37 protein-coding genes, 1 other RNA gene and 1 pseudogene are annotated in these 53,912 nt (G+C 33.3%); 16 read left to right on the top strand and 23 right to left on the bottom strand.

All coding sequences use genetic code 11. The annotated features are described in order from the left end of the window. From ABJM36_RS00195 to ABJM36_RS00180, 4 genes are all read right to left on the bottom strand, one after another. Positions 1-448: rhodanese-like domain-containing protein (locus ABJM36_RS00195; protein WP_348447936.1), on the bottom strand; the 448-nt coding region annotated here is incomplete at its 3' end. 114 nt (positions 449-562) lie between these two features. Continuing rightward, on the bottom strand, positions 563-1,888 hold the full coding sequence (locus ABJM36_RS00190; RefSeq protein WP_348447934.1) for a dicarboxylate/amino acid:cation symporter: 1,326 nt from the start codon (positions 1,886-1,888) through the stop codon (positions 563-565). A 464-nt stretch (positions 1,889-2,352) separates the two neighbouring features. Then, complete coding sequence (glmM, locus tag ABJM36_RS00185; RefSeq protein WP_348447932.1) at positions 2,353-3,741, bottom strand: phosphoglucosamine mutase; 1,389 nt, start codon at positions 3,739-3,741, stop codon at positions 2,353-2,355. Next, complete coding sequence (locus ABJM36_RS00180; protein WP_348447940.1) at positions 3,741-4,781, bottom strand: acyltransferase; 1,041 nt, start codon at positions 4,779-4,781, stop codon at positions 3,741-3,743. The genes glmM and ABJM36_RS00180 overlap by 1 nt, the downstream gene beginning before the upstream one ends. Positions 4,782-4,849: 68 nt before the next feature. On the opposite strand from ABJM36_RS00180, the gene ABJM36_RS00175 reads away from it, so the two are divergent. From ABJM36_RS00175 to ABJM36_RS00120, 12 genes are all read left to right on the top strand, one after another. Beyond that, positions 4,850-5,452 carry an acyl carrier protein phosphodiesterase gene (locus ABJM36_RS00175; protein WP_348447930.1) on the top strand — a complete coding sequence of 201 codons (603 nt, stop codon included), beginning with the start codon at positions 4,850-4,852 and terminating at the stop codon, positions 5,450-5,452. Continuing rightward, entirely contained in the window at positions 5,445-7,142 is a 1,698-nt protein-coding gene (gene ggt, locus ABJM36_RS00170; protein ID WP_348447928.1) for a gamma-glutamyltransferase, read from the top strand. Before ABJM36_RS00175 ends, ggt begins: the two co-directional genes overlap by 8 nt. Positions 7,143-7,214: 72 nt before the next feature. After that, positions 7,215-7,934: a hypothetical protein gene (locus ABJM36_RS00165; protein ID WP_348447926.1), complete on the top strand. Its 720-nt coding sequence runs from the start codon at positions 7,215-7,217 to the stop codon at positions 7,932-7,934. A 286-nt stretch (positions 7,935-8,220) separates the two neighbouring features. After that, positions 8,221-11,052 carry an excinuclease ABC subunit UvrA gene (uvrA, locus tag ABJM36_RS00160; RefSeq protein ID WP_348447923.1) on the top strand — a complete coding sequence of 944 codons (2,832 nt, stop codon included), beginning with the start codon at positions 8,221-8,223 and terminating at the stop codon, positions 11,050-11,052. A 68-nt stretch (positions 11,053-11,120) separates the two neighbouring features. Further along, positions 11,121-11,810 (top strand): TIGR00730 family Rossman fold protein, encoded by a 690-nt coding sequence (locus ABJM36_RS00155; RefSeq protein ID WP_348447921.1) that lies wholly within the window; start codon positions 11,121-11,123, stop codon positions 11,808-11,810. 137 nt (positions 11,811-11,947) lie between these two features. Further along, on the top strand, positions 11,948-14,776 hold the full coding sequence (locus tag ABJM36_RS00150) for a metalloprotease (protein WP_348447919.1): 2,829 nt from the start codon (positions 11,948-11,950) through the stop codon (positions 14,774-14,776). Positions 14,777-14,945: 169 nt separating this feature from the next. Beyond that, positions 14,946-17,357: a thiamine pyrophosphate-dependent enzyme gene (locus ABJM36_RS00145; protein ID WP_348447917.1), complete on the top strand. Its 2,412-nt coding sequence runs from the start codon at positions 14,946-14,948 to the stop codon at positions 17,355-17,357. Positions 17,358-17,692: 335 nt separating this feature from the next. After that, positions 17,693-18,163 (top strand): hypothetical protein, encoded by a 471-nt coding sequence (locus ABJM36_RS00140; RefSeq protein ID WP_348447915.1) that lies wholly within the window; start codon positions 17,693-17,695, stop codon positions 18,161-18,163. Between the two features lie 497 nt (positions 18,164-18,660). Beyond that, complete coding sequence (locus ABJM36_RS00135) at positions 18,661-20,112, top strand: L-lactate permease (protein ID WP_348447913.1); 1,452 nt, start codon at positions 18,661-18,663, stop codon at positions 20,110-20,112. 611 nt (positions 20,113-20,723) lie between these two features. Beyond that, the gene (gene pheT, locus ABJM36_RS00130; protein ID WP_348447911.1) at positions 20,724-23,150 is read left to right on the top strand and encodes a phenylalanine--tRNA ligase subunit beta; all 2,427 of its coding nucleotides are present in this window, start codon (positions 20,724-20,726) and stop codon (positions 23,148-23,150) included. A 435-nt stretch (positions 23,151-23,585) separates the two neighbouring features. Continuing rightward, complete coding sequence (locus ABJM36_RS00125; RefSeq protein ID WP_348447909.1) at positions 23,586-23,828, top strand: DUF2007 domain-containing protein; 243 nt, start codon at positions 23,586-23,588, stop codon at positions 23,826-23,828. Positions 23,829-23,908: 80 nt separating this feature from the next. Continuing rightward, on the top strand, positions 23,909-24,145 hold the full coding sequence (locus tag ABJM36_RS00120; protein WP_348447907.1) for a DUF2007 domain-containing protein: 237 nt from the start codon (positions 23,909-23,911) through the stop codon (positions 24,143-24,145). Here ABJM36_RS00120 and ABJM36_RS00115 read toward each other — a convergent pair whose 3' ends face one another. Beyond that, the gene (locus ABJM36_RS00115) at positions 24,146-25,771 is read right to left on the bottom strand and encodes an ABC-F family ATP-binding cassette domain-containing protein (RefSeq protein WP_348447905.1); all 1,626 of its coding nucleotides are present in this window, start codon (positions 25,769-25,771) and stop codon (positions 24,146-24,148) included. 176 nt (positions 25,772-25,947) lie between these two features. On the opposite strand from ABJM36_RS00115, the gene ABJM36_RS00110 reads away from it, so the two are divergent. Then, positions 25,948-27,369, top strand: coding sequence for a hypothetical protein (locus ABJM36_RS00110; RefSeq protein ID WP_348447903.1), 1,422 nt, complete (start codon positions 25,948-25,950; stop codon positions 27,367-27,369). 15 nt (positions 27,370-27,384) lie between these two features. Here the strand turns inward: ABJM36_RS00110 and ABJM36_RS00105 are convergent, their stop codons facing one another. Both ABJM36_RS00105 and ffs read right to left on the bottom strand, forming a co-directional pair. Then, on the bottom strand, positions 27,385-28,188 hold the full coding sequence (locus ABJM36_RS00105) for an SDR family oxidoreductase (protein WP_348447901.1): 804 nt from the start codon (positions 28,186-28,188) through the stop codon (positions 27,385-27,387). A 126-nt stretch (positions 28,189-28,314) separates the two neighbouring features. Further along, an RNA gene (ffs, locus tag ABJM36_RS00100) (signal recognition particle sRNA small type) lies at positions 28,315-28,413 on the bottom strand. Positions 28,414-28,501: 88 nt separating this feature from the next. On the opposite strand from ffs, the gene ABJM36_RS00095 reads away from it, so the two are divergent. After that, on the top strand, positions 28,502-29,536 hold the full coding sequence (locus ABJM36_RS00095; protein WP_348447899.1) for a glutaminyl-peptide cyclotransferase: 1,035 nt from the start codon (positions 28,502-28,504) through the stop codon (positions 29,534-29,536). A 57-nt stretch (positions 29,537-29,593) separates the two neighbouring features. Here the strand turns inward: ABJM36_RS00095 and ABJM36_RS00090 are convergent, their stop codons facing one another. The 3 genes from ABJM36_RS00090 to ABJM36_RS00080 form a co-directional block, all read right to left on the bottom strand. Then, entirely contained in the window at positions 29,594-30,529 is a 936-nt protein-coding gene (locus ABJM36_RS00090) for a hypothetical protein (protein ID WP_348447897.1), read from the bottom strand. Positions 30,530-30,603: 74 nt separating this feature from the next. Next, the gene (locus ABJM36_RS00085; protein WP_348447895.1) at positions 30,604-31,020 is read right to left on the bottom strand and encodes an SRPBCC domain-containing protein; all 417 of its coding nucleotides are present in this window, start codon (positions 31,018-31,020) and stop codon (positions 30,604-30,606) included. A gap of 162 nt (positions 31,021-31,182) precedes the next feature. After that, on the bottom strand, positions 31,183-31,770 hold the full coding sequence (locus ABJM36_RS00080; protein WP_348447893.1) for a TetR/AcrR family transcriptional regulator: 588 nt from the start codon (positions 31,768-31,770) through the stop codon (positions 31,183-31,185). 72 nt (positions 31,771-31,842) lie between these two features. Here ABJM36_RS00080 and ABJM36_RS00075 point away from each other — a divergent pair, with 72 nt between their 5' ends. Next, positions 31,843-32,277, top strand: a complete 435-nt coding sequence (locus ABJM36_RS00075; RefSeq protein WP_348447891.1) for a cupin domain-containing protein — start codon at positions 31,843-31,845, stop codon at positions 32,275-32,277. A gap of 165 nt (positions 32,278-32,442) precedes the next feature. On the opposite strand, the gene ABJM36_RS00070 is transcribed toward ABJM36_RS00075, so the two are convergent. From ABJM36_RS00070 to ABJM36_RS00060, 3 genes are all read right to left on the bottom strand, one after another. Next, entirely contained in the window at positions 32,443-33,033 is a 591-nt protein-coding gene (locus tag ABJM36_RS00070) for a YdeI family protein (RefSeq protein ID WP_348447889.1), read from the bottom strand. A gap of 21 nt (positions 33,034-33,054) precedes the next feature. Then, positions 33,055-33,714, bottom strand: coding sequence for a DNA alkylation repair protein (locus ABJM36_RS00065; protein WP_348447887.1), 660 nt, complete (start codon positions 33,712-33,714; stop codon positions 33,055-33,057). 182 nt (positions 33,715-33,896) lie between these two features. Next, entirely contained in the window at positions 33,897-34,883 is a 987-nt protein-coding gene (locus tag ABJM36_RS00060; protein WP_348447885.1) for a zinc-dependent alcohol dehydrogenase family protein, read from the bottom strand. Between the two features lie 118 nt (positions 34,884-35,001). On the opposite strand from ABJM36_RS00060, the gene ABJM36_RS00055 reads away from it, so the two are divergent. Continuing rightward, positions 35,002-35,337, top strand: a complete 336-nt coding sequence (locus tag ABJM36_RS00055) for a helix-turn-helix domain-containing protein (protein ID WP_348447938.1) — start codon at positions 35,002-35,004, stop codon at positions 35,335-35,337. Positions 35,338-35,410: 73 nt separating this feature from the next. Here ABJM36_RS00055 and ABJM36_RS00050 read toward each other — a convergent pair whose 3' ends face one another. The 10 genes and pseudogenes from ABJM36_RS00050 to ABJM36_RS00005 form a co-directional block, all read right to left on the bottom strand. Beyond that, positions 35,411-36,280, bottom strand: a complete 870-nt coding sequence (locus ABJM36_RS00050) for a nuclear transport factor 2 family protein (RefSeq protein WP_348447883.1) — start codon at positions 36,278-36,280, stop codon at positions 35,411-35,413. Between the two features lie 84 nt (positions 36,281-36,364). Continuing rightward, a complete protein-coding gene (locus tag ABJM36_RS00045) occupies positions 36,365-37,237 on the bottom strand; it encodes a helix-turn-helix domain-containing protein (RefSeq protein ID WP_348447881.1) in 873 nt (290 codons plus the stop codon). Positions 37,238-37,709: 472 nt separating this feature from the next. Then, positions 37,710-38,411, bottom strand: coding sequence for a hypothetical protein (locus tag ABJM36_RS00040; protein ID WP_348447879.1), 702 nt, complete (start codon positions 38,409-38,411; stop codon positions 37,710-37,712). Positions 38,412-38,490: 79 nt separating this feature from the next. Beyond that, positions 38,491-39,492 carry a TlpA disulfide reductase family protein gene (locus ABJM36_RS00035; RefSeq protein WP_348447877.1) on the bottom strand — a complete coding sequence of 334 codons (1,002 nt, stop codon included), beginning with the start codon at positions 39,490-39,492 and terminating at the stop codon, positions 38,491-38,493. A gap of 29 nt (positions 39,493-39,521) precedes the next feature. Then, positions 39,522-39,968 carry a protein-disulfide reductase DsbD domain-containing protein gene (locus ABJM36_RS00030; protein WP_348447875.1) on the bottom strand — a complete coding sequence of 149 codons (447 nt, stop codon included), beginning with the start codon at positions 39,966-39,968 and terminating at the stop codon, positions 39,522-39,524. A gap of 147 nt (positions 39,969-40,115) precedes the next feature. Continuing rightward, positions 40,116-42,353 (bottom strand): TonB-dependent receptor, encoded by a 2,238-nt coding sequence (locus tag ABJM36_RS00025; RefSeq protein ID WP_348447873.1) that lies wholly within the window; start codon positions 42,351-42,353, stop codon positions 40,116-40,118. Between the two features lie 134 nt (positions 42,354-42,487). Further along, positions 42,488-42,946 carry a hypothetical protein gene (locus ABJM36_RS00020; protein WP_348447871.1) on the bottom strand — a complete coding sequence of 153 codons (459 nt, stop codon included), beginning with the start codon at positions 42,944-42,946 and terminating at the stop codon, positions 42,488-42,490. 181 nt (positions 42,947-43,127) lie between these two features. Further along, on the bottom strand, positions 43,128-44,111 hold the full coding sequence (locus ABJM36_RS00015; protein ID WP_348447869.1) for a type IX secretion system membrane protein PorP/SprF: 984 nt from the start codon (positions 44,109-44,111) through the stop codon (positions 43,128-43,130). 3 nt (positions 44,112-44,114) lie between these two features. Then, complete coding sequence (locus ABJM36_RS00010) at positions 44,115-52,370, bottom strand: T9SS type B sorting domain-containing protein (protein ID WP_348447867.1); 8,256 nt, start codon at positions 52,368-52,370, stop codon at positions 44,115-44,117. An 80-nt stretch (positions 52,371-52,450) separates the two neighbouring features. Continuing rightward, positions 52,451-53,912: pseudogene (locus ABJM36_RS00005) on the bottom strand (hypothetical protein); the annotation flags it as partial.

The following is a 53,912-nucleotide window of genomic DNA, read 5'->3' as shown; positions in this document are numbered from 1 at the left end:
GCTGTAGATTTGCTATAAAATCGCCAGATTCACCAGTGTAATTCTTCATGGATTCTGTAGCAAAACCAGCTTTTTTCCATGCTGGAAATCCACCGTTTAAAACAGCAACATTTGTAAATCCAAAAGCTTTAAACAGCCACCAAACGCGTGGGCTAGAGTAAATACCTTTATCGTCGTAAACCACAATAGCACTATCATTATTAACACCTAGCGCCCTAGCCTCCTTTTCAAACTGCTTAGTACTTGGAAATGCACTAGGAAACGGATCGTCTAGATTGCTAAATTTCTTTTTAATATCGAACAATCTCGCATTTTGAATTTGCTGGGAATCGGGATTAAAAACTTTGTTTATTGTACCATCTAGAATGATTAAATTTTCGGCACTTTTATGTTCATAAAGCCATTCCGCAGACACTACTGGCGATATTAACGCTATATTGGAATTCATTTATACTGTTTTTATTATACGAAAACAGAAGATATATTTCGCTTGATATAAATTTAAAAGAAATTTAGAACACACCAAAATATAGACTAGGATATTTTAGTGTAGAATCTTAGCTTACTTGACGGCTTCATAATTATCGTCCCATTCCTTTGGTTTTGGATCATGTAATTTATCTAATGACTTTGCTACAATCATAGATACGGTAGCATCGCCAGTTACGTTTACAACGGTTCTACACATATCTAGTGGTCTATCAACCGCAAAAATAAGAGCTAGACCAATAGGTAATAATTCCGCCGGAAACCCTATAGATTCTAACACAATAACCAACATAACCATACCTGCACTTGGTACCGCCGCACTTCCTATGGATGCTAATAATGCAGTAAGCACAATAACCAATTGATTAGTAAAGGTTAAACCTTCTGGCCAAATAACCTGCATAATAAATACTGCAGCAATACCTTGATATAAACTAGTACCATCCATATTTACGGTGGCACCTACGGGTAATACAAAACCAGAAACTTCTTTATCGACTCCTAAATGTTCTTCAACACGCTCCATGGTAACAGGAAGCGTTGCAGCACTACTACTTGTAGAAAATGCTAATAATTGCGCAGGACTTATTTCTTTTAAAAACCACATAGGTGACTTTTTGGTATACACGCTCACCAAAATTAAATAGAACCCGATCATTAAAATTAACCCTCCAACTACGCAGAATGCATAATATAAAAGTTTGATTAAAATTTCGACATCATCGAAAGCAATAATAACATTTGCTAATAAAGCAAATACAGCGTAAGGAGCGAAAAGCATAATTAAATCTACCATTTTCATCACGACCTCGTTTAAAGAATCGAAGAAATCTATTAATGGTTTTGCCTTTTTCTCCCCAATTAAAAGCAAACAAATACCAACAAAAATGGCAAAGAAAATAACTTGAAGCATAGAGGCCTCTGCAAAGGATTTAAAAATATTACTGGGAAAAATATCGACTAAAGCTTGTAAAGGTCCTGCTTCTTTTTGTGCCGAAGCTTTCATTAATTTATCAGTTACACCAGCATCATTTTCATATTTAAGCTTAATTTTTTCGATAGTTTCTTCTGGCATTCCGTTGCCTGGTTTAACCACGTTTACAATACTTAAACCAATAACAATGGCAACTATAGTGGTTGACACATAAATTCCTATGGTACGTAAACCCATAGATTTAATTTTAGATATATCTTTTAAATCTGAAATACCTTTAATTAAAGATGCTAGAATTAAAGGCACAGCAATTAGCTTAAGAAGATTTATAAATATGGTTCCAAAAGGAGCAACCCAGTCGGTTACGAATCCTTTCCCACCATCAACGGTATTCATTATAAAACCAAAAATGATTCCTAAAATCATTCCTATAATAATCTTCCAATGCAATGCTATTTTTTTCATAAAGTCTCTCGTACCCTCTCTCAAAAAAGAGGCTTTAGTTAGGTTTTAAATTTTTTAAAATGTCAATTTCTAATTCAGCACAATATAACTATTTTAAATATAAAGTAACAAATAGGATTTTTAGCAATAAAATTCTCATCACAAAATAGATTTGACGTAATATTATTTAATAAAAATCAATCGTTTACAAGTCTGTTTTGTAAAATAAACGTTTTAATGTTAAAGCTTTGACATCAAAGTAAAAACAGCCTTAACATATAATTTAGCCCCGATTAAAGCTTTTCTTCTAGACTTAAGACAGGCTCATCCATTTTAAAACCTAATAAAAACTGAAATTATGTAAAATAATATATCAAACTAAAAAACCACGCTATTTAATTTTTGTAATAACGTGGTTTAAAAAAGATATAGTCCATCGACCGCGCTCAGGATCACCTATAAGCAGGATAATAGTATCATAAAACTTATATTCCAGCAATAGCGCTTATTTCGTTTATAATTTTGTCGCCTAAAGCATCGGCTTCTTCTTGCGATTTTGCTTCGGTATAAATTCTAATAATTGGCTCTGTATTACTTTTACGCAAGTGCACCCAACTTTCGGAGAAATCGATTTTAACACCATCGATAGTTGTTAATTGCTCGTTTTTGTAACGCTCTTCCATGGTTTTAAGAATACCATCAACATCTAAACCTGGGGTTAATTCTATTTTCTTTTTACCCATAAAATAACTAGGGTAGGATTTTCTAAGGGCGCTTACTCTCATGTTTCTATCAGCTAATAAGCTTAAAAATAAGGCTACACCAACCAAGGCATCGCGACCGTAGTGTGCATCTGGATATATAATACCACCATTGCCCTCGCCACCTATAACAACTTTATTTTTTTTCATGAGTTTTACAACATTTACCTCGCCAACGGCACTAGCTTCGTAAGTACCACCGTGTTTTTCGGTAACATCGCGCAAGGCTCTTGTAGAACTCATATTACTTACAGTATTCCCTGGGGTTTTACCTAAAACATAATCTGCACAGGCTACAAGGGTGTATTCTTCACCAAACATATCACCGTTTTCATCCATAAAAGCAAGACGGTCTACATCTGGATCGACAACGATACCAAAATCGGCATTATGCTTTTTAACTTCTGAAGATAAATCTGTCAAGTGTTCTTTTAAAGGTTCGGGATTATGAGGAAATTGTCCGTTTGGTTCGCAATATAGCTTAACAACCTCTACGCCTAAACGCTCTAAAAGCAACGGAATTGCAATACCTCCAGTAGAGTTCACACCATCTACAACCACTTTAAAACGGGCTTCTTCAATGGCTTTTACATTAACAAGATCTAGATCTAGAACTTCAATAATATGTAAATCTATATAAGCTTTGTTTTTTGATATTTTTCCAAGATTATCAACATCGGCAAATTCCATAGTATCGCTTTCTGCGATGTCAAGGATCTTAGCTCCTTCAACGGCATCTAAAAACTCTCCTTTTTCGTTTAATAATTTTAAGGCATTCCATTGTTTTGGATTATGACTTGCAGTTAGAATTATACCACCATCTGCATGTTCCATGGGTACTGCAACTTCTACGGTTGGTGTTGTAGATAAACCAACATCTACAACATCAATACCTAAACCTATTAAGGTATTCATAACTAAATTTTGAATCATTTTACCAGAAATACGAGCATCTCTACCAACTACAACTTTATAGTCTTCCTTTTGGCGTTGTTGTTTTAACCATACACCATAAGCCGAGGCAAATTTTACTGCGTCAATAGGAGTAAGATTCTCGCCTACTTGACCGCCAATGGTTCCTCTAATACCTGAAATTGATTTTATAAGTGTCATTATCTAAATTTAGTTTTAAGTTTTAAAAATGGTTTTTCAAAATATGTATATGAAAAATGAGCCAATACTATGGTTAATACAAATGTTAAAATATTTATTAATATAATAGTAATGATATTACTAAAAAACACAAATTCTTTTAATTTTATAAATATGAAAACTACCGCATTAAGTGATATTACGTGGAACATATAAATCCCATATGATATTTGTCCAAAATAATTTAGAACTCTAATTTTTATTTTAAACCCAAAATTATTACAGCTTAGAGAATGTATAAAAAGAGATAACACTATCATAGATGTTAAGTTTGTAAGCCATAAATCTTCAAATTGAAAAATATTTGTGAAAAAATACAAAATTGAAGAGCAAACAATTAGAATAGGAATTGCGATAGATATTTTTAAAAATTCTAACTTTTTTTTCTTCTCTAAGACAGCAATAACACCTCCTGCTAGCAAATAAAAATAGACAAAATAATGGTTTCGCAAATACGTGTTATTTTGTAAATGAAACACTAAAAAATATAAAAGTGTAATACCAATCAAGACATGTAATATTTTAGTTTTTTTTAGAACAAAAAGCAATGGTGCAATTACTAAATAAAATTGTTCTTCAATACCAATAGACCATAGAATCTTTAAAATCCCTCCAGGGTCGTGTGAAAATGCAAAAATATTTGGAAAAAAGAATATACTAAGAAAAAGTCCTTCTATTAAACTATAATTATTTTCAAATGAAATACCAATATTGGGCAATAAAACATGATAAAACAAAAAACCAAAAACTAATATTAAATAGTACAAAGGGAAAATTCTTAAAATTCGCCTTAGATAAAAATTACGTATTGAAAAAGTCCCCTTTTCTTTTTCGAGATAAATCGATCTTATAATTAAAAATCCGCTCAAAACAAAAAAAGCATAAACCGCCTCTACCCCTTTATTAAAAATAGGTAAATCATTATAATACGGAAGTCCTTGATTCTTTGATAAATTGGGAAGATGATAAATAAGAACTAACGATGCTAAAAAAAAGCGCAAAGCATCTAAGTTTGGAAGCTTCTTCAAAAATATATGGTTTAGCTTTCAAAAATACATATATTTATTCAATGAACTACTTAGCCCATATTTATTTATCTGGTGACAACGATTTAATAACCATTGGAAACTTTATTGCCGATGGTATTAAAGGAAAACAGTATAAAACCTACCCAAAAGAGATTCAAATTGGCATTCTATTACATAGACATATTGATAGTTATACCGATGCACATAAAACGTTTAGACTAAGCACTAAAAGGCTTCACGAAAAATATGGACATTACTCCGGTGTTATTGTAGATATTCTCTACGATCATTTTTTAGCTAAAAACTGGAATACATATTCAGACATTCCTTTAGACACGTATGTAGAATCCTTTTACGATGCGTTAGAAGAAAATTTTGACATCTTACCCTTAAGAATACAAAAGATGATGCCTTATTTGCTTGCTGACAATTGGCTTTTAAGTTATGCTTCTATTGAAGGGATTTCTAAGGTTTTAGACGGGATGAATCGTCGAACTAAAAATCGTGCTAGTATGAATGAGGCTGTTGTGGAGCTTGAAGCTTTTTACACCGAATTTGAAACCGAATTCTCAGATTTCTTTGAAGAACTTATTGCCTCATCGAAACAAAAATTAGAACAAATAAAACAAGAACTCAATGATTAAACACTTATTAGGAATAGCTATTATTTTAAGCCTTTTTGTTTCATGTAAAAGAGAACATAATAATCCGGCAACAACACGAGGGTTAATTACAAAAAATGCTATGGTGGTTTCGGCGCGTGCCGAAGCTTCTAAAATAGGAAACGGTATATTAAAAAAAGGCGGAAACGCTTTTGATGCCATGTGCGCCACCCAATTGGCTTTAGCTGTAGCTTACCCATATGCTGGTAATTTAGGTGGCGGTGGTTTTATGGTTTACCGAAAAGCTAATGGTGACATAGGTTCTATTGATTTTAGAGAAAAAGCGCCTTTGGGAGCTACTAAAGACATGTATTTAGACGACAATGGCGATATAATACCAGAAAAAAGCACTTTAGGCGCCATGGCTGTGGGGGTTCCTGGAACCATTGCTGGTGTTTTTGAAGTCCACGAAAAATTAGGATCCTTGCCTTTAGCAACCATAATTACTCCCGTAATTGAATTGGCTAAACAAGGGGTTGTTGTTACTAAAAAGCAAGAAGCCAAATTTAAAAAATATCAACCTTTATTCCTTAAAGCGAATAAAGATTCTATAATCTTCGATAAGCCATGGAAAGCAAACGACACCATTAAATATCCCAACCTAGCAAACACTTTACAACGTATTTTAAAAGATGGAAGGGATGAGTTTTACAAAGGCGAGACAGCCAAGATACTTACTAAGTTTATACAGGACAATGGCGGTATAATGACCGAAGAAGATTTATCAAGCTACGAAGCAAAATGGCGCACCCCAACTACGTTTAGTTACGACAATTTAAAAATAATATCTATGGCTCCCCCTTCTAGTGGCGGTGTTTGTTTAGCACAAATAATGAAAATGCTAGAGCCCTTTAATTTAGAAACTTACGGACATAACACTCAAAAAGCCATTCAAGTAATTACTGAAGCAGAACGTCGCGCCTATGCCGACAGAAGTTATTATTTAGGCGATCCAGACTTTGTTAATGTACCCGTAGAAACTTTAATTAAAGAAGACTATTTAAACGGTAGGATGGCAGATTTTTCTTTTGAAAAAGCTACACCATCAAACCGTGTTTCACATGGTAACATTCAAGTGGTAGAAAGCGACGAAACCACGCACTACTCTATAGTCGATCAATTTGGTAATGCCATTGCTGTAACTACCACTCTAAATGGTGCCTATGGCTCTAAATTATATTGCTCGGAATTAGGCTTCTTTTTAAACAACGAAATGGACGATTTTAGTAGTAAACCTGGAACCCCAAATATGTTTGGACTAATTGGAGCAGAAGCTAACAAAATTGAACCTCAAAAACGTATGCTAAGTTCCATGACACCAACTATAGTCGAGAAAAACGGCAAATTATATATGACACTTGGTACGCCTGGGGGATCCACCATAATAACTTCCGTTTTGCAAACTATATTAAATGTACATGAGTTTGGTATGACCATGCAAGAAGCCGTTAATGCGCCTCGTTTTCATCATCAATGGTTGCCGGACGAAATTAGAATGGAACCCAATAAATTTAACAGCGATCTCATAAACAACCTAGAAAAATTAGGATATTCAGTTAATGAGGAGGACTCCCCAGTAATTGGTATAGTAGATGGTATTCTTGTTTTAGACGACAACTCGTACGAAGGTGGTGCCGATTATCGAGGAGATGATACGGCTGTCGGTTTTTAAACTTTTTCCTTTAATAAACCAACCATCTTTAATAATTTGGTTGAATAAACCTTCATTAACAAGTTTGTTTTTATGTCTATAAAACCAAAAAAAGTATTAAAAATAATTGCTGGAGTAGTCATTTTTTTCACACTTCCAACCCTTCTGCTTTATGGATATATGTACATAACACATAACGAAGATTTACCAATAGGAATTCAAGGCGAGCAAGCCGATGCTTTGGCTAACAAAATGCTAAACGCACTAGATTACCAAGCTTATAAAAACACCAATTATATAGAATGGACCTTTAAAAAAAGACACCATTACGAATGGGATAAAAGCAAGAATATTTGCAACGTGTATTGGAAACAATACAAGGTTGTTTTAAACTTAAACGACACTTCAAAAAGTAAGGTTTACATAAATAATTTTATTAATAAAAGTAATATGGCTCAAGAGCTCATTGAAAAAGCTTTAAGCTATTTTAATAACGATTCGTTTTGGCTAGTCGCTCCATATAAAGTATTCGATAAAGGCGTAGAGCGCAGATTAGTAAACATTAATACTAAAGAAGCCCTATTAGTCACTTATAAATCCGGTGGCTCAACCCCTGGCGATTCTTACTTATGGCTCATGGACAATAATGGCAAACCCACAGCCTTTAAAATGTGGGTATCTATTTTGCCAATAGAAGGGTTAGAAGCCTCTTGGAGCGATTGGACCACAACTGAAACTGGGGCACAATTGCCAACATTTCATAATTTTTTATTTTTCGGTTTAGAAATCGACCATTTAAAAACAACAGAGTAATTTTTTTAAGCAACCTTAAAGCCGTGTACTAACCTATAATCAAAAACCTAACCGAAGGGCTATAAGTCACCGCTTTCTCTACGTCAGACTTTGAACTGTCCTCGAATACCCAACAGAGGTGAAACAGTTAACTTCTTGTTATCAAATTTTTAAGGTAACCGCACTCCCCTCTCCTTTTAATCTCCTGAATTAACCAACTTAAAGGTCATAACTATTTAACAAACAACAAGTCAAACCCACTTCATTTTTAATCCCAAAAAGCGTAACTTCGCAACTTTGCCAATTTATGAGCCAATTCACAGATTTTATAGAAGTAAAAGGAGCACGGGTACACAATCTTAAAAACATTGATGTATCTATTCCACGCGAAAAACTTGTAGTCATAACAGGATTATCAGGTAGCGGAAAATCTTCTTTAGCTTTTGATACCATTTATGCTGAAGGACAGCGTCGTTACATTGAAACCTTCTCTGCTTATGCTAGACAATTTTTAGGGGGGTTGGAACGACCAGACGTCGATAAAATCGATGGTCTTTCACCTGTTATCGCCATAGAGCAAAAAACAACAAGTAAATCGCCACGTTCCACAGTAGGAACTATTACGGAAATTTACGACTTTATGAGACTCCTATTTGCACGTGCTAGTGACGCCTACAGTTACAATACAGGCAACAAAATGGTAAGCTATAGCGACGAGCAAATTAAAGCTCTTATTATTAAAGATTTTAATGGCAAACGCATCAATGTATTATCTCCAGTAGTACGTTCTAGAAAAGGACATTATCGCGAATTATTCGAACAAATAGCCAAACAAGGCTTTGTAAAAGTAAGAACTGATGGCGAGATTCGAGATATTGTAAAAGGTATGAAATTAGATCGTTACAAGAATCATGATATTGAAATTGTAATCGACAGATTAGTAATTAACGATACTGTAGATAACGATAAACGCCTAACAGAAACCATAAACACAGCCATGTATCATGGTGAAGATGTGCTTTTAGTAATCGACCAAGACACTAACGAAACGCGTTATTTTAGTAGAAGTTTAATGTGTCCTACCTCCGGTATCTCCTATCCTAACCCAGAACCCAATAACTTTTCGTTCAATTCACCAAAAGGTGCATGTTCTAATTGTAATGGTATAGGTACGCTGTATCAAATAAATGAATCTAAAATTGTTCCGGACAACACGTTATCCATTAAAGCCGGCGCATTAGCACCTCACGGTCCGCAAAAAAATAGTTGGATTTTTAAACAACTAGAAACCATAGCACAACGTTTTAATTTTAAATTAACCGATCCTTATAAAGAAATTCCTCAAGAAGCCAAACAAATTATTTTATATGGTGGAAATGATAAGTTTTCGGTTGAAAGTAAAACATTAGGTGTTACCCGCGATTATAAAATAGACTTTGAAGGCGTCGCAAATTTTATTGAAAACCAATATAACACCGCCGAATCTAGATCTTTAAAACGTTGGGCAAAAGATTATATGGATAAGGTAGAATGTCCTACTTGCAAAGGCTCTCGCTTAAAAAAAGAATCACTTTACTTCAAAATAAACGACAAAAACATTGCCGAACTAGCTAATACTGATATGGTTGAGCTAGCCGATTGGTTTAGTACCTTAAACGAAACCCTTTCAGAAAAACAATTAAAAATTGGCGAAGAAGTTATAAAGGAAATAAAATCTAGAATTCAGTTTTTATTAGATGTTGGTTTAGATTATTTATCATTAAACCGAAGCTCAAAATCCTTATCAGGTGGCGAAGCGCAACGTATTCGTTTAGCTACTCAAATTGGCTCACAACTTGTGGGCGTCCTTTATATTCTAGATGAGCCAAGTATAGGTTTACATCAGCGCGATAACGAAAAACTTATTAATTCTCTAGTATCACTTAGAGATATAGGAAACTCTGTTATTGTTGTAGAGCATGACAAGGATATGATTGAACGCGCTGACTATGTTATTGATATTGGTCCTAAAGCAGGAAAGTACGGTGGCGAAATAATTAGTATTGGCACCCCAGGGGAACTTAAAACTCATGATACTTTAACAGCCGATTATTTAAACGGAAATAAAGAAATTGAAATCCCCAAAAAACGGAGAAAAGGAAACGGAAATTATATAGAACTAAAAGGCTGTACCGGTAACAACCTAAAAAATGTATCGGTAAAACTACCCTTAGGGAAAATGATTGGTATTACTGGTGTTTCTGGTAGCGGTAAATCCACATTAATTAACGAAACCCTATACCCTATTCTTAACGCCCATTACTTTAATGGCGTAAAAAAACCAATGCCCTATAAAAGCATAAAAGGTTTAGAGCATATAGATAAGGTTATCGATATTAACCAATCGCCTATCGGGAGAACACCGCGAAGTAATCCGGCAACTTACACAGGTACCTTTGGCGAAATTAGAGCTTTATTCGCTAAAATACCAGAAGCGATGATTAGAGGTTATAAAGCAGGTCGTTTTAGTTTTAATGTAAAGGGCGGACGTTGCGAAACTTGTCAAGGTGGTGGTTTACGTGTTATTGAAATGAATTTCCTTCCAGATGTTTATGTAGAATGCGAAACCTGCCAAGGTAAACGTTTTAATCGTGAAACACTTGAGATTCGCTACAAAGGAAAAAACATTAGCGATGTGCTGAATATGACCATGAATGAGGCTGTAGAGTTTTTCGAGCATATTCCTAAAATTCATAAAAAGTTAAAAACCATTAAGGATGTCGGTTTAGGCTATATAACTCTAGGACAACAAAGTACAACCCTTTCTGGAGGCGAAGCGCAACGTATAAAATTAGCAACCGAACTTTCCAAACGCGATACAGGAAACACATTTTACATTTTAGATGAGCCAACCACAGGTTTACATTTTGAAGATATAAGGGTATTAATGTTGGTTTTAAATAAATTGGCAGACAAGGGTAACACCGTACTTATTATAGAACATAATCTTGATGTTATTAAAACCGTAGATCATATTATAGATATTGGTTATGAAGGTGGAAAAGGCGGCGGACAAGTTGTGGTTGAGGGACCCCCTGAAGATATCATAAAACACAAAAAAAGTTACACGGCTAAGTTTCTTAAAAAAGAATTAAATTAGCGAGCCTGAGTTTAGGCAAAAGATAGATACAATAAAATTTCTGTATGTGCAGAAATAAAAAACATACAATGAGAAAAGAAAAACATCACAAAGGTTGGAATGAAATAAAAACAAACGATTCTTGGGCCATTTTTAAAATTATGGGCGAATTTGTTAATGGATTTGAAAAAATGAGCAAAATAGGCCCTTGCGTTTCTATTTTTGGTTCTGCAAGAACTAAGCCTGGTCACAAATACTATAAACTTGCCGAAAATGTAGCTACAAAAATAGTGGAGGCAGGTTACGGCGTTATTACTGGAGGTGGCCCTGGTATTATGGAAGCTGGAAATAAAGGCGCACATTTAGGAGGCGGAACATCAGTTGGGTTAAATATCGATTTGCCTTTCGAGCAGCATGACAATCCTTATATAGACCCTGATAAAAGCTTAGACTTCGATTACTTTTTTGTTAGAAAAGTCATGTTTGTTAAATATTCTCAAGGCTTTGTAGTTATGCCTGGTGGTTTTGGCACTTTAGATGAACTTTTTGAAGCTATAACACTTATTCAAACCAATAAAAGTGAAAGATTCCCAATTATTCTTGTGGGAACAGATTTCTGGGAAGGCCTTATGGATTGGGTAAAAAAGACGCTACTTGATGGGTTTGGAAACATTAGCGAAAAGGATTTAGACCTTATTCATTTGGTGGATACGGCCGATGAGGTTATTACTATTCTAGATGGGTTTTACAAAGAATCTGGTTACAGTCCAAATTTCTAAAAATAAGGTATTAGCTGTTTATTTTTTTATACTACATGAAATATAAATTTACTAATGTTGTCAAGTTTAAAGCCATCATATTTTGTTATCTTGCAGCGCCGTACATGAATCTATTAACCTTAAATGTTATTTAAAATTTGAAAATTAGATATTTTAATTGTTTGATTTTACTGTGTTTTTGCCTCACTGGTTTTGCTCAAAACAAAACGGATATCAAGGCTATTTTTAATATAGAAAATAAACAAATAAAAATATCGCAGTCTATTCAATATCAAAACACCACAGAGGTCGAATTAGACACCATTTACCTTAACGATTGGAATAATAGTTATTCAACAAAAAAAACGCCATTAGCTAATCGTATTGCAGACGAATATAATAACAATTTTCATCTTGCTAAAAATGAAGATAGAGGATTTTCTGTTATCACTTCAATTAAACAAAACGGTAAAGAATTAGAATTTAAGCATCTAATAAATCAAATAGACATTCTTAAGGTAGCTCTAAAAGACCCGCTAAAACCAAACGGTACGTATAATTTAGATTTAGAATATTTGGTAAAAATTCCTAACTCTAAATTTACGGACTACGGAATTACGGAAACGGGAAATGTTAACCTTAGGTACTGGTACATTACACCGGCTGTTTATAACGGAGCATGGCACTATTATAGTAATAAAAATTTAGACGATTTATATATCCCAATTTCAGATGTTAACCTAGAAATAGAATATCCAAATGGTTACACATTAACTTCAGATTTAGATTTAATTAAAACAGAGCAACTGCCTAAAAAACAAATTACTAAACTCGAAGGTTTAAACAGAAATAACAACAGATTATTTTTAACAAAAGGATCTTATTTTAAAACTCTACAAGACGGAAAACTATCTATAATTTCGAACATTAAAGATGAAGAAATTGATATCGTTGAAAAGGTTATAATTAATGAAAAAGTTAAAAATTTTCTATTTGAAATCTTTGGTGAATACCCCCACAAAAAACTACTACTTTCTCAAATTGATTACAATAAAGACCCTATTTACGGCTTAAATTTTCTACCTAGTTTTATAAAAACATACCCTAATCATTTTCAATACGAATTAAAATATTTAAAAATTGCATTACATAATTATTTAGAAAACACACTGCTATTAAACCCTAGAAAGGAACAATGGTTAATTGATGGGATCCAAATTTATTATTTAATGAAGTATGTGGAAAGGCACTACCCAAACATGAAATTTCTGGGGAGTATTGCTAATTTCTGGGGAGTAAGAGCCTTTCATGCTGCCGATATGAGTTTTAATGACAAATATGTATTATCCTATATGCTCATGGCCAGAACGAATCGAGATCAACCATTAACCATGGCTAAAGATTCGTTATTAAAATTCAACAAAAACATAGCCAATAAATACAAAGCAGGCGTCGGACTTAAATACCTTGATGATTTTGTAAATCAAGATATTGTAGAACACAGTATTGAAACTTTTGTTAAAGAGAATAAACTAAAACAAACCACGACTAAAGATTTTGAAACCTTTATAAAATCTAAAACCGACAAAGACATAGATTGGTTTTTTGAGGACTATTTGAGCACTAGAAAAAAAATAGATTTCAAAATAAGTAAAGTAAAAAGAACCGAGGACTCTATTACCTTAACCATTAAAAATAAAGGTAATAACAACATGCCTATTTCTTTATATAGCCTTTATAACGATAGTGTAATTGCCAAACGATGGGTAGAAAACATTAAAGGCTGTAAAACCATTACCATTCCTAGTAAAGAAGTCAACAAATTGGTACTGAACTATAACAACACCATACCAGAATTTAATTTAAGGGACAATTGGAAATCTTTAAAAGGATTCTTTTTTAACAACAAGCCCTTACAATTCCGATTATTTCAAGATATAGAAGATCCCTATTATAATCAAGTGTTTTTTATGCCCATTGTAGAATACAATAATATTTATGATGGTTTTACTGCGGGTGCCAAAATTTATAACAAAACCGTTTTAAGAAAATTATTTAATTACAAAATAGCGCCTCGATATTCCTTTAAATCTAGGTCCTTAACTGGAGCTGCTTCTGCATTTAAAACCCATTACATTCAAAACAAAAACCTATATACCATACACTATGGTATTGCAGCCGGATACAGTTCCTTTGGAGAAGATTTATTTGTTAGACAAATAACACCATCGGTACAATTTCTATTTAGAGAAAATAACGATTTTAGGTCCAACAAACGTCAGGCATTAAGTTTAAGACATGTTAACATTCATAGAGACCAAGACTTAACTAATCCGGCTTCCAATGAACCAAACTACAGTATTTTTAATGTTAGGTATATCAATTCAAACGATAATCTCATTAAATTTAGTAAATGGAATACCGATTTTCAAATTGCCGATAAATTTAGTAAAGTATCCTTTAATTATGAATTTAGACGCCTTTTTGAAAGCAACAGACAATTAAATATAAGAGCCTTTGCAGGTGTTTTTCTTTCAAACAGAACCAATTTAAATTCTAACTATTTTAGTTTTGCATTAGACCGCCCAACAGATTATCTTTTCGATTATAACTACTTAGGACGCTCTGAAGATACAGGTATTTTTAGTCAGCAATATATCGAGGCAGAAGGTGGATTTAAATCTAAACTAGAAACACCATTTGCCAACCAATGGATAACCACATTAAATGCGAGTACAACGCTTTGGAACTATATTCTTGCCTATGGTGATGTAGGATTAGTTAAAAACAAATTTAATAACCCTAAGTTTGTTTATGACTCTGGAATTCGAATAAATTTAGTAACCGATTACTTTGAAGTTTACCTGCCTGTATACTCAAATTTAGGTTGGGAAATGGGGCAGCCACGTTACGATCAAAAAATCCGTATAAAATTTACGGCAGACCCTCAAGCCCTACTTGGCCTGTTTAGAAGACGTTGGTTTTAAATCATTTTAATTATTGAATAACCAGTAAAAGGCTTTTATTGGTTAATAATTATCAATACAAAAGTGATTAAACTATACATTTTTAAAAATTTATCATTATTTTAACAAGGAAATTAATTGCAAAAAAGGTCTATTTTGACTACTTTCGCAGAACTAAAAGCATGAACCTATGCAACCCTTAACCAACTTGGAAAACAATTTATCGTTCGCTGATTTTAAAGCAGAAGTAATAAACGACTATCGTACTGCTATGATAAGTCGGGAATGCAGTTTACTTGGTCGACGAGAGGTATTAACTGGAAAAGCAAAATTTGGAATCTTTGGCGACGGCAAAGAAGTGCCGCAGCTTGCTATGGCCAAAGCTTTTAAAAAAGGCGATTGGCGTTCTGGATATTATAGAGATCAAACCTTTATGATGGCTATTGGCGAGTTAACGCCCGAACAATTTTTTGCTGGTTTATACGCCAATACTAATATTGAGCTAGAACCTATGTCTGCTGGCCGCCAAATGGGCGGACATTTTGTTACCCATAGCCTTAATAATAATGGAAGTTGGAAAGACTTAACAAAACAATATAATTCTAGTGCCGATATCTCTCCTACTGCAGGACAAATGCCGCGTTTATTAGGATTAGCACAAGCCTCAAAAATATTTAGGAAAGTTAAAGGCATAAACGCTTCAAAATTTTCTGTACAAGGAAATGAAGTGGCTTGGGGAACCATCGGTAACGCAAGTACTAGCGAAGGTTTATTTTTTGAAACTATTAATGCCGCAGGGGTTTTACAAGTACCTATGGTAATTAGTGTATGGGATGATGACTATGGCATATCTGTGCATGCCAAACACCAAACAACTAAAGAAAACATATCGGAAATTTTAAAAGGTTTCCAAAGAGAGAAAGGTACTAATGGCTTTGAAATTCTTCGTGTAAAGGGTTGGGATTATGCCAACTTAATAGAAACCTACCAAGAAGCATCGACCATAGCTAGAGAAGAGCATGTTCCCGTTTTAATTCATGTTCAAGAATTAACACAACCACAAGGACATTCTACTTCCGGATCTCATGAACGTTACAAAAATGCTGAACGTTTAGAGTGGGAAGCCAAAAATGATTGTAATGTTAAGCTGCGTAAATGGATTTTAGAAAGCGGTATTGCCACAATCGAAACGCTTATTGAAATTGAAAGAGCAGCCAAAAGAGATGTTAGAGAAGCCAAAAAGAGTGCTTGGAATACGTTTTTAAGACCCATAAAAAAGGAGCAACAAGAATTAATTTCAATACTAAAACAAGTTGAAACCACTAGTATTAACGGTGTTTTTATTTCTAAAATAAAAGATAGCTTAGTAAATATTGACGAGCCAACACGAAAAGATATTTTATCGCATGCTAGAAAAGCATTACGATTTACTATTAGCGAAAGTATACCGGAGAAAAAAGTACTTAGTAATTGGATAAACTCTATTTTCGAGCATGTACAACCTAAATTCAGCTCACATTTATATTCCGAAACACAAGGGTCTAATACCCGAATTAAAGAAATAAAAGCCACTTACGACGATGAGGCTTTACAAGTAGATGGCAGAATTATTCTTCGAGATAATTTTGATGCTATTTTTAGTAATCATCCCGAAGCATTAGTCTTTGGAGAAGATACTGGTAATATTGGCGATGTAAATCAAGGTTTAGAAGGCTTACAAGAAAAATTTGGAGAGCTTCGTATTGCTGACTGTGGTATTCGAGAAGCCACTATTATAGGACAAGGTATAGGTATGGCCTTACGCGGCTTGCGACCAATAGCCGAAATTCAATACCTAGATTACATATTATACGCTTTACAAATAATAAGCGACGATTTAGCTACCGTACATTACCGTACAAAAGGTAAGCAAAAAGCGCCTTTAATAATAAGAACACGTGGCCACCGTCTAGAAGGCATTTGGCATTCTGGTTCCCAAATGGGCGGTATCCTTAATTTGGTTAAAGGTGTCAATTTATTGGTACCTAGAAATATGACTAAAGCCGCCGGTTTTTACAACACCTTATTGCTTGGAGATGATCCTGCTATAGTTGTAGAATGTTTAAATGGCTACAGACTAAAGGAAAAAATGCCAAATAACTTAGGCACGCTTAAAACCCCTATTGGCGTTGTTGAAACTATTAAAGAAGGTACAGATATCACCTTAGTATCCTACGGTTCCACATTGCGTATTGTAGAGCAAACAGCAAAAGATTTATTGGGTATTGGCATCGAAGCAGAAGTTATCGATGTACAATCCCTAATGCCTTTCGATTTAAACCACGACATCATTAAAAGTATCGCAAAAACAAATAGAGTAGTCATTATAGATGAGGATGTTCCTGGTGGCGCTTCAGCATATATTTTAGATAAAATACTAAACGAGCAAAACGCCTTTCAATATTTAGACAGTTCGCCTAAAACCATAACAGCAAAACCACATAGGCCAGCTTATGGAAATGATGGCGATTACTTCTCTAAACCATCGGCCGAGGATATCTTTGAAGGTATTTACGATGTTATGCACGAATTAAACCCGAGCAATTTTCCCAAACTTAGGTAATAGGAAATTAAAATAATATGGGCGCCTGCCGGCAGGTAGGCTACCACAAGGGTGCGAGCTATACACTACAAAGATCTGTATTGAAGCCTGTCTTGAGCGAATTTGAAAGGCTGCTATCCCTAGCGCAAGTATCCGCCAACTTAAGTATACTACAATTATTTATTTTACACCCGCAAACCATTGTAGTTACAATGGTTTTTTTATATTTATAAAATGAGGTGATATTAAAAATATTTGTATCCTGGGAGGTTTTAAAACCTTGTACGTCTAAAAAAAAATGCATTATTAGTATTTTACAACTAACCACTATTTCCTTATTAAATTCACTTTTATAAATGAAAGCTGTACCATTACCAGAAATCAAGAAAGAACTTAATACACTTTCACACAAAGAAACCCAAGAACTATGCTTGCGTTTAGCCCGATTTAAAAAAGAAAACAAAGAGCTCCTTACCTATTTACTTTTCGAATCGCACAACGAAAGTGGCTACATCGAAACCGTAAAAAGCTATATGGACGAGGAATTCGACCTTATAAATACCAACAGTTATTTCTTCATTAGGAAAAGCACTCGTAAAATACTCCGTAACGTTAAAAAATTTATACGCTACTCACAAAAAAAGGAAACCGAAGTAGAACTCCTACTCTATTTCTGCCAAAAACTAAAAGATTTTAAACCCAGCATAAAAGGAAGCACACAACTCCAAAACATGTACAACCGTCAAATACTTCTAGCCAAAAAAAGTATTGCTAAACTGCACGAAGACTTACAGTACGATTTTAACCTGATGTTGGAAGACTTGTAAATTGTTCAAAATTCAACTATTTAAAAACTTGACTTTGTAAAAATTTTCTGCCAACTTCGTTTATCGTCGGATATAAAACATTAAAACGATTTCATATCCGTAAAACGTTTGTGCTTTCTTATTCTCACTCGAACGGAATGAATTAATTATCCTAACTTTCGAGAAATAACTAACCAATAATAAAATTCTTTAGAAAAATTGTACCTGTTGCTATCGGAATCTTAATTGCTTTACAAGTTAATATTCAGAATCAAATATCGAATATTTAAAAAAGATGCACTACAATCTAATAAAAGTCTACTTGCTGAGAAAAGGTTAACAAAGAACCGAGTTAAAAACAAGCATACTCAAAATTAAACTTACAGTCGTTTATTAGATACGATATCTAAGGCTCCTCATCTAGAGCTATTACAAATTGAATAAAAGTAATCTAAAAAGTTGATAATTGTCATACTTATAAAGCAAAACAGGTTTTACTTTTGACATAAAATTAGAATATGCCGGTTTTTTATTCAGTTCTTTCTTTATTACCAATAGTGCTGCTGCTATTAGTAAGTTTGCTAAAAGGCGTTAAAGCAGGTATATATTCAGGGTTTGCAGTAACGATAGCACTTTTCTTTATTTGGGATAGTCAATTAATTGCGTTCCCAGCAGCATTAATTGCTGCATTCATCAATACCATGACTATTTTAATGATTGTTTTTGGAGCATTATTGCTTCATCAAAACATGGAACAAGTTGGTTTTATTACACAGATTAAAAACTCACTAACAACCACACATACTGATAAGAAGTTTCAGTTTTATTTTTTAGCCTTTTTTTTAACAGCGTTTTTTGAAAGCGTTTCGGGTTTTGGCACACCAGGAGCTATAGTTCCTTTACTGTTAATTTCTCTAGGATTCTCTCCCATTACATCTATAGTCGTTGTGTTACTTATTGATGGGCTTTTTGCAATTACTGGTGCAGTAGGTACACCTGTTATTGCTGGCTTTGAGGGTACATTAGATTTATCTGATGATCAAATAAGAAAAATTTATTTCTATGCCTCTTGTTTTATGATCGTTTCGGGTAGTATTATATTATTTTTTATTGAAAACATTCTAAAAAAACAAGGGTATAAAAAAGGTACGCATGGTTGGAAACTATTCTTTTGTATTGCCATTCCTTATGTATGCTTATCGTATTTTCTAAAAGAATTAACAGGCGTAGTAGCCTCAGCAATAATGGGTGTTTTTGCATACTTCTTCCTTTTTACAAATAGAAAATTAGCTTGGAAACCTTGGTTCCCATATGTGATTTTAATTGTCTTACTTTTATTACCAAAAATAATACCACCATTAAAATCTATAGTTTCATTTTCATTACCATTTAATAATATTTTAGAGTCGTCAGTTAGCACATCATTTCAACCTTTTAGGTCTCCTCTTTTCCCTTTTATAATTGCTGCCATTTGCGCTGCATTGTTAGGTAAAAGTTCTAAAACTAATTTAAAACCTGTATTTAATAAAATTGCCACTATATTTATAATACTATTTCCCTCATTAGCTATTACACAACTCATGCTATCTAGTGGTAGCGAAATGCCATCTATGGTATCATCAATGTCTTCTCTATTTACAAAAACTGGAGCTGCTTACCCAATTTTAAGCCCTTTTATTGGTGTTGTTGGCACCTTTATAACAGGTAGTACAACAGTATCAAATATTATTTTTGGTTCAGTTCAATACAACGCAGCAGAAAATCTTTCATTATCTAAAGAAATCATTTTGGCTATGCAACTTAATGGAGGTTCATTAGGCAATGCTATATGCCTCTTTAACATTATTGCTGCAGCAGCTGTTGCTGGTGTAAGTAAATATGTAAGCATATTACAAAAAACTATTTTACCCATTGTAATTGCAACTTTAGCAACCTCTATCTTAGGGATGATTCTTTTAGCTGTTTTATAAAATGAAACCATTAAAACCTTTTAAGATTAAAAAATAGCTATAGCATATTAAGGCAAAAAAACTTGAATAAATAAGAAACCTAAAAAAGGTGAAATGTAGAAATTAGATAAAAACAAAAGGCATTATGTAATTAATTGCCACAATTCTAATAGTGATATTAGGATTTATTCAATCGAAATCTCAACTGATTTTTCATAATAACCTTATTCCTCTCTTTTGTTCTTTCTAATTTATAGGTCTTAATTTAATGTTTTTATTAAAATGCTAACTTAAGACGTGTATAATTAATGCTAACCTCCTACTTAAATAAAAATCATATATTTAAACAACTGATTTTCAAAGACTGAAAACCTTCGGATTCTAAGTCGCACAAATCATACACGAACACGATAAACGAAACTTCGCTATTTCAATACTCCAAACTAGCACCTAAAAACATCAATAAACATTCAATTACAACTTTATCCACTTGCATCTATTGTTTATCATTCTTGAGGTAACAAATTCAATCGTTTTCCATCCCCAAATTAACATATTAACAAAATGCATTCCTTTGTTTGAATGCTGACTTCAATATTTTATCTTTGCAGGCTTAAATAGGACATTGATTTATGAAGATTTCATACAACTGGTTAAAACAATTTTTAAAAACAAATTGGACACCAGAACAAACTAGCGAACTACTTACAGATTTAGGACTTGAAGTTGAAGGTATTGAAACCTACCAATCCGTAAAAGGCGGATTAGAAGGTGTTGTTGTTGGCGAGGTTTTAACCTGTGTTAAGCACCCAAATGCCGACAAACTTAAAGTAACTACGGTTGATGTTGGTGGAGATGCTCCTTTACAAATTGTATGTGGCGCACCTAATGTTGATGCAGGACAAAAAGTGCCTGTAGCCACAATTGGTACGGTTTTATATACTGAAGAAGGCGAATCGTGGACCATTAAAAAAGGTAAAATTCGTGGCGAAGAAAGCCACGGTATGATTTGCGCTGAAGATGAATTAGGTTTAGGAAAATCGCACGACGGTATTCTAGTCTTAGATAACGATATTAAAGTAGGCACCTTAGCTGCCGATCTTTTTGAAATTGAAAACGATCAGGTTTTCGAAATTGGATTAACACCAAACCGTGCCGATGCTATGAGCCACTTAGGAACGGCTCGCGATTTAAAAGCGGGATTGGTTCAAAAAGATATTAACCTAGAATTAATTACACCATCCATTAGTGCGTTTCATGTTGAGAATCGTACCCTAAAAATGGATATCGAAGTAGTCGATAAAGAATTAGCACCACGCTATTGTGGGGTGTCTATATCTGGAATACAAGTGGCCGAGTCTCCTGCTTGGTTGCAACACCGCTTAAAAGCTATTGGAATAACACCTTTAAATAATATTGTAGATGCTACTAATTATGTATTACATGATTTAGGGCAACCTTTACATGCTTTTGATGCTGCAAAAATTTCAGGAAACAAAATAGAGGTTAAAACCTTACCTGCAGGCACAAAATTTGTGACTTTAGATGGTGTAGAACGCGAATTACATGAAGATGATTTAATGATCTGTAACGGCGATAAACCTATGTGTATAGCCGGTGTTTTTGGAGGTTTAGATTCTGGAGTTACCGAGCATACCACTAATATTTTCTTAGAAAGTGCTTATTTTAATCCTGTAAGCATCAGAAAATCTGCTAAACGCCATGGTTTAAATACCGATGCATCTTTTAGGTTTGAGCGTGGTATAGATCCAAATACCTGCGAATACGCCTTAAAACGTGCCGCTTTACTTATTCAAGAAATTGCTGGTGGTGAAATTACGAGTGATATTTTAGATTTCTATCCTAAAAAAATTAAAGATTTTGAAGTGCGTTTAAGCTTTGAAAATGCTGAAAAATTAATTGGAGAAGAGATTCCTAAAGAAACTATAAAACGCATATTAAGCTCTTTAGACATCAAAGTTAATAATGTTACTGAAGCTGGTTTAGGGTTAACTGTTCCTGCTTATAGAAATGATGTTGAAAGAGAAGCCGATGTTATTGAAGAGATCTTGAGAGTTTACGGTTATAATAATATTAAAACAACCGAAAAACTTAATGCATCTATTTCTACAACGTCGCGTTTTGAAGATTATAAAATTCAGAATATTGTTGGAAACCAATTAGCATCACAAGGCTTTTTTGAAATCCTTTCCAACTCGCTTACTACACCAAATTACGTGGCTTTAAGCGAGCAATTAAAGGAAGAACACAACATAACCATCTTGAATCCATTAAGTAACGACTTGTCTGTAATGAGACAATCCTTATTGTTTTCTGGATTAGAAGCGGTATCGTTTAACATCAATAGAAGACGTGGCGATTTAAAATTGTTCGAATTCGGAAAAACCTACCATGGTTATAATGATAAGCGTGAAGAATTCAAGCATGTATCGGTTTTTATAACAGGAGATAAAAACTCAGAAAACTGGACAGACCCTAGTAAAAAGAGCGATTTCTTTTTAATGAAAGGTTACATTATTGCAATTCTAGAACGTTTAGGCATTTCTAGGTTTAACGAATCGCCTATTAAAAGTGATTTGTTTACCGAAGGTTTAACTTTTGGTCTTGGTAAAAATGTTTTGGTAGAATTTGGTTTAATTAAAAAACCAATTTTAAAGCATTTTGATATAACACAAGAGGTTATTTATGCTGATTTTAAATGGGACACTATTTTAAATTTAGTAAAACACAACAAAATTAAGTTTAAAGCCATCTCTAAATATCCTGGGGTACGTCGTGATTTCGCCTTATTGCTAGACGACACTGTAACTTTTGAGTCTATCTACAAAATAGCTAAACAAAGCGAAAAGCAATTGCTTAAGGACGTTAATTTATTTGATGTTTACCAAGGTAAAAACTTACCAAAAGGTAAAAAGAGTTACGCGGTTAGTTTTACTTTACAAGATGAAAATAAAACGCTTAACGACAAGCAAATTGATAAGATTATGAAAAAATTACAAAGTAATTTTGAAAATCAACTTGGTGCTGAGTTGCGCTAAATTTATAATTTAAATAATTTACTAGACCTGTCAAGTTTTTAAAACTGACAGGTCTTTCTTTTTATTCCCTGTTTTTATATTTAAAAATTTTGTATCTTGTAAGGACAACCTTATAAAACAGAGCGCCATGTAAAATAATGTTGAAATATGTATTGGTTATTTGACTATGGTTCATCGTATTGTTTCTGGTTGTTAAAAAGAACACATTGTTCAAAAAGTAAAAGATTATTCCGAAACTGCTCTATTAGTTGATTTCGGTAGTAGTGATGTACTGGATCTGAACAAGCGTTATGATCATAGTGATGAATTTGACCGAGTAACTCTAATTATTAATAAATTGAATGCAGAATTAAAATATTAAACCCCTTAATTGTTTTTTTAAGCTAACACAACCAATAGTTAGAAATTAAATTTGAACCTTTTAAACCTTAAGCTATGTCAAACTATCTAAAAGTATTTTCTGGAAATTTTATTGAAGTTCAACGCACATTCAAGTTACTTGAAGACGTAAATATTTGTGCTATAATAAAAGATGAATCTGAATCTGGTCGATTAGCTGGTTTTGGCCCTTCTATTCCAGGTTTACAAGAAATCCATGTACATAAAGATGAACTTGAAAGAGCAAAACCAATTATTGAAAGCTTAAATTCAACTTCTCAAATAGAGCAAGATAAATAATTGTAACTTACACCTTGGCTATTAGTTACTAACTTGTAGCCATGTCTTAGTTTTTACATGAATTGAAAAAACACAACCCTATGACTGATTCAAATTATATTAAAATTTTTACAGGTGAATTATTAGAAGTACAAAAAATTGTTCCTGAATTAGAAAAACATGATATTATTCCTGTGGTTAAAGAACAAACCGATTCCGGTTTATTACCAATTTTTGGAATGTCTAATAGCACACTTAAACAAATTTTTGTTCATAAAGACGAACATGAAAAAGCACTCACTATTCTTAAAACAATAACTTCCGATTCACAAAATTAATTAAACCGTTACGCCGTACATTTTGTTACGTAACTCTTTAATTTTTTTATCCTGCATATACTCATCAAAAGTAGTATAACGGTCTATAACACCATTAGGCGTTAACTCCACTACTCTATTGGCAACGGTTTGTGCAAACTCATGATCGTGCGTTGTAAATAAAATGGTGCCTTTAAAGTTTTTTAACGAGTTGTTAAATGCCGTAATGCTTTCTAAATCTAGGTGGTTTGTTGGCTCGTCTAATTGTAAAACGTTAGCTCTCATCATCATCATTCTAGATAACATACATCTTACTTTTTCTCCTCCAGATAAAACAGACGATTTTTTAAAGGCTTCCTCGCCACTAAAAATCATTTTCCCAAGGAAACCACGAATATTTACTTCTTCGCGTTCCTCTTCGGTAGTTGCATATTGGCGTAACCAATCAATTAAAGTAAGTTCATTATCAAAAAAGGCGTCATTATCTAATGGTAAATACGATTGTGTAGTGGTAACACCCCACATAAATTTACCAGAATCGGCTTTTTCATAATTATTTAAAATTTGATAAAAGGCTGTAGTCGCTCTAGAGTCTCTAGAAAACACTACTACTTTATCCCCTTTTGCCAAGTTTAAGTCAATATTTTTAAACAACACTTCACCTTCAAGGGAAGCGGTTAGTCCTTCAACATTTAATATTTGATCTCCAGCTTCTCTTTCGCGCTCAAAAATAATAGCAGGATAACGACGACTGGTTCTTCTAATATCAGCTATATTAAGCTTTTCAATCATTTTCTTTCTACTTGTTGCTTGTTTACTTTTTGCAACGTTAGCAGAAAAACGACGAATAAATTCTTCTAATTCCTTCTTCTTTTCTTCAGCTTTCTTATTCTGTTGTGCATGTTGTCTAGCTGCTAATTGCGAAGACTCATACCAGAAGGTATAGTTACCAGAATAGTGATTTATTTTTCCAAAATCAATATCAGAAATATGTGTACAAACGGCATCTAAAAAGTGTCTATCATGCGAAACAACAATCACACAGTTATCATAATTGGCTAAAAAGTTTTCTAACCACGAAATAGTTTCATAATCCAAATCATTGGTAGGCTCATCCATAATTAACACATCAGGATTACCAAATAAAGCCTGTGCTAATAACACACGTACTTTTTGTTTACCATCCAAATCGGCCATTAAAGTATGATGAAACTCTTCTTTAATACCTAAGTTAGATAACATAGCTGCAGCATTACTATCTGCATTCCAACCATCCATTTCTTCAAACTTAACTTGAAGCTCCCCTATTTTTTCGGCATTCTCATCAGAATAATCAGCATATAAAGCATCAATTTCTGTTTTAATTTTAAATAAGGGTTTATTCCCCATTAAAATAGTTTCTAAAACGGTATTCTCATCATATAAATTATGGTTTTGTTCTAAAACCGACATACGCTTTCCGGACTCTAAAGAAACATGACCCGATGTTGGTTCTTGTTTTCCAGATATAATCTTTAAAAATGTAGATTTTCCAGATCCATTAGCGCCAATAATTCCGTAGCAATTACCATTATTAAAAGTGGTATTTACTTCATCAAAAAGGACACGTTTACCGAACTGGACAGAAAGATTTGATACTGATAACATAAAGGACTATTTATTTTTTTGCAAAAGTAGAAAATTACATTGGTAAGACGAAACTTAGTTACCCAAATTTTAAGGCGTTATAGGAGTTTTTGATTCCTAAATATTTAACAACGCATTAACAGGAGTTTATGATTACAAGCTATACTTTTGTTATTACAAATACGCTTTAGGGTTATATGAAGTTTTACTTTACTATTTTATTTATTTCAATCTCATTATTAAGTTGTAAAAAAAACAACGAGGATTCTGCTTTGAATATAGCGTACTTGGGTGGCGAAATAATTAACCCGAATACTAACTATATTGTTTTATCTAAAGATGAGACCATTATTGATACGGTTAAGTTAGATGCCAAAAACAGATTCCTTTATAAAATTGAAAATTTAAACAAGGGCCTTTACACTTTTAGACATGGTGGCGAATATCAATTAATATTATTAGAACCAGAAGACAGCTTACTTTTTAGACTTAATACTTTAGATTTTGATGAATCGTTGGTGTATAGCGGTATAGGCGACGATAAAAACAATTACTTTATTAATGAATATATTGAAAACGAAAAGGAAGAAAAATATATCATTAAAATTTGCCAACTTAACGGTGAAGACTTCCAAAAAAAGGCCGATTCTTTAAGAGATTTTAAAGCAAAAAGATTGGACCATTTTGTGGAAAAAAATGATCCTTCAGAGTTATTTTTAAAAATAGCTCAAGCCAATATCGATTACAAATATTACTTAAGTAAAGAGGTGTATCCTTTTGTACATGTTGGACAAAACAAAGCCGCTATATTAAAATCGTTACCTAATAATTTTTATAGCTACAGAAAAGAAATTAATTACAATGACACTTTTTTAAGTAACCACCACGGTTACAATAAATTTTTACGTTATAATTTAAGTAACTTATCGCTTAAAACCCACGACAAGCACGAAAAGAATGCCTGTTTTGATAAAAAATCATTGTGTTTTAATTTAGATAGGCTTAAACTAATTGATAGTTTAATTTTAAATCCGGAGGTTAAAGACGATTTACTTTATCATTTTACAATTGGTTACTTAGCTAAAAGTAAAAATATAGAACATAATAAGGAACTATTAAAAACCTATTTAAGTATAAGTAAAAGCGAAAAAGGTAAAGAGCGCATGCTACGTTTTACTAGCTCGGTTAATAACCTTAGGAATGGCGATAAGTTACCAAATATCAAAATTTTTAGTTACGACGAGAGTGAATATCGACTTAACTCAAAAGTATATGCACCTACCGTATTATGCTTTTGGTCATCCAAATATTTTGATCATTTTAAGGAAAGTCATTATAAAATTAAAGAACTAAAAGTTAAATATCCTGAGGTTAATTTTATTTCCATAAATATGGATGGAAGACACATAGAAAAGTCTAAAAAACTACTTAAAAGCAATGGGTTTTATAGCAAAAACGAATACCTATTTAAAAGTCCTGAGGTAGCATCAAATGTTTTAGCTATTTACCCAATGACTAAAACCATATTGGTTGATAAAAACAATAAAATTGTAAACAGCAACACTAATATGTTCTCTGTTAATTTTGAAGAACAATTGCTTGGTTTAATTAATAGGTAATTAAAACCTATAGAACTACAGTTTATAATGGTTCATGAGCATTTTCTCATATACCTTATCGGGTAGAATACGTTTTAAGACAATAGAAAACTTCTGCAAAAACTCCCCTACTTTATAATGCACTTTCGGGTTAGGATTAGTAATAATCTTATAAATCGCTTTAGCCATAATATCAGGATCACTGCCATTATCAACATGCGTATTCATTAAGTTTAAAGTATCTCCATAAGGTTTTTTGTATGGCGAAGTTTCAAGTAATGGCGCGTGGTATCTACCAGCGGCAATATTGGTAGCAAAATCTCCTGGTGCTACATTGGTCATTTGTATATTAAAATCCTTTATCTCCATTCTAAAAGCTTCGGTTAAAAGCTCTAAAGCCCCTTTACTGGCACTATAAATACCACGATATGGTAACCCCATATAACCCGCAATTGAAGTCACATTAACAATTAACCCCGAATTTTGTTTACGCATTTGTGGTAGCACCGCTTTTATTACACGTATAGGACCGAAAAAATTGGTTTCAAAATTATTTTTAATTTCTTCATCAGGGGTTTCTTCAATAGGCCCTGTAATTCCCGCTCCAGCATTATTAATAACAATGTCTAGTCTGCCTTCTTTTTCAATAATAGTGCGAACCGTTTCAGAAATGCTTAAGTTCTCTTTAACATCTAAGGCTAGAATAGGAAATTTACTGTCCTTATATTTCTCTGGACTTCTACTTGTGCCATACACTATAAAATCTTTACCAATTAAAAATTCACCTATAGATTTTCCAATACCAGAAGAACCACCTGTTATTAATACGACTTTAGACATAAAAACTTTTATTTAATGCTTTAAAAATACAATAATACTCATAAGGTTGAACCCTTGCAAGAATGTTCCTTAAACTAAAAAATCCTGATTCGCCTAAGCTTTCAAGATTTGAGTTTATTGTACAAAAAAAGGCAAGCTACCTACATCACACCGCTACGACCATTTACCTTTGCTTCGTTCCCGACCTGGAGGATTCAACAGGAGCTGGTTGTGTAGGACTTGCCGGTTGCAAAGATACAAACTTTTAAAAATTTCACAATGATTTTTTAAACCGATTTTAAATAAATATCTTGCTATAAATTATATTTCGAAAATGAAAACATTCAACCTTCTCACTATCATATTTTTAAGCCTATTATTAATTGCTTGCGGATCTAATTCTGCCCATAAAAAAAGTGATTTTTCTATAAAAACTAATGCTGAAAAAGGAAATATTGCCAATAATAGCACCTTAAAATTATCTCTTGAGAACAAAAAAGCGCTTACTATCGACTCGGTTGCCTATTATTTAGATGGAAAACGAATTAATGAAAATTCTGATTTAATAGATTTTAAACTAGGAAAGCACAGCCTTGAAGCTACGGTTTATATTGAAGGTGAAAAACAAACAACCACATCGGCGGTTACAATTTTAAATAGCGAATTACCAAAAGTGTATACCTATAAAATAATTAATGAATATCCTCACGACATTACATCTTACACTCAAGGTTTGGAATTTCATAATGACACCTTATATGAAAGTACTGGACAGCATAAAGAATCGAAACTTAGAAAGCTAGATTATAAAACAGGAAAAGTTATTAAAAATATTGATTTAGCCGATGAGTATTTTGGGGAAGGTTTAACCATATTAAACAACAAAGTATACCAATTAACGTGGCAAAAAGGTACAGGCTTTGTTTACGATGTAAATACCTTTGAAAAACTAAGCAGTTTTAAGTATGGTAATAGTAAAGAAGGTTGGGGTTTATGTAATTATAACAATACCATTTATAAAAGTGATGGCACAGAAAAAATATGGTTGTTAGACTCTGAAACTTTGGCTGAGCAAGAATATATTCAAGTTTATACGAATAAGGGTAAAATTGTAGGTATTAATGAAATGGAATGGATCGAAGGAAAAATTTATGCCAACCGTTACCAAAAAGATGGTGTAGCCATTATTAATCCTAAAAATGGAGCTGTAATTGGTGTTGTAGATTTTAAACCATTAAAAAAATTAGTTACTCAACATGCTGGTTTAGATGTTTTAAACGGCATTGCTTACAACCCAAAGACAAAAACTATTTTTGTTACAGGCAAACGTTGGGATAAATTGTTCGAGGTTGAAATTTTAGAGAAATAGGGAGTTAACATTTGGCTATGCCACGTTTTTATGCGCTTTAGCTCTTGTTGGCTGTAGTTAGTTATTAATTTTTTTAATATGTTTCAATACACGCATAGCCCTCAAAGTATTCCATCTGCTAGGTTTACCTGCTTGTTCCATTATCAAATGTACCTTACCCGGATACGCAGCTTGCATACTCCAGGTCCCATCATTATTCCTTTTTTTAAGCAGGACTCCAATCGCTTCATTCATTCTGTCATCCCATTTTCTTCTAGTGGATTGGAAATAGTCTAATGCCCGTAAAATGTCGTACTTCCACCTACATGGATAAGATAATTTCAAAAAGTCTTTGGAAATGATTTCTCCTGTGCGGTCAGACAGGAATAATCTATGAATCAGTATGAATTCTTCCGCACTTTTAATGGCTCTTGAGATGTCACCTTTTTTATAAGAAAAACCTGCTTTTTGAAATTCAAACAATCCTTCAAGAACGGAAATCGTTGAATGCAACGAACTATGACTTGCCCCACATCTTGTTGTCCGGCAATTAAATCCTCCATCAGGCATTATTTCATTGAGGAGGCAATCAACAATTGACCGCAATCTTTTTTCAGAGGTTTGGAAATAAGATGCATAGTTTAAAAACATTCCGTTTACACAAACATCACTATGTTGAGATGTTGATGGTCCGAGTTGAATTCCACCATCTTCAGATTTCGAGGTATTCAACACTTGCTCTATAGATTCTTTCACAAGTATGTTGTTGGGATTCAGATTTAAGTTGCGAAGATCAAGAAGTGAATAGTGGGTTGAAATCCATTTAGGCTGATAAAACCTGTCACCCCAATGTCCATCTGGTTTTCTTAAGGATAAGAATTGTTTTCCCCAACCTTCATTTGAAATTCTGTCTTGTATTTCCATTCTGTCAGTTCCCAACAAATCACGGTAAACTTGGTATTGTATTGAAACATCACCTTTAAGCAACCATTTTATGAGCTGTTCTTCGTTCATTTCTAATTTACCGCCAACGTCCGCGTACATGATGTAGAAACATCCCGCATGCTGTTACGATACTATCCACTTTGTTAGCACTTGACTTTTTTTAATTCTGTATCTATTTTCTTAATTATTTTTACCCAATATTCTTTCATTTTTGACCGCTGTTCGGCATTCAATAATTTCTCTTGATGAATAGCAATGGTCGTTTTTTCCTGTTTCTCTATTACCCGGAGCTGGACAGTTGACATATTCGGCCAATCTTTAAGTTTCCAGTTCAGTCGGATATGTGATTTTGGTTTAAAAACACGTACAAAGCCCGTAATTCCTTTTTTAGTTTCAAATTCTTTTTTGAATTCCAATTCATGTTTCAATTTGCCGAGCCAAATCTCTACCCCCTTATCTGAAAAAAGGAAATTCCATACCAATTCAGCGGATATTGAAACTGTCTTTCTTATTCCAAACTGAATCCCAACATCTTTAGTTTGTCCGACTTGCTTTTTCATTAATTAATATGCGCTTTACATCCAATGGTTTTGTATATGGATCGTTGTGGAAAATATCATTTTTTTTTTTTGCCATAACCGAAAGATAGTAAATTACAATGAATTTCGACTACGGAATTCAGTCGCAATGTTCTATACATATTGTTGCCAATTGACTTAAACTTAATTCTCTTTAAAGTAACTTCTAAGTATTAATTCCATGCCCCAACGCAACAATTCTTTGAATTCCTCATTATTTAATCCAGACACATCTTTAGATACTATTAAGGGCTCGATTCCCATTAAAATGGTAAGAAGATTTACCAATTTATCCTTTTCTTTCTTTGACATTTTAGCTTGCTTGAGTGCTAATTGTAAGGTCTTATTTCTGCGCGCACCACGTTTTTTTTCAGAAACAGACATCAAATTTGCACTTAAAAATTTCCGAAATGCGTTTTCATGCTTAAGGGCATGATCGTTATAATAATTTTGAATACCAAAAATCATTTCCTTTAGAGAATTATCTTTGAATTCTTCCATTATATCTTCAGAACTTTTTGTTCCAAGATCAATGCCAACTTCATAGGAAAGTATTTCTACATTTGAATAATATCTATAAATTGTTGCCCTGGAAATACCTGACTTTGATGCCACATCTTCAAGGGTGAACGCTATCCCTTCTTTCGCTAGTTGTTTTGCACTATTTAATATTTTACCTCTTGTTTCAAGCTTTTGCTTAACTCTGCCGGTTTTAACATATTTATCATTCATGAGACAAATATCTCATAAATTTTGGAAATTTAAAAATATATTAATAGATTTGTGAGACTAAAATCTCATAAAATGATAAAAAGTAATTCAAAATGGGTAGTAGGTCATAAGGTATCTTTTCACGACACTTCAGGAGACTATGACCTTACAATTATTGAAACACCTCCTCAAGTACAAGGCCCGCCTCCTCATACGCATAAGCTCTACAAGGAATCCTTTATAATTATTGATGGAGAAATGGAATTTTTTGTCAATGGAACAATAAAAACTCTTAAAGCTGGTGAAGTTCTTGATATACCAGCAAATACATTACATACTTTTGAAAATAAAGGCGACAAAACATGCAGATTCGTAAATATTCATAGTCCCAAAGGATTCCGTGATTTCTTTGTTGAAATGGGGATATCGGATGACGAATCGGACGCTCAAATGAAATCAGTATCGCCAGAGGTCATAGAAAATGTAATTCAATCAGCCGAAAACTTCGATATGCATATTAAGATGTAGATTAATATTAGCTTGTTGCTAACATGTTTATATGTGGTTGGTTGCGTGAATTAAGCAACTAATTTAATAAATAATTACTAGCCAAGAAAGTCAGCGAGGAATTTCCAAGTAAGCTAGTACTAACAATGAATTATACAGGTTGTTACCTGCTAGCTTTTTCTGCTTTCATTTACTGTATTTATCATTCAGACCTATTCCATTTAGAATTTTATCGGTACATTTTTCAATTCTCGATTCCCGAGTTTTAGATTGTTTGGCTTGCGAAAAATGTAGAAGATAGCCTCTTTGTCGTCCAGGTGTTAAAGAATAGAATGCAGTTTTTAAATTGGAATTATTATCTAAAGCTTTTTTAAATTCAGCTGGTATTTTAAATTCGGAAGTCTTTTTCATTTTCACTTCCAAACCTGCTTTTTCTACTTCAATTGCTTCAAAAATGTAGGCTTTAATAACGGATTTTAAATCAATTATTTCTTGCACGTTTGTAAATCGGATTTGGCGTGCCGATTGCACATTCTCCGTTTGTTGGATTAGAATTCCATTTGTGTCTTTTAACAAAACACCTTTGTGAAAAAGTAAAGCACAATACTCTTTAAATCCGTGAATTAAAACAATATTGTTTTTCCGAAATGTATAACAAGGAACTCCCCATTTCAATTCTTCAGTTAGTCCACAGTCCAAAACAATAGCTCGAAGCTTTTCATATTCCTTTTGCCATCTTGTAGCTTTCTTGAAGAACCAATCTACTTTCTGATTCATTGTATCTCTTTTAAATATATATTACTTACTCATTATATTCTTTAAATTCAAATAATATTCTCTTGTTTCTTTGTCTAACTTTTCAATTGCATAGCGAAGAGTTATTCTTGGCATTTTGCTTTCGTGTTTTTCAAGGAATTTTTTTAGTTTTTCTTCATTCCGTTTTCCTGCTTCTCTTATCCAACTTCCCACAGCTTTTTGAACATATTCGTCTTTGTCATTCACAAGAATTTCAGCAATTTTAAAAGTGTCTTCGGTTTCGTTTTTTCTGATAAAATAGTACGTACTTACAATTGCTGTTCTTCGTTCCATTGGATTATCGGATTTCGCCAAATCGTATAATGGTTTCGTGTCTTTACCATATAAATATCCACCAACTACATAAGGTGCACTTCTATCTACCAACCCCCAATTATCTATCCACTTATGATTATCAATATACGCTCTGTATATCTTTTCTCGAACCTCATAAGAAGTTTTCTTATTTCGGGCTTTCCAGTCTAAAATTGATACAGCACCAAGTCTGTGATTTTCATTTTTATCTTTTAGTAATTTTACAACTTCAATTACTGGAATTTGCTGATATTCTTTCGCTAAAGAAAATATTTCTCTTTTCGGAATTTCTCCTGAATAATCTTGTCCGATAATCTCTAACGTCTCGATAAATTCTTTAGCAGTCATTTTTTTTAGCTTGCAACCAACGGTATCGGCTATGAGTAGTTGTGTGTGTGTGTGTGTGCCACTTTTCCGTCCAAAACAAAGATAGCAGAAAAGAACCAAACTTTTAATTTGGCTCTTAACTGCTATTTTTTATATACATTGTTAGGCACAGGACGTTCCACACAATTTGTTGTATTTACCTTTTAATTTTCAACAACGACTTTTCCAATTGCGTTTCCGCTTTCAAGTTTTGCATAAGCCTTTCCAACATTTTCTAATGAAAAACTTTCTTCATCAAGTAATGGTTTTAAAGCTCCAGATTCGACAATTTTAGTAATATTTCTTAAAATTTCTCCGTGTTTTTCTCTTTGGAAATTATGCATCATTTGAATTAGCATAAAAACTACGTGTAATGATAAACCTTTGAAATGCATAGTACTCAAATCTATTTCGCATAACGAAACTGTTGTAGCAACTTGACCATTTAAAGCAGTTGCTTCAAATGATTTAAGCATATTTTCTCCACCAACTGTATCATATACAACATCAAAACCAGCACTATTGGTGTGTTTCTTTACATAATCTTCAACTGTTTCTGTTTTGTAATTGATTGCTTTTGCTCCGTAACTTTCAACTATTTTAAATTGCTTTTCGGAACTTACCGTTGAATAAACATCTGCTCCAAAATGTTTTGCTATTTGTACAGCCAAGTGTCCAACACCACCAGTTCCACCGTGAACTAAAACTTTCTGTCCTCTTTTAACATTGGCACGAATTAAACCTTCGTATGCAGTTATACCAACTAAAGGAATCGAGGCTGCTTCTTTCATTGTTAAGTTTTTTGGTTTAAGAGCAATTAGTTTGCTATCTGCAGCTATATATTCTGCCAAAGTTCCTTGTAAATCTCCTAAACCACCTGCACAACCGTAAACTTCATCGCCTACAGAAAATTCAGTAACATTTTCATCGACTTTTTCAATTGTTCCAGCAAAGTCCATTCCTAATATTGCAGGTGTAACAGGTGCAAATGGTAAATCATTTCCCATATTTCTAATCATTGTATCTACTGTATTTATACTTGATGCAGAAATTTTAACTAATACTTGGCCGCCTTTTAATGTTGGCTTTTCAACTTCATTGGATTCAAACTTTGCGCTTTCTCCATATTTTTTAATTGTCATTGCTTTCATTTCGTGTTTTTTTTAGTTACTATAAAAATTATAGTTGCAAAAATAAGTATAGTATTCTATCTTTGCAATAACGGTCAAAAATGATAGTATAAATTATATGGGAACTGCAGAACCAAAAATGCTTAATTTCAGAGGTAAAGAATACCCTTGTTGTGCAAGCTTGACGATGGGAATTATTGGTGGAAAATGGAAAACAGTTATTCTTTTTCATTTGATGAATAAAAAGTTAAGGTATAACGAATTGAGGAAATCAATGCCAACGGTTACCGAAAGAACATTGAGCTTACAGCTAAAATCTTTAGAAGAAGATGGTTTGATTGAAAGAAAAGTTTATACCTCCAAACCACCACTAAAAGTTGAATATTCCTTAACCAAATTTGGTAAAACCTTAATCCCTTTAATTCAATCTATTGCGGATTGGGGTGATTCTGTCATTGAGAATCAAACAACCTAATAGCAACATTTTTATTTAAAAAATGCAGACTATAATAATATAACCTGCATTTTTAATTTTGTTCCAATCAGACTTAAAACTTACCATTGTCATTTTTCCATTCGTCTTTAGGTGCGATGGTTTCCATTACATCCCAATGCTCAGCTATTTTTCCATTTTCAACACGGAATAAGTCGTAAAATGAAGTTGGTTTATCGGCAAACGAACCTTCGCTAACTGTCAAAACAAAATTCCCTTCTCCTAAAACTCTATGAACTTTGTCAAATTTCATAGTAATACCTTGTGAAGCCATATATTCCAATGCTTTTCCAAGCCCTGAAAGTCCATTTGCGATGTTTGCATTGTGCTGTACGTAATTATCTCCATCAAAATATCCAGCCAGTTTTTCCATTTTACCGTTTACTAAAATGTCATTTACAAAATTCTTTACTAAAGTTTTGTTTTCTTCTGTTTTGTCTATGTCCATAATTTCAGTTGTTCCGTCGATCATTGTGTTTCCGCTTGGATTTGGATTTTCTGGTGTTTCTTGTAGATTATCCCAATGTTCAACGATTTTTCCATTTTCAAATCTGAAAATATCGAAACCGATTTTTGGTCCGAAAAAATTATAATCAGTTTGAGTGAAAACAAAATCGCCATCTTCAAAAGCTCTAACTGTATTCACTTTCGCAGAATTAGGTGGAAGTTGTTGCAATAATGCACCAAATCCTGCAAGTCCGTCTGCAACTCCAAGATTGTGTTGAATATACTTGTTTGGGTTAATATACCCAACTGGTTCTTGTGCAGCAGTTTCAATGCTTTTTAAAAGAGCAATTACTTTTTCTTTGTTTGAAATTTCCATTTTTTCTTCTTTTTTAGTTTCTGAATTTGTTGTTTTCTGACTTTTGCAAGCGGTCAACCCAATTGCTAAAATTACTGTTACACTTAAAAGTATCTTTTTCATTTTTTATGATTTTAAATTGATACTGCAAAGTTGCAATGAAGAAGAAGAAAGGGAACGATAAAAAAAGTCCTTTGAATGATACTTTTACGCCACATTAAATTCTGCTCTGAATTCAACAGGTGTTTTGTTAGTATGTTTTTTGAAGTATTTAATGAAGTTTGTTGGCTCTTCGAAGCCTAATGAAAATGATATTTCTTTGATGCTTTCGCTTGTGTGAGCCAATAATCTTTTAGATTCCAGTAAAACTCTGTCATCAATGATATTTTTAGGTGTCTTTCCAAAAATTTTAGAAGTAGCTTGATTAAGTCTTTTTGGTGTCAAGTGCATTTGTTGACAATAAAAACTAACTCTTTTTTGAGTTATGAAATTGTCATCTAATAACGTTTTAAAATACAATGCTTGTTCAAGGTTGGCATCTTTTTTTAATTCTATAAAATCTTGTTTTCGTCTTTCCCGTTCGGAATGCAGTAAAAGATTACGCAAATCGTTTCGTAGTAAGTCAGATTGATAATTGTCTTTAGAATTTCTTAATTCAGTTTCCAATAATCCAAAAACAGTCTCAATAATAGAGTTGTTTTTGGGTAACTCAATTTGTGAAATAGATAGCAAGTCGTTGAACAAAATACTACTCTTTAAAAATTTAGTATCTATTTCGGTTTTGCAGAAAAAACTGTCAGTAAACAAAATTGCTTTTCCTCTAAATTTTGTTCTATTGTCAAATAGTTGAACGCTATTTTTATTGACAAAAAGTAATGAGTTAGGTTTAATTTTTATTGGGTTGAAATCTACAAAATGAGTTGGTGAGCCTTTTTGAAACCATAAAATCTGATAAAATTCCGCTCGATGTGGTTTCTTTATTTCTTCGGAAAATTCGTTAAAAAGTAAGTCAAAATCTATAATTTCAAATTCCTGTGGAAGTCCATCTTTGAAGTCATATTTTTGAATTTTTTTTCTCAATTTTAAATTAGATCTGAAGTTTTTTTCGTCTTGTGCCTAACGTTGTTGTATAAGCTTTGTTGCGTATTTTAAGCACTAAAGTTAGTAAATAAAACACAAACCAAGAAAGTCCGCGAGGACTTTCGCAAGTAGGCAAATAGCAAGCAATAAAGTTTATACGGTGTTGTGCACAGGCTTTTTCTTCATATTTATAAACAACATTCCAATTAGTATTATTGAAATAAGTATATCAATTATTTGCCATACTTCTCTTTCAAACCAGATTTTAAAAATTGGATTGAATAGAATTGCTGTTGAAATAAAAAAAACTGACCTTTCAAATTGCTTATTTTTTATTGTGTTAATACTTAGACAAATAAATGAAACTGTTATTGTCCATCTAGTAAAAGTATAAAAGGTATATTGATGATTAAATAATGCAGTAATTATTAGTAAAAGACTACAGCAAATAATAATATTATCTAATAATCTATTATAATTCTTCATTAAAAATAAATTTAAAAATCTTTTTAAACTCTATATTTTGTCTTTTCTTTAAAGAAGAAATATTTTCTTTAAATTCTAAAACTTGTGATTCGTCAAATGAACCTCCAGAATTAGTCAAACTAGTTGAAAGTTGTTTATGAGATTGTTCATTCTGTTCTTTAATAATCTCAATTTTTGAGTCTATGTTATAAGATCTTAACTTTTGTTCTAAAATTTTTGTTTCCCTACTTTTTTTAAAATCATATTTTCCATTTTCATAAAAATTAGTCATTCCTTCAATAACTTCATTTTCTAATGAAATTGAATATTTTATGTATATTCTAGAACCATTTTTAAGAAAATCTAACTTTTCTTCAGGATATTTATTGATTTTTGATGAAAATTTTTCAAGTTTATCATTCAATTCAAATCTATCAATTTGGTCGTTATGTGCTTGAGATAAAAGATAGATTGATATTTCCATATCACTCTTTAATTTTTTTTCCCAATCTACTTCCTCAAAGTCATCGTGCCACCACATTTCCGCTGAATAATACCACGCATAAGGTGGAATTACTATTGATATTAAACCATCCAATTTAGAATGACTTTTAAAAGTGTGATAAATTCCAAAAATTTCTCCGTAAATAAATATTCCGTAAAATAAAAATCCTACTATATTTGATAATATTCCTTCTTTTCTGCTCATTTTTTAATTAAATTTCGATTTCGTTTTTTTAGCTTGTGCACAACACGTATATAACACAATTACTGTTTTTTGCTTGATATTAAATCTCTAACCTATCAAAAATCTTAGTTAGTTGTTTACTTGAAGGTCTAGGTGCATTGTCATTAACAACAATACCATTTGGATCGATTAAAATAAACCTAGGTATCGTGTTCACCTTAAAATCTCTGGCAAATTTTTGATCGCCTTTAGCGTATAACTGCACACCTGTTAATTCTTTTTCTTTAACCATAGCTTTCCATTTATCGTAAGCCTTAGGGCTATCTAAAGAAATACTAACAAAGGCAATATTTTTTCCATGATATGCTTTTTCAACACGTTTTAATGCTGGTATTTCGGCCTTACATGGACCACACCAAGTAGCCCATAAATCGATATAAACATACTTTCCTTTTAAATCGTCTAGCGATGTGCTACCACCGGCATAATTTTCATAATCATTAAATTTTGGTGCCACTTTACCATTAAAAGGCGATGGCTCATTATTTTTACTATACGCCGATTTTAAATGCTCTTCAATCATTTTAAAACCTTTCTCTTCGTTAGCAATAAATGCGACATTATCTTTGGATACTTCATTTAACAAGGCTTTAAATTCTGCAATACTAGAACCTAGTTTATTTTCAAATTCCGATTTATCAGAAGCCATTAAATCATCATAATCCAAAAGACGTTCTTGTAACAATACTTTTTTGGCTAAATAATTATTGACGTCCTCTCCTACTCCTTCATAATGTATACTTTGGTCAAATGCATTGGTATCTATCGTGATTTTTAAATCGAAACCATTTTCTAAATAAATATTAGCTTGCTCTTGTCCATCGAACAATACGTAATTTCCTGAAGCTACTTTTAAAGTATCAGAAAATGTTCCATCTTGATTTACCTTAATGGATTTTATAATAGCACGTTGAGCGACAACTAAAGAATCGGATGTTGCATTTATAATTTTACCAGAAAGCGTTACATAGTCTTTCTTTTCTTCTTTATTACACGATATAAGCGCTATAGCAACCAGTAATATACAGGCAAGTTTTTTCATAATTAAGTATAAAGTTATAGATGTATCATCTATTGAATGTTAAAAGTAAGGTTTTCAGGATCGGGCATAATACATTGGATATCATCGCATACCATATACTCGATTTCGGTTTCAATACTAAAAGGTGGTTTCTTTTTTAACTTAACACGTTGTTTAAATTCCGTTTTAGTTTCAAAGTATTTAACCTTCATATTAAATGTTGGATCATCCACCATTACCCCTATTTCCTCTTTTGTATTACCTTTTTTTAAATAATGCCCATTACTTACAAAGCTGAAAACAGTTGGCAAAGGCCCACCGTCTGGGACCGTTTGAGAATATAAATGCCATTTCTTATCAATGTTAGCAATAGCGATTAGCTCATATTCAGAATCTGATATCTTTTTTACATCGGTTGTCCATTTGACTGGTTCTAAAATTTGAGCAAACGAAAGTGCTGTAAACAACAGACACACTATAACAACAATATTTTTCATAACTATTTTTTAATTAAACGCATTTTAAACCAAAAATAAAAAGAAAGTTAATGGTTTAGGATAAAAATTGACATTAAAACCCACACTAATTTATTGTTAAACAAAAAGCGCACCATAAAGGTGCGCTTTTAAATACTATGCTTTTTTTTAAAATTTAACAGATATTTTCCCCCTTAAAAAAAATGGAGAACCTGGTGTAAAATGAATTTCTTCGACTGCGTTAGATTCGTTAACCAACCTACTTTCGGTAGCAAATTGTGTTTCGTTCCATTCGCTATCAAATAGATTTTCAACAACAATTCCAAACGTCCAATTTTTAAGCGTATAATTCAGGTTTAAATCGGTTATAAAATAGCCATCAGCAACTATGGAGTTATCTTCGTTAGCAGCTCTGTCTCCAATCATTCTATAACTTATACCTCCTGAAAAGTTATTTAAATCTTTAACAATTAAACTTCCTGAAGATGTTAAATCTGGAGCTAAAGGGATGTAATCTTGTCCGCTTGCCTCTTCGCTACTTCTAGCATAGGTATAATTAACATCGGTATTAAAAAACAAATAATCATTTAGTTGATATTGCAATCCAAAATCGACACCAAAACGTTTTGTTTTTCCGCTAGGTTCTACAATTCCGGCATCACCAACGTAAACAAATTCTTGTTGTAAAAATAAGCTCCAAAGTGCTGCATTAATTACTAATCGATCTGCTGGTTTAGTAATAAGCCCTAAATCTGTACCAAAAGCTGTTGGTAAAATATCCTCTCCATTATTAGCGGTAACCACTCTAGTATCATTGGAATGATATCCTAAACCTGTTTTAGCAAACCACTGTAATTTTGATGATGCTGCATAAATAAAATTTAGCTTTGGGCTAAGTAACACCTTATTTTCACTAGCATTATCATAAGTTTCGGTTAATAAATTCTCATAATCGAAATTAAAATAATCTAGTCGCAATCCCGGATTAATAGTCCATTTGTTTTTCTTGTACATTAAATTAGCAAATGAAAAACCATTTAATTCATCTACATTTCCGTAGGCCAAACGCTCTAATAATTCTTGTCGGTTTTTTGTCCTTGACAATTGTACATCATTAACATCATCATATCTAAAACCCATACCTAACTCATATTTTAATTGCGCATCATGGTCTTGTAAATGAAAAGAATGCTCGTACGCTGTTTTGGCTCCAACTATGGTTCTGTTTTCATATTGACGAATTTGATCGCCATTAACCGCGTCTTCTAGAAAGAAAGTGAAGTTTGAAAATAACTCAAAATCGTATTTAGACACATAAGCTGACGTTTTTATAGCCGAATGCTCATCCAATTGCTTTTTATGATTTAGCCATAAATTTGTTCTGCTGGTGTTACCGCCTTCGGTATCATCAATCGCTCCAAAACGTCCAATTTGACCACTTTCTACCGCGCGAACAGGGATTTGTCCCGAAGCATCCCATTTACTTTGAAAATGAGACATAGACAATGTTAACTCTTGATCTTTATAATTATTATAATTATAACGCCCCATAATGTTTATACGGTTAAAATTTTGAGGCGAATCAAATACACCATCAGAAAGCATTAATTCGGAGGCTAAATACCCCGAACTATTTTCGGTCTCAACTAGCTTAAGCATACTTAGCGCTCTAACCGTATTAAACTGTCCAGCCTCAACCGAAATCACATTATTATCGATTGTTTTTTTCGTATTAATATCTACATATCCGGCGGTATTAAAGTTTCCTTTATCGGCGTAATATGAACCTTTACCAAAATCTATATTTTCTATAGTTTCAGGAATTATAAAGTGCATATCCGCATAGCCTTGACCATGCGCATGCGATACCATATTTACTGGCATACCATCAACATCTATAGCGATATCTGTACCATGATCAATATCAAAACCTCTTAAAAATATTTGTTCGGCTTTACCTCCACCGGCATGCTGACCAATTACTAACCCTGGGATTTTTCTTAATATTTCCTGTGATGTTTTTACAGGATTTGTTTTTAAATCGACATTTAAAAAAGTACTTAAAGTATTAACTTTCGATACTATAAAAACTTGATCTAAAGATGCTTTAGATATTGGTAAGAGTATATCAACGGAACCATTTAATTGACTTTTATCAATTACAACCTCCTGATTTTCAAAACCTAACTGATAAAATAAAATGATATCGTTAACCGATACATCATCAATTTCGAAATAGCCAGAAATATTAGTATACGTATAATTCCCTGTAGTTTTATTATAAACCCCAACACCTTGAAGCGGTTTGTTATTTTCTTCTGAAATGACTGTTCCACTTAGCTCATGAGCATAACTTAGCCCAACGCTAAAAGTAAATAACAGTCCTGTTATTATATGTTTTAACATTATTAAATATATTGCATCCCCTAGGACAATTAATTAAGCATTAATTTCCGTAGAAGTTGATAAGTAAAATTTTTACATTTTTTAATTTTAGTTGGTGAACTACGTTTATAAAAATGAATAAACAAACTAGTACACTAAACGAATTGTGGAGGTTCTATTAAGCTATTAATATAGCCTTTATGTACATTTTGTACCTTGAAGATAAATACCGATTGCGCTTTTAAAGACCAGTCTAAATTTTGAATTCTAAAATTCGTGTTGACCTCTAAATGTTTATCTAATTTAAAATTTACGATTTCAGATTTTTTGGAATCGTTTTCAGAATTTGAACCTTCTAAAACTTTATCTATAACCTCTATAATCTCATGGCTATGAACTTCTGTTTTTTCGGTTTCCGTATGTGTATGGTGATTATGATGGTGATGACTAGAATGAGTCAAAAATAAACGAGAAGATTCTATACCATGGGACAAACTATGCAATAGTTGACTAACCACATGGTGAGAAGGCCCAAACACATAACATAAACTTATAGCTATTACAGCTATTTTTATAATAAAAGACTTTAATATTTTAAGAGTATTGTTATCCATTAAAACGCTAGTTGTAACTTATTCTACTGCATTCTATACTGAAAACACAAAAGCTTTAAACTACTTTGTAATACTAACGAAAAAAACATTAGTTTGGTTTTAAAAAATCTAAAAAAAAACTTAAAATTGAAGATGAATGGCTGATTCCCCTATTAAAAACCCTAGCCTCTCAGATAACAAATTACTTTCTAATGGCACTTTGTGTACATGGGCAATTACTAATATTTTGTAAAAAGTTTAAACCAATAGTTACTACATGGGTACCTGAGTTGTAGGCAGACAACTCGTTTGTAGTAACTTGATAAGCATAACCAAAATAGAATATCGATTTTTGAAAACCTACCATAGGTCCAATATTTAAAGGTTTTAAAAACTGATCGTTTAAGAATCTATAAGAAATTCCGGCCCAAAAATAATCGTAGTTTCTATTATACTTTCTAAACTTAAAGTTTAAATCGGTACTAGACCGTTTGTCGCTACTAAACATTTGGTAAAAGATTGATGGCTCATACTCCAACCCACTTTTTTTAGGACCTTTAAAAATATAACCAGAATACACTTGATAATTTAAAAGTAAATTTGGTTCTGCAACTCTAACACTTTCATCAATTTGTTTCTCTAAAATATTGTTAGCATTAACACTTAAAAATGCACCTTTATACCTCAGCAAAGCACCTATATCAAAATTAGTATTGGAGGTTCGTCTATCGTCGGTAACAAAAGGATCTACAATTGGGTTTTCGTAAGTTGTATTAAAATTATTAATATCAATACGGAAGTTATTAATATTATAAGATATTCCGAAGGACAGATATAATTTTTCGTAATAATCTAATATTAAATGGTGTGCAAACGATATTTTACCACCTGTTTGTATCGTATTTCCGTTTCTATCATTATAAAATGAAAATCCAAGACCAGAACGATCTGCAATTCTAACATCGGCATAAACAGATTGGTTATCGGGTGCATTTTTTATACCAACCCATTGCGTTAAGCCGTTTGCTCGAATTTTTAAATTGTCGCCAATACCAGCATAGGTAGGCGAAACAACAAAATCATTATCGGCCAAATATTGTGTAAACACTGGCAAGTTCAACTCCTGGCTATAACTGTTAGAGATAACCATGAGAAGCAGAATTATATATAATTTTCTTAATTTCATAATTTATCTATACAGTGTAAAGTGTCCAACAAATTCACGTTTATTTCTAGGTTCATTTAGTTTAACTAAGTACCAATAATCACCAGAAGGCAATTCGACACCGCCATATTTACCATCCCACTTTTCGCCTACTCTTAAGGTTGCTATTTTTCGTCCGTATCTATCAAAAATATCGAAGGTTAAATTAGTATATTGGCTAGAACAACCTGGTCCCCATGTATCTAAATTACCATCACCATTAGGTGTAAAGTAATTTGGAATACAAACATCTATAAACTCGAAAAATCGTGTTGCTGATACTTCGCAACCATTATCATCAATTACAGTAACAGTATAATCTCCAGACTCATAAATTAAAAAGGTATTTATATTTCCGTTAGATTGACCATTAAATATATATTCATAAGGTGGTTCTCCTCCAGATGCTACCGCAACTATTTCGTTTAAACCACCATCTTCAAGCACCAAGGCCAAAGGCTGAAAGGTTTCAATTTCAAATGGCACATTGTTATTGGTAATTTTTACACAACCATTAGGATGACGCACAGCAATACTATGATTGCCCGGAGACAGGTTTTCAAAAACACCTGTTCCAGTTGCAAATGTACCTCCATCTAAAGCATATTCTAATGCAGTAGTATCTGTTATACTTGAATCTACAGTTACTGTTACGGTATTAGTCACCCAGTTTGTATTTGTAGCATCATTAATACATTCGTATTCGATATTGGCTTGCGGATCTAGATTAACAGGATCTGACAACGGAATTGAAAACGGACTATCTCCACCACAATTTCCACTATCTAAAATATACACCATTTTTTCACCACCCTCCAAATCTTCAAAGGTATATGTGTTTTCGCCATTTGGCAATTGAATATAAGTTATATCATCTAAACTTACGCTAAACGGTGGCTCTCCTCCTAAAATTTCAACTGTAAACGCTCCTGTTTCATCTCCAATACAAGGTGCTTCAGTATCAATAGTATATCTAAATCCTAAAGGATCTGGCTCATCGATATCAAAATTATAAGCAACATAACAGCCTAACTCATCTTGTACTACAATATCATAATTTCCTGGCGCTAAATCCTCAACGGTTTCAACATTAAAAAACTGATCTAATTGTGGAGATATAGCATATTTAATGGCACCAGAACCACCAGTAGTCGTGATTTCTAACATACCATCATTTTCACCATTACAAGTCACGTCTAATGGATTAAATACAACTTCTAGCAGGGTTCCTGCATTTGTTATTGGGGCATTGGAAGACACTTCTAAACAATCGCCACTTTCAACTTGAACGCGATAATTCCCAACCGGAAGATTTGTAAAAACTCCTGGACTGTCTTGTGTGGCTCCTACAATATCAGTTCCTGATGTATCTTGTAACGTGTAAATGTAGTTACCTAGTCCACCTTCCGCGGAAGCGATAATGACACCATTATCATCGCCGGCACAATTAATGGTAGCATTGGTTGTATCTAAATTAACCATTAATGTTGGAAGCGGGTCTATTTTTATTTCGTTCGACACATTTGCTGAACAATTATTGGCATCTCGAACATAATACATAAATGTTCCTGTTGAAACCTGAAAGCTAACAGAACTAGCAAAAGTACCTAAGCTTGTTGCGAATGATGCTGTATCACTATATTCATAAACTCCTGTTCCGCCAGAAGCACTAAGTGTTAAAGTCGTTTGAGTAGTACATGTTTGCGAGGTGGTTTTTACTAAACTTGCTTCTATCTCTGAAGGCTGTGTAATTACAACATTTGTTGAAGTAAACTCACAGTTAAAACCATCGGTAATCATAATATTATAAGTACCTACACTTAGATTATTAAATACTGGCGAGGTTTGAGGTCCCGAAGTACTTATTGATGGCGAGGTCATATTTAAAGTATACGTATAATTACTACCCTGTCCACCCGACACACTACTTACGGTAATAGTGGCATTGGCATCACCATAACAAGCCAATGTACTTGGAGTTGCTGTTATAGTAGCATCGATATCCGACGGGAAATCAAGCACAACATCTTCTGAAACAATACAACCACCAGCATCTCTTACATTAACCGTATAAGACCCTGCCGATAAATTACTAAATGTGCCGTTAGCAGAATAAGCTATTGTTGCTGTTCCTGTTAATTCATATTCATAGTTTCCCCAACCTCCTGTTGCTGTTGCTGTAATGGTTCCTTTACCATCATCACAGGTTACATTGGACGTTTCTAAAGCGATTAGATTAAGTGCTTGGGATGGAGATGAAATTATAACTGTGTTTTCTGCAGAACAAAAAGGACTTTCTGACTCTGTAATTATAACAGAATAAGTACCTGCTCCTAGTCCAGAAACCATTTCTGGATTTGTCGAGGTATTAGTACTCACTACTCCAAAAACTGAAGTAGACGTACTATCAAAAACCTCATAAGTATAACCTCCGGAATAGCCGCTGCTAACGTTAAGTTCGAATGTGCCCGAATTAGTTCCAAAACAAGTTACTGCCGTTGCTGTGGTTGTAAAATCAGGTTGAACAGCTTCTGGCATGGATACGGTCACATCTTCAATACAACCTGAAATATTATCGGTTACTGTTACAGTAAAAATTCCAGAAGGTACGCCTGAAAACACATTTCCTAATAATGAAATTGAAGCTGAATTAGGCGCTATTGCATACGAATATGCCCCAGACCCTCCTGCATCGGTCATAACTATTTGTCCGTCGTCATTATTACAAGTTGGGAAAACTGTAATATCTGGTAATACATTTAAAGGTGGCTGAATATCAACTGAAACTAGATTACCACAACCATTGGCATCCTGAATAGCAATTGAATGTGTTCCTGATGCTAAATTTGAAATAGTAAAAGGTACCGTTTTAGTTTGAAAAGCACCACCATTAATACTATAACTATATGGGGCAATACCTGTGGTTGTTAAATTTACATCAATTTCGAATTGACCATCTATTGCAATACATTGATTAGTTACCGCTGCTGTAATAACAGGTTCCGGGTCGGCATCTAATATAATACCAGGTGTAGACTCTATACAACCAAAAGCATCCAAAACATGCACAAAATAGCTATTTGGACTTGCGTTTGCATTAAAGGTACTTACAACGTCCCATAAAGGATCGGAAGCTAAAGGTGGTGTTGCAGATGTTGTTAATTGATAAGAATACGGTGGTGTTCCATTTGAAGCAACAGCACTTATAACACCAGAATTAGGATTACAATTAGCATTTTTATCTATAGAAGCCGTTAATGATAATGCTACTGCAGATTCACTAATCTCAAATATAGTCGATGCAGATTCGCAACCATCAAAAGATCCGGTACCATTTTCTGTAAAACGAATATAATATTGGCCTACAGATAAAGATCCTGGTGCTGGTGTAGTTACAGTTGTTGGACTACCAAAAGTTACTCCTATATTAATGGGACCTTCAATTAACACATTGGAATACGCTCTAAATATTTCGTAATCTACTGAGGTTGTTGTACTATCAAAATTATCGATAGTAAACGTTACACTTCCATTATTTTCACCTTGACATACCACGTTATTTGGAATTACTGTAGAGGTTAATGATGATGCTGGCGCAATAGCTGCATCTGCAGATTTTACATAATAACAATCGGTAACTAAATCGTGAACTACAAAAGTATATACGACACCAGGTGTTAAATTAGTAAATGTTCTTTGGTTAGGAAAACCAGCATCAGCAGGAAAATAATTTGAAGTATACGGTAATGTATTAAATTCTAAAATACCAAACTCGTAACTTCCACTTCCTACAGCAGAAATAGCTTCAACAACTGCGGTTCCCCCTGTTGTACAATCTGGAACAACCGTTGTTACATCAATTAATAAATCTGATGGCGGCGAAGCCATAGTTACCTGTCTAGAAAAACTACAACCATTGGCATCAATAACATTAACAGTATATGTTCCAAAATTGATAATACTAAATGTATGATCTTCGTTTGTAGTTGCCGAATATGGATTCCCTGGAATTACATCTCCAAAATTATTGGTAATGTAATAGGTAAATGGTACTGTTCCGCCTGTAACATTTTGTACGGTAATTGACCCTAAACTAGAACCTCCAGGGTTGTTACAAGTTATATCAACCTTACTTAAAGCAAAATCAATAGGATCTGGTTCTGTAATAGTTATGCTTTCCGTATCTATACAGGAGTTTGCATCGGTTAATGTAATGGTATAAATACCGGCAGATAAACTGGTTGTTTGTGTACCGTAATCTGTTGCTGTAGTTTCGTTATAGACGTTAATTGTAAAAGGAGCTGTGCCAACCGAATTATTAATAGTAATATCAATTGCTGCATTGCTATCATCATGACATAAAATTGGTTCTGTTTGAACTACTGAAATAATTTCTGGTAATGAGATAGCATTTATAGTTTCTTCTGAAGATTCTGCAATACAATTATTAGCATCTGTAATTTGAAATTGATACGTACCATTAGTTGTCACAGGGTAGGTAAACGTATTGCCCGTTACCGCATTAGAACCGCTAAATGCACCACCATTAAAAGATACGGCGTATGTAAATGGTGCTACGCCATCAGTAATTGTTCCTGATATTATACCATCGGGAGATGCAGTACAATCTAATCCTTTTGAAATTACAGTGCCTACAACTACTGGGTCTAAAGGCGCAATACTATATGTTTCACTATACGTACAACCATTGGCATCTCTAACTTGAAATGTGTATGCTCCAGAAACTAATCCGTTAAAAACATTTGATGTTTGGTATCCTGTAGCCATTGCTGCTGGAGCAATAATCTGGTATTCCAAGGTTGGTGTCCCTCCTGTTGTTGAAGTAATAGTTACGTTTGATGTTAATGCAGGACAACTTAAAGCGGTAGCACTAAAATCCATATCTGTAGGCGGATTTAATGCTTCAATGGTAATTGGATCTGCTATAAAAGTACAGCCACCAGAATCTCTAACAGTTACTGTATACGACCCAACGGTTAAATTAGTAAATGTATCGGCTGACTGAAATGTAACACCATTTAAACTATACGAATAAGGCGCTGTTCCACCTGTTACTCCCGACACCGTAATTACACCTTCAGAAAAGCAGCTATATGGTGTTGTTAAAGTTGCTGTTCCCGTTACCGTAGCAAGTGTTTCGATAGTTATATTCTGCACATTGGTTGTACACACTTCTGGCCCTGCACCGTACTGAATTACAGCTTCGTAGGTACCATCGGCTAAACCTGTAAATGTATTAGAGTTTGAATATGTTACACCATTATCAATACTATATTCTAGAGTATTGCCGTTCGCATTAGTAACATTAAATCTTATACTACCAACATCTCCAGAATCTGAACATGCAATATCGCTAGCATCCACTGTAAATTCTGGTGGAAGAATAGCCTCGACCGAGATAGAAGTTTCAGCAATACAATTATTAGAATCTACAACACGTATATTATACACTCCAGAAGCAGTTACAGGGATTGTTGGCACTGTTTGAAAATCTGTGGCACCATTTACAAAATAGAAATAGGGTGCTGTTCCTCCTGATGGATAAACAGTAATTTCTCCATCCGTACATGTTAAAGGTGTGGTAAGTGCTGAAGTGGCTTCTAATAAATCGGGCTCTATAATATCAATATCTTCAGAATAGATACAACCATCTTCAGTAGAAACTTCAATTGTATAGGAACCTGGGTTTAAATTTGAAAATTCATAATTGTTTGGTGTTATAGGACCAACACTATTTACTAAAGTCCCTCCACTTGAAATAGAAAAATAATATTGCGGTCTCACGTCATTGGCAGCCAATGCAATACTACCTAAATCGCCATTACATAAGGGTTGACTAACAACCGTAGAAACTGTAAAATCTGTTTGTCGTATTTGAATATCTGGAACGCTAAAAACACAAGGATTTGGATCCACCCCAATTTGTTTAATATAAACCGAATAAACTCCAGGTGTGTTTATCGAAAACATATTACTAGATTGATAATTTACATCATCAATACTAAACTCATATCCACTAGGAACATTCCCAACAACTATTTGTCCAGGAGTTGTACAATATATATCTCGTGACGTTACCGTAGGCACTAATAAATTGCTGTAAACGTTAAAATAAAACTGATTAAAACATCCACCATCATAATTTAAGGTTAACCTAAATTGACCTGCAGTATCTGCTAAAAAGTTTGGCCCCGTTTCAACTTGGTTCCATGTGCAAGCTGCATCTTCATTGGCACAGTTTGGGTTGACTTCAGCAGTACAACTGCTTTCGTCTAATTGTTCCCAAATAATTGAAGTGGTATCGGTAATATTAGTTTCTATAAATCTTGGTCCATTGGCACCACACAAAAATATATTGGGTAATTCTTTACCATCATTAGGACAAATAACAACCTCATCTGCAAAAGGAATTACAGGGTTAGTAACCCCTGCACCAAACGTAATAACCTCAAACTGTTGTGCTGTAGATTGACATGGCGCCACAGCAGTGTTATTTACATAATACGTTCCTGTTTCAGTTACGGTAATTGATTGTGTGGTTCCTATTACTGGTGTTCCTGAAGGACTTGTAGACCATGAATAAGAATCGTAACCACTACCCGATGTTAAAACTGTACTTGCACCACACAAAATAACCTCTTCTTCAAAAACACAATCTATATCTGCTAAAAAATTAGTTGCTCCTGGTGTAATTAAACACCCTGTATTCGTATTAAAACTAGGATCATCGGATATTGTAAACGTAGGGTTCAAAGTACCATTGTAGGTCGAAAATGCTTGATTACTTATTATGTTTGAACACGCATCATTCAATAAACTACAAGTTGAAACCACTGTAACTTTAAATCGAATTTCTTGTATTGGGTCATTTTCTTCTACAACAGAATTATCTACACTAAACACTAATTCTCTAGTAGATGGATCATAACTCTGCACTGATACACCTACTGGAAGCAGTCCAATATCGCTAGGATAATTAAAAACCACATTCGTAGGAAGGATATCCCTAATAATTAAGTTGGTTGCATTATCATTTCCTGTATTTTGAAAGCCCAAAACATAGTTTAACTCATCGCCCAAATTAGCAATCATACCTCCAATATCATTACCTGCAGCATCTTCAACTATTTTTGTTAATACTATATTTGGTTCTATAATATCGACTGCTAAAGAGAAAAAATAAGGAAAATAAGTATCCCCATTTGTTTCTAAACGCACAGTAGCAGATGTAGCATTATTTCCTATCACTGAATTAGAAGGATTAGGAACGACAATAACTCCTGTATCAAATCCTAAAGTATTGGTGCTATTGGGATTTCTATTGGTTACAGGTAAGGCACTTAATTGAGTTACCGAACTATTAAAAAAGTTAGTTTGAGGACGATCGACGGTTGATAAGTTCAAACCATTTAATAGTAATTGATCGCCAACAATAGGACTATCTCCTTCTAGGGTCGCAAATGCAAAATTTGCTCTAACAGGTGCTGGTGCAGGAACGGTTCTAAAGCCAGTAACAGGAACATCTAACGTTAAGTTAGCACCTGCTACACTAATAGCACTAAATCCATCAAAACTAGTAATAGACTTACCTGGTAATGTAGGGTCTTCATAGACAATGTAAAGCGACCAACCCGCAGAGTTTCCTGTGCCATTTCTTGGTATAAAAGTAGATGTTCGGCCTTGTAAAGAAGATACATTTGCCATTGTATAAGTACCTAAATCTGTTGCTAAAGAAGTTACGATAGATGTAACATCGGCAAAACACGCATAAGGATAACTATCCCCATTGTCAACCGAAGTACCATTGGCATTAAAAATAACTGTGCCAGTAACATCATGATAACCTCCTGAAGGTCCTTTAAATTTAACGTCTATTATAGATTCATTTCCGTTAGTAACCGCTCCCCAATATAAACCCGCATGAATAATTCTATAACATCCTGGATTCGGAATTGTTAAATCTGCACTAGATGAACTAAATGTTGAAGGATCACCATCAATATCTATATAAACCATGTTAACATCATGATTGTAAACACCTCTATTATTAAAGGCATTGTTATCAGGCCCTAAAATATTATTTCCAATTAGCTGAATATCCCCCTTTAAATCTTGGTTAAACCTTGGAGTAAATGGGACAAAATTTTGGGCATATAATGGTATACTCATCATGAGTAAAACTAAAATAAGCCCAATGTTATTTATAGTAGTCTTTTTCATATTACATATATTAATTTCATCTTACATATTGAAATACAATCACTCAAACTTACGCACAATATTGTTTCACCTAAAATCATTTAGTTTTGTATTTTAACCATAGACATTTTGCTGTTAAATGGCTTACTTCCTTTACTTTTATCTAATGCTGTTTTAGCTTCTCCAATATTGTCATACTTTTCACTATAAATGTAATATTTACTTGTATTTAAATCAAAGAAAAAGTCTACATTATTTTCTCCAGACTGAACTGTTTTCTTTAAAAACTCATCTCTTTTAGCTACATCCTTATGTACGGCAATTACTAAGTAATAGCCTTCATTAACCTTATTTATTCCATTTACTATTTGAATGTTACTTAGTGGTTCTCCAAAATCAAAATCTTCAATGGTTAATGGGGTTGCACTTGGTTCTGTAAATTTCTTTATACTTGCTAATGCGGCTCTATCCTTATTATATCTATCCTCTTCATTATCATAATCGGCGCGTTTTATCCTTCTTCTTCTTTCAAAATCGGTGGCTATTTTAATATCATTTAAAGCTAAAATTAAACTTTGCTTCTTTTTTTGAGCTTTTAAAACATCAGATTTTAATACCTCAATTGTGTTTATATATTCAATATTTACTAAGTCGTTTTTATCTTTTACTTTTTTAAGCCTTTCTTTATACAAGGCTTCTATTTCGGTAATTTTAGCTTTTCCGAAACTTATAGAATTATCAATTTTAAGTTTTAAGCTTTCTATCTCTGCATTTTCTGCAGAAACACTTTTAAATACTTTTGGCCCACTAACAATTCCTTTTTCACTTAAATCATTTTCTTCTTTAAGTTTATCTAAGTCCTGTTGTTTACTGGCTACCTTATCATTTAGTTTATTAAATAATAATTCTTGAGATTTTGTTGCCCCTTCTGTTGATTTTTTAAATGCAATTAAAACTTCATCCAATAGAATTTCCTCTATTTGTTCGTTTTTATCCTCGTTTGCTTTTGCTTCCTCTTCGGCCTGAGCTTTGGCTAATTCTGCTACTTGTAATCTAGCAGCTTCTATTTCTTTCGCTTTAGCTTCCTCTTCAGCATGAACTCTTGCTAATTCTGCTTTTCTAGCTTGTTCTAATTCTAATGCTTGTAATCTAGCAGCTTCAACTTCTTTTGCTTTAGCCTCCTCTTCAGCTTGTACTCTTGCTAATTCTGCTAATCTATCTTGTTCTAATGCTACTGCTTGTAATCTTGCAGCTTCTATTTCTTTCGCTCTTGCTTCCTCTTCAGCCTGAACTCTTGCTAATTCTGCTATTCTGGCCTGTTCCAATGCTAATGCTTGTAATCTTGCAGCTTCAACTTCTTTCGCTTTTGCTTCCTCTTCAGCTTGAACTCTTACTAATTCAGCTTTTCTAGCTTGTTCTAATTCTAATGCTTGTAATCTTGCAGCTTCAACTTCTTTTGCTTCCTCTTCAGCCTGAACTCTTGCTAATTCTGCTATTCTGGCCTGTTCCAATGCTAATGCTTGTAATCTTGCAGCTTCAACTTCTTTTGCTTTTGCTTCCTCT

This window comes from Algibacter sp. (assembly GCF_039977455.1).
Taxonomy (GTDB): Bacteria; Bacteroidota; Bacteroidia; order Flavobacteriales; family Flavobacteriaceae; genus Algibacter_B.
Note: the sequence above shows the minus strand (reverse complement) of the source record. Positions and strands in the feature narration are given on the sequence as shown.

What these genes read in the sequence shown, in the direction of transcription:
- ABJM36_RS00190 (WP_348447934.1), bottom strand. Translation starts at nt 1,888, where the DNA reads ATGAAAAAAATAGCATTGCATTGGAAGATTATTATAGGAATGATTTTA.
- glmM (WP_348447932.1), bottom strand. Translation starts at nt 3,741, where the DNA reads ATGACACTTATAAAATCAATTTCAGGTATTAGAGGAACCATTGGCGGT.
- ABJM36_RS00175 (WP_348447930.1), top strand. Translation starts at nt 4,850, where the DNA reads ATGAACTACTTAGCCCATATTTATTTATCTGGTGACAACGATTTAATA.
- ggt (WP_348447928.1), top strand. Translation starts at nt 5,445, where the DNA reads ATGATTAAACACTTATTAGGAATAGCTATTATTTTAAGCCTTTTTGTT.
- ABJM36_RS00165 (WP_348447926.1), top strand. Translation starts at nt 7,215, where the DNA reads ATGTCTATAAAACCAAAAAAAGTATTAAAAATAATTGCTGGAGTAGTC.
- uvrA (WP_348447923.1), top strand. Translation starts at nt 8,221, where the DNA reads ATGAGCCAATTCACAGATTTTATAGAAGTAAAAGGAGCACGGGTACAC.
- ABJM36_RS00155 (WP_348447921.1), top strand. Translation starts at nt 11,121, where the DNA reads ATGAGAAAAGAAAAACATCACAAAGGTTGGAATGAAATAAAAACAAAC.
- ABJM36_RS00145 (WP_348447917.1), top strand. Translation starts at nt 14,946, where the DNA reads ATGCAACCCTTAACCAACTTGGAAAACAATTTATCGTTCGCTGATTTT.
- ABJM36_RS00140 (WP_348447915.1), top strand. Translation starts at nt 17,693, where the DNA reads ATGAAAGCTGTACCATTACCAGAAATCAAGAAAGAACTTAATACACTT.
- ABJM36_RS00135 (WP_348447913.1), top strand. Translation starts at nt 18,661, where the DNA reads ATGCCGGTTTTTTATTCAGTTCTTTCTTTATTACCAATAGTGCTGCTG.
- pheT (WP_348447911.1), top strand. Translation starts at nt 20,724, where the DNA reads ATGAAGATTTCATACAACTGGTTAAAACAATTTTTAAAAACAAATTGG.
- ABJM36_RS00125 (WP_348447909.1), top strand. Translation starts at nt 23,586, where the DNA reads ATGTCAAACTATCTAAAAGTATTTTCTGGAAATTTTATTGAAGTTCAA.
- ABJM36_RS00120 (WP_348447907.1), top strand. Translation starts at nt 23,909, where the DNA reads ATGACTGATTCAAATTATATTAAAATTTTTACAGGTGAATTATTAGAA.
- ABJM36_RS00115 (WP_348447905.1), bottom strand. Translation starts at nt 25,771, where the DNA reads ATGTTATCAGTATCAAATCTTTCTGTCCAGTTCGGTAAACGTGTCCTT.
- ABJM36_RS00110 (WP_348447903.1), top strand. Translation starts at nt 25,948, where the DNA reads ATGAAGTTTTACTTTACTATTTTATTTATTTCAATCTCATTATTAAGT.
- ABJM36_RS00105 (WP_348447901.1), bottom strand. Translation starts at nt 28,188, where the DNA reads ATGTCTAAAGTCGTATTAATAACAGGTGGTTCTTCTGGTATTGGAAAA.
- ABJM36_RS00095 (WP_348447899.1), top strand. Translation starts at nt 28,502, where the DNA reads ATGAAAACATTCAACCTTCTCACTATCATATTTTTAAGCCTATTATTA.
- ABJM36_RS00090 (WP_348447897.1), bottom strand. Translation starts at nt 30,529, where the DNA reads ATGAACGAAGAACAGCTCATAAAATGGTTGCTTAAAGGTGATGTTTCA.
- ABJM36_RS00085 (WP_348447895.1), bottom strand. Translation starts at nt 31,020, where the DNA reads ATGAAAAAGCAAGTCGGACAAACTAAAGATGTTGGGATTCAGTTTGGA.
- ABJM36_RS00080 (WP_348447893.1), bottom strand. Translation starts at nt 31,770, where the DNA reads ATGAATGATAAATATGTTAAAACCGGCAGAGTTAAGCAAAAGCTTGAA.
- ABJM36_RS00075 (WP_348447891.1), top strand. Translation starts at nt 31,843, where the DNA reads ATGATAAAAAGTAATTCAAAATGGGTAGTAGGTCATAAGGTATCTTTT.
- ABJM36_RS00070 (WP_348447889.1), bottom strand. Translation starts at nt 33,033, where the DNA reads ATGAATCAGAAAGTAGATTGGTTCTTCAAGAAAGCTACAAGATGGCAA.
- ABJM36_RS00065 (WP_348447887.1), bottom strand. Translation starts at nt 33,714, where the DNA reads ATGACTGCTAAAGAATTTATCGAGACGTTAGAGATTATCGGACAAGAT.
- ABJM36_RS00060 (WP_348447885.1), bottom strand. Translation starts at nt 34,883, where the DNA reads ATGAAAGCAATGACAATTAAAAAATATGGAGAAAGCGCAAAGTTTGAA.
- ABJM36_RS00055 (WP_348447938.1), top strand. Translation starts at nt 35,002, where the DNA reads ATGCTTAATTTCAGAGGTAAAGAATACCCTTGTTGTGCAAGCTTGACG.
- ABJM36_RS00050 (WP_348447883.1), bottom strand. Translation starts at nt 36,280, where the DNA reads ATGAAAAAGATACTTTTAAGTGTAACAGTAATTTTAGCAATTGGGTTG.
- ABJM36_RS00040 (WP_348447879.1), bottom strand. Translation starts at nt 38,411, where the DNA reads ATGAGCAGAAAAGAAGGAATATTATCAAATATAGTAGGATTTTTATTT.
- ABJM36_RS00035 (WP_348447877.1), bottom strand. Translation starts at nt 39,492, where the DNA reads ATGAAAAAACTTGCCTGTATATTACTGGTTGCTATAGCGCTTATATCG.
- ABJM36_RS00030 (WP_348447875.1), bottom strand. Translation starts at nt 39,968, where the DNA reads ATGAAAAATATTGTTGTTATAGTGTGTCTGTTGTTTACAGCACTTTCG.
- ABJM36_RS00025 (WP_348447873.1), bottom strand. Translation starts at nt 42,353, where the DNA reads ATGTTAAAACATATAATAACAGGACTGTTATTTACTTTTAGCGTTGGG.
- ABJM36_RS00020 (WP_348447871.1), bottom strand. Translation starts at nt 42,946, where the DNA reads ATGGATAACAATACTCTTAAAATATTAAAGTCTTTTATTATAAAAATA.
- ABJM36_RS00015 (WP_348447869.1), bottom strand. Translation starts at nt 44,111, where the DNA reads ATGAAATTAAGAAAATTATATATAATTCTGCTTCTCATGGTTATCTCT.
- ABJM36_RS00010 (WP_348447867.1), bottom strand. Translation starts at nt 52,370, where the DNA reads ATGAAAAAGACTACTATAAATAACATTGGGCTTATTTTAGTTTTACTC.